The following is a 56,304-nucleotide window of genomic DNA, read 5'->3' as shown; positions in this document are numbered from 1 at the left end:
GAAGCTGCAAACGCTGCTGTAGTGCAACGCCCCCGGGGGCACGGACGATGGCGCGGGTCCTCGTGGAGGACACCGCGCCATGAGCCTGCCTGCCGGGCGGCTACTTCTGGTAGATCGCCTCGATCTCGTCCGCGTAGTCCTTCGCCACGACGTTGCGCTTCAGCTTCAGCGACGGCGTCAGGTGGCCCGAGTCCTCCGTGAACTGGGCGGGCAGAATGCGGAACTTCCGCACCGATTCCGCCTTCGACACCGCGGCGTTGCCGTCGTCGATCGCCGACTGGATCGCGGCCAGCAGGTCGGGGTCCTCGTGCAGCGACGTCGGGGTGGAACCCGCCGGCTTGCCGTGGTCCGCGCACCAGCGGTCCAGGAACTCCTCGTCGATGGTGACCAGCGCGCCCACGAACGGCCGCCCGTCGCCGACCACCATGCACTCCGCGACCAGCGCGTGCGCGCGGATACGGTCCTCGATCACGGCCGGGGCGACGTTCTTGCCGCCCGCGGTGACGATGATCTCCTTCTTGCGGCCGGTGATCCTGAGGTAGCCGTCCTCGTCGAGGGTGCCGATGTCACCGGTGTGGAACCAGCCGTCGGCCAGCGCCTCCTCGGTCGCGCCCGGGTTGTTCCAGTACTCCTTGAACAGGTGCTCGCCGTGCAGCAGCACCTCCCCGTCGTCCGCGATCCGCACGACCGAGCCCGGCAGCGGCTGGCCGACCGTGCCGATCTTCTGGCGGTCCCAGGGGTTGAAGGCGGTGGCTGCGCAGGACTCGGTCAGGCCGTAGCCCTCCAGGACCGTGAAGCCGATGCCGCGGAAGAAGTGCCCGAGCCGCTCGCCCAGCGGGGCGCCGCCGGAGATGGCGTACTCGCCCCGGCCGCCGAGCACCGCGCGCAGCTTGCTGTAGACCAGCTTGTCGAAGACCTTGTGCTTGATCTTCAGGCCGACGGCCGGACCGGACGGGGTGTCCAGCGCCTTGCTGTAGGCGATCGCCGTGTCCGCAGCCTTGTCGAAGATCTTGCCCTTGCCGTCCGCCTGAGCCTTGGCGCGCGCGGAGTTGTAGACCTTCTCGAAGACGCGCGGGACGCCGAGGATCAGCGTCGGCCGGAACGAGGCCAGCTCGTCGGTGAGGTTCTTGATGTCCGGGACGGTGCCCAGCTTGATCGGCGCCATCATCGGCGCGACCTGTACCAGGCGGCCGAAGACGTGTGCGAGCGGGAGGAAGAGCAGGACCGAGCACTCGCCGGTGCGGAACAGGGGCCGCAGGCGCTCGACGATGTTGCCGCACTCGGCGAAGAAGCTGCGGTGGGTGAGGACACAGCCCTTGGGGCGGCCCGTCGTGCCGGACGTGTACACGATCGTCGCCGGGTCGTCGGCCTTCGCGAGCGAACTGCGCTCCTCGACCGTCGCGTCGCTGATGTCCTGCCCGAGCCGGCCCAGCTCCTCGACGCCACCGCCCTCGATCTGCCAGACGTGCTTGAGGGCGGGCAGGTGATCGCGCACCGACTCGACGGCGGCCAAGTGGCCGTCCAGCTCGACGACGCAGGCGGTGGCGCCCGAGTCGGACAGGATCCACTGGACCTGCTCCGGCGAGCTGGTCTCGTACACCGGCACGGTGACCGCGCCCGCCGACCAGATCGCGAAGTCGAGCAGGGTCCACTCGTAGCGGGTACGGGACATCAGGCCCACGCGGTCGCCCGGCTGGACCCCGGCGGCGATGAGGCCCTTCGCGGCCGTGCGCACCTCGGCGAGGAAGGCGGTGGCCGACACGTCCTGCCAGGCACCGCCCACCTTGCGGGCGATGACGGCGACGTCCGGGTGCTGCGCGGCGTTTCTGCGGACGATGTCGGTCAGATTGCCGTCCGCAGGGACCTCGTACAAAGCCGGAAGGCTGAACTCGCGCAAGACTGCTGCTCCTCATAGGGCGCCGGCGCCACGACGTTGTGTGATGCGACGGTGCGGTCCAAGGCTCGGGCAGGTACTCAGGGATTCACAAGTTGAAATCCTGAGCACGACTGGACCGACCGGACGTTACCCGCCGGTATGGCTTCTTCGACAGGGGGTCCCGACGAGATGTTCGCTGCGTCACACGATGGGTGCTGCACGGATGGGTGCTTCTGCGCGCACAGTAGTCGAGCCGTCTGACGACTGGCCAGTAACCGTGGGTCCCGCCGCCACTGTTCACGTTTGCCGCACACGCCTACCCTTGATCGCCATGGCACCGACACCGACCGGAAACCGCCGGACCCGCGTTCACGTGGTCAGCGACGTGCACGGCAACGCCCGTGACCTGGCCAAAGCCGGCGAGGGCGCGGACGCCCTGATCTGCCTCGGCGACCTGGTGTTGTTCCTCGACTACGCCGACCACTCGCGCGGCATCTTCCCCGACCTGTTCGGCGCGCGGAACGCCGACCGCATCGTGGAGCTGCGCACCGCCCGGCGCTTCGAGGAGGCCCGCGAGTTCGGGGCGCGGCTGTGGGCCGGGATCGGCTCGGACCGCGGTGCCGTGATCGAGAAAGCGGTGCGCAAGCAGTACGCCGAGATGTTCGCGGCCTTCCCGACGCCGACGTACGCCACGTACGGCAATGTCGACATGCCGCCCCTGTGGCCGGAGTACGCCGGGCCGGGCACGACCGTGCTGGACGGGGAGCGGGTGGAGATCGGGGGCTGGACCTTCGGGTTCGTGGGCGGGGGCCTGCGGACTCCGATGCGGACGCCCTACGAGATCAGCGACGAGGAGTACGCCGCGAAGGTCGAGGCCGTGGGGGAGGTGGACGTGCTGTGCACACACATTCCGCCGGAGGTCCCCGAGCTGGTGTACGACACAGTCGCGCGGCGCTTCGAGCGGGGGAGCAGGGCGCTGCTGGAGGCGATTCGCCGCACGCGTCCCCGTTACTCCCTCTTCGGGCACGTCCATCAACCGCTGGTGCGGCGGATGCGGATCGGAGCGACCGAGTGCGTGAACGTGGGGCACTTCGCCGGGACGGGGAAGCCGTGGGCGCTGGAATGGTGAGTGGTCCACCGGGTTCCGGTCAGGGTCGCAGGTGGGGGTGAAGTCGGCTGGTCGGGCGCGCGGTAGCCTTCACGCTGCGCATGCGTGCGCACCACGACTTCTTACCGGCCCGCATCTGGAGGAGCCACGGCGATGGCGGAACACACCAGCTCGAGCATCACGATCGAGGCGGCACCGGCCGATGTCATGGGGGTGATCGCCGACTTCGCCCGCTACCCGGACTGGACCGGTGAGGTGAAGGAGGCGGAGGTCCTCAAGACCGACGACCAGGGCCGCGCCGAGCAGGTCCGGCTCGTCATGGACGCCGGGGCGATCAAGGACGACCAGGTGCTGGGGTACACCTGGACCGGCGCGAACGAGGTGTCCTGGACGCTGGTGAAGTCCCAGATGCTGCGGTCGCTGGACGGCTCGTACCTGCTGAAGCCGGCGGGGGCGGGGTCGACCGAGGTCACCTACCAGCTGACCGTGGACGTCAAGATCCCGATGCTGGGGATGATCAAGCGCAAGGCCGAGAAGGTCATCATCGACCGGGCGCTGGCGGGGCTGAAGAAGCGGGTGGAGTCGGGCAAGTAGGCAGCGGCCTCGTCCTCGGGCGCGGCCTCGTCCTCGGCCGCCGGACGGGCTGGATTGCCTGGACCGGCGCCACATGGGTAGTCGGTGTGGTCAGGCCTCAGCTGCGGGCCGGCGGCCTTCATCCCCACGTCCGTTACGGTTCACCCCCATGCGCACCATCCTGATCACGGGCCCCGGCGGCAGCGGTCGTACCACCGTCGCCGCCGCCACCGCGCTCGCCGCCGCCCGCGAGGGCACCCGGACCCTCGTTCTCGGCGGCGACCGCACCGACACCCTCGGTGCCGCTCTCGGCGTGCCGACCGGCGCGAAGCCGACGCAGGTCAGCGAGACCCTCACTGCCTGGCGCCCCGACGCGGCGCTGAGCTTCCGGGACGACCTGGCCGCCTTCCAGGAACGTGCCTCCGCAGCCCTCGACCTGCTCGGCGCCTCCCGCCTGGACCCGGAAGAGGTCACCCCGCTCCCCGGTGCCGAGGAGCTCGCGCTATTGCGGGCGCTGCGGGACGCCGCCCTCGCCGAGCGCCACGAGCTGCTCGTCGTGGACCTGCCCGCCACTCCGCAGGCCCTCGCCCTGCTCTCGCTCCCCGAGGAGCTGCGCCGCTACCTGCGCCGGCTGATCCCGTCCGAACGGCAGGCGGCCCGCGCGCTGCGGCCCGTCCTGGGGCGGCTGGCCGGAGTTCCGATGCCCGCGGAGTGGCTGTACGAGACCGCCGCCCGCTGGGACGTCGAGCTTGCCGCAGTGGAGTCCGTGGTCGACGACCGCGAAACCGTCGTACGGCTGGTGGCCGAACCCGGCCCGGCGGGCGCCGACGCCGTGCGCGCCGCCACTCTCGCCCTCGCCCTGCGCGGCCTGCGCCCCGACCTGCTGATCGCCAACCGCGTCCTGCCGGAGGCGGAGGCCACGGCGGGCAGCTGGCTCACCGGCCCCGTCACCCAGCAGCGCAAGGTCCTGGAGGAGTGGCAGCAGGACCATGACGTCCATGGCATCGGCCACCTCGGACGGGATCCCCGGGGCTCCGACGACCTCGCCGCGCTCGCCGTGCCCGCCGTCAACACGACGTCGTCCACCGTGGAGTGGACAGTCGTCGACCGGCTGGCCGAGGACGGCGTCCTCGTCTGGCACATCCCCCTGCCCGGCGCCGTGCGCGACGAACTCGACCTCGTCCGGCGCGGCGACGAACTCGTCCTCACCGCAGGACAGTTCCGGCGTATCGTGCCCCTGCCGTCCGCCCTGCGCCGCTGCGGTGTGGACGGGGCCGGGCTGCGCGACGGCGAACTGCGGATCCGGTTCGCGCCGGATCCGGATCTGTGGCCGAGGACCCGGTGAAGCAGGTACGGCCGTTCGGGTAACGTCGGAGAGACGAACCGTAGTCAGGAGTCCGTCATGAGCGAAGAGCTCCCCCCGTCCGGCGCCGAGGAGCACGAGGCGATCGACGAGGTACGGGCGACCGACGCCGACGCCTGGGCCACGGCGTGCGCCGAGGACCTCGCGGAGGAGAAGGCCCGCCGCCGTGGCCAGTACGGCCCGCCCCCGGGCTCGGCCGCCGAGGAACTGCGCAAGCTCGTCGACGCCGTCGCGGACAAGCTCTCGACCCTCCAGTCCCCGTTGCTCGGCGCGGTCGCCGGACCCGCCGCCCAGCAGGTGGTCAAGCAGGTCGTGGAGCAGGCCAAGGCCGCCGTCGAGCCCGTCATCGAGCGGAACCCCGATGTCTTCGACCACCTGGCCGCGGCCGGCGGCGAACTCCTCGCCGCCTACCGCTCCGCGGTCCAGGCCCAGGAACAGCGCTGGACCACCCGGGAGACGGGTGGGCACGATCTGGACGAGCGTCCCGACCGAGGCGACGAGGCCGGTCCCGGCGAGCGCATCGACCTGGACTGATTCCCCGGTCGACGGATGCGCCGAGCCCGCGGTCAGGGCCTCGGCCGGTCCCGTCCGCCGGGCGGACGACCGGGACTGCGACGACAGGGGCTCGGGTACGGTTGGCCGTAGCGGGGCTCGACCGAAACTGAGGGATTCATGGGACTCACCATCGGCGTCGACATCGGCGGCACGAAGATCGCGGCCGGCGTGGTCGACGAGGAAGGCAACATCCTCTCGACCCACAAGGTGCCGACCCCGGGCACGCCCGAGGGCATCGTGGACGCCATCGCCTCCGCGGTGGAGGGCGCGCGCGCCGGGCACGAGATCGTCGGCGTGGGTATCGGTGCGGCCGGATACGTCAATCGTCAGCGCTCCGAGGTCTACTTCGCCCCCAACATCGACTGGCGCAACGAGCCGCTCAAGGAGAAGGTCGAGGCCCGCGTCGGCCTCCCGGTCGTAGTCGAGAACGACGCCAACGCGGCCGCGTGGGGCGAGTACAAGTTCGGCGCCGGCAAGGGCCACCGCAACGTCATCTGCATCACCCTGGGCACCGGCCTCGGCGGCGGCATCATCATCGGCAACAAGCTGCGCCGCGGCCACTACGGCGTGGCCGCCGAGTTCGGCCACATCCGCATGGTGCCGGACGGCCTGCTCTGCGGCTGCGGCAGCCAGGGCTGCTGGGAGCAGTACGCCTCCGGCCGCGCCCTCGTCCGGTACGCCAAGCAGCGTGCCAATGCCACCCCCGAGAGCGCCGAGATCCTGCTCGGCATGGGCGACGGCAGCCCCGAGGGCATCGAGGGCAAGCACATCTCCATGGCCGCCCGCCAGGGGGACCCGGTCGCCGTCGACTCCTACCGCGAGCTCGCCCGCTGGGCCGGCGCCGGCCTCGCCGACCTGGCCTCCCTCTTCGACCCGTCCGCCTTCATCGTCGGCGGCGGTCTCTCGGACGAGGGCGAACTGGTCCTCGACCCCATCCGCAAGTCGTACAAGCGCTGGCTCGTCGGCGGCAACTGGCGTCCGGTGGCCGACGTCATCGCCGCTCAGCTCGGCAACAAGGCGGGCCTGGTGGGCGCGGCGGACCTGGCCCGGGAGCCCGACCCGATCATGTAAAGGGCCGGTGGGTCCAACTCTCCTGGGGCGCGGGGCGGTATCAACATGCGGCTCCGCCGCGTGGGCGCGACCAGCCACGTACGACCGGCTGTCGCCCATCAACCTCGCGCCCCGAGCCGTCGGGCGTAAATTGATCCACATGGAGCTGCTGCCCAACTCCCACACAGAGCCCGACGGTTCCGCCCTCATCCGCGTACTCAGCTACAACATCCGCTCGATGCGCGACGACACGGACGCCCTCGCCCGTGTCATCACCGCCTGCGCCCCCGACCTCGTCCTCATCCAGGAAGCCCCCCGCTTCTTCCGCTGGCGCAAGAAACTCTCCCGCCTGGCCCGCGCGGCGAACCTCGTCGTCCTCACGGGCGGCGCCACGGCCGCGGGCCCGGCGATCCTGTGCAGTCTGCGCGCCACGGTGGAGCGGACCGAGGACGTACTGCTCCCGCTCACCCCCGGACTGCACAGACGCGGCTTCGCCACGGCAGTGGTCCGCTTCGGCGGCGCCCGTCTCGGCGTGCTCTGCTGTCACCTCTCCCTGCAGAAGGACGAGCGCTACGAACAGGGCGCCATGCTGCTCGACCGTCTCGCCGGCATGGGCGTCGAGCACGCCGTCGCGGGCGGCGACCTGAACGAACGCCCCGGCGGCCCCACCTTCCGCCGCCTGGCCGACGGCCTCCAGGACTGCTGGGCCACCGGCCCCTGGGGCAGCGAGTACACCTCGACCCCGGCCGACCCCCACCAACGCATCGACGCGATCTTCGCGACCAAGGGCGTCGAAGTGGTCGGATGCGGAGTGCCGATCGGCCATCCCGGGATCACGCAGACGGACCTGAGGGCGGCCACGGACCACCTTCCGGTCCTGGCCGCCCTCAGAGTTCCGGCAGCTCAGTAGGTCAGACGACCGCGCCCCGGCCCGGATCGTCGTCGTCCTCGTCGTCCGTCTTCATCCGCATCACCAGCGTGGCGAACCCGCCCAGGAACCCGCCGACGCCCAGGGTGGCCAGCCACCACGTCATGTCCCAGTTGAGCAGGACGGCGAGCAGCAGCAGGACCGGCCCGCCGATCACCGCGAGCCAGGCGAACTTCGCGGTCGGGTCGGCGGCGGGCAGGGGCGGCGGCTCCGGTGGGACGAAGTGGCCCTCGTCGTCGGCGTCGAAGTCCTCCTCGGCCGGCTCGGGCACGCTGTAGTCGCGCGGGCCGACGCCGGGGGCGAAGGAGATCGAGCTGCCGAGGGGCTTGGCGGGCTCGGCCGGATTCTCGTCCTTGGGCTCGTCGGTCTGCTTGACCTTGGCGCCCTTGTCGCCCTGCCCGGCCTGCGGCTCCTCGTCCCTCCTGCCGCCCGTCCCGTCGTTGGTCTCGGGCTCCAGCAAGGCCAGGTCCTCCACGGACTTGAAGGGCTTCGAGCCGGGCGGGTCCGGCGGCTCGTCGCCGTACCCGGCGACGATCGCGGCCCAGGCGGCGTCCTCGTCGAACGGGACGTGCTGCTCTTCCGGCTCGCGATCGTCGCGGTCCTCGCGCCTTTCGCGGTCGGAGTCGTGCTCAGCCACGTGGGGTCGTCCTTCCCTTGCCGACGCCGGTTGCGAGCCGGCTGATGAAGCCGAGGCTCTCCTCGAAGATCCGGTTCGCGTCATGGTCCAACGTCGCCACGTGATAACTCTGTTCCAGCACGACCTCCGTTACGTCCGTCGACGACACCCTGCTCAGGATGCGGGCCGAGTCCGCCGGCGGCACGGTGTGGTCCTGGGCGCTGCGCAGCAGCAGCAGCGGCTGCGTGACCTGCGGCAGCTCGCCGTCGACCAGGCGGAAGAAGGTGCGCAGCGAGTGGGCCGCGTGCAGCGGCACCCGGTCGTACCCGATCTCGACGCCGCCCTCGTCGGCGATGTCACTGACGATTCCCGGAGCCGTGCGGACGAAGTGGCGGGACACCGGCAGGGTGTACGCGAACAGCCCGTGCACCTTGTTCGCCGGGTTCACGACCAGCACGCCGGCGACGTCCTCCCCGTGCTTCGCGGCCAGCCGCAGGGCCAGGGCGCCGCCCATGGACAGGCCGGCCACGAAGACCCGAGTGCAGTGCTCGCGCAGGCTGCGCAGCTCGCGGTCCACCTCGGCGTACCAGTCCTGCCAGCCGGTGAGCTGCATGTCCTCCCAGCGGGTGCCGTGCCCCGGCAGCAGCGGCAGGGAGACGGTGAGCCCGTGCTCGGCGAGATACTCCGCCCAGGGGCGCAGCGACTGGGGGGAACCGGTGAAGCCGTGGCAGAGCAGAACCCCTACCTCCCCGCCCGCACGGCGGTAGGGCTCGGCTCCAGGAAGGACCGGCACCTTACGGTCTCCTGTTCGTGAGAAGGACGACATGGACGAGAGGAACCACAACGACCCACGCGGCGGAGCCGCAAGTCGATACATCCAGGTGTGCTTCACCGTACGCGACCGCACTGACACCGACCAGGGTCGTCGGAGGCATTGGGAGTGCTCCGGGTTAAGGTCTGAGCGACAGACACAGGAGGCACTCGGTTGTTGTACGGCGCGATGAAGGTGACCATCGGGGGACCGCTGAAGGTCGCCTTCAGGCCCTGGGTGGAAGGCCTGGAGAACATTCCCGCCGAGGGCCCCGCGATCCTCGCGAGCAATCACCTGTCCTTCTCGGACTCGTTCTTCCTGCCCGCGGTCCTCGACCGCAAGGTGACCTTCATCGCGAAGGCCGAGTACTTCACCACGCCGGGCGTCAAGGGCCGGCTGACCGCCGCGTTCTTCAAAGGCGTCGGCCAGCTGCCCGTGGACCGCTCCGGAGGGCGCGGGGCGGGCGAGGCGGCCATCAAGAGCGGCGTGGACGTCCTCGGGCGCGGTGAGCTGTTCGGTATCTATCCCGAGGGCACTCGCTCGCCCGACGGCCGGCTCTACCGGGGCAAGCCGGGTGGCCTCGCGCGCGTGGCGCTCGCCAGCGGAGCCCCGGTCATCCCGGTCGCCATGATCGACACGGAGAAGATCCAGCCGCCCGGCAAGGTCATGCCCAAGCTCATGCGGCCGGGCATCCGGATCGGCAGGCCGTTGGACTTCGGCCGCTACCAGGGCATGGAGCACGACCGCTTCGTCCTGCGCGCGCTGACCGACGAGGTCATGTACGAGATCATGAAGCTCTCCGGCCAGGAGTACGTCGACATGTACGCGACCGCCGCCAAGCGGCAGATCGCGGAGGCGGCGAAGGCCGAGAAGGAACAGGCGCGGAAGAAGAAGGAACTGTCCGAATAGAGTCGGCCGCACACTGAGCCGAGGGGTGGGGGGCATGGCCAAGCGCGAGCGGGTCATGAGGATGTCGGTCGAGCAGCCGCTGTGGCGTGCGCTCACCGGGTACCGGGTGCTGACCCTGGTATACGCGATCGGCCTCTTCGTCAGCGCATACGACGAGGTCACCCGCCCCTGGGTGGCCATCGCCTACTTCGCCGTACTGACGGTCTGGACGCTGGCCACCCTGCCCCGCGTCGCGAACGCCGCGAGCTGCACCAGGCGCTTCCTCGCCGTGGACCTCACCATCGCCCTCGCCGGCATCCTGCTCACCCGGCTCGCGGAGTCGCCCGAGCGGATCGACGCCGGGGCTCCGACCCTGCCGTCGATATGGACGGCGGGCGCCGTGCTGGCGTTCGCCATCAAGGGCGGCTGGCGCTGGGCCGCCTTCGCCTCCACGCTGGTCGCCGCCGCCAACCTGGTCCACCGCTCCGGCGTACCGACCCGCGACACCGTCCACATGGTGCTGCTCGTCTGGATCGCGTCCATCGCCATCGGCTACGTCGTCGAGGTCGCCCGGGCCTCCGAGCGCACCCTCGCCCGGGCCCTGGAGATCGAGGCGGCGACGCGGGAGCGGGAGCGGCTCGCCCGGGACATCCACGACAGCGTGCTTCAGGTGCTGGCGATGGTGCAGCGCCGCGGTGCCGTCATCGGCGGCGAGGCGGCCGAGCTGGGCCGGATGGCGGGCGAGCAGGAGGTCGCGCTGCGCACGCTGGTCTCGGGCGGCCTGGTGCCCGTGTCCCGGGTGTCGGAGGACGCCGCCGACGGGGCGGTCGTACGGGCCGTCGAGGAGCCGGACGACGCCACCGCTCCCACCGGTCCGGTCGATCTGCGGGTGCTGCTCGCCCCGTACGCCGGCGCCAGGGTCAGCTTCGCCGAGCCGGGCGCACCCGTGTCCCTGACCCCGGCCGCGGCACGGGAGCTGACCGCGGCCGTCGGGGCCGCCCTGGACAATGTCCGCCGGCACGCGGGGGAGGACGCGCGTGCGTGGATCCTCGTCGAGGACGAGCCCGACGAGGTGATCGTCACCGTCCGGGACGACGGCCCCGGCATCCCCGAGGGCCGGCTCGCCCAGGCCGAGGGCGAGGGGCGGCTCGGCGTGGCCCTGTCGATCCGGGGCCGGTTGCGGGACCTCGGCGGCACCGCCGAGCTGATCTCGGTGCCGGGGCAGGGCACCGAAGTGGAACTGAAAGTACCGAAGGCCGGCAGCGCCTCACGGGGGAAGGCGGAGCAGCGATGACGGACACCGCGAGCGGACCGGACGCACAGCAGGGCACGATCAGGGTCATGGTGGTCGACGACCACCCCATGTGGCGCGACGCGGTGGCCCGGGACCTGGCCGAGTCCGGCTTCGACGTGGTCGCCACCGCAGGCGACGGCGACCAGGCCGTACGCCGCGCCAAGGCCGCCGGCCCCGACGTCCTGGTGCTCGACCTCAACCTGCCCGCCAAGCCCGGCGTCCAGGTCTGCAAGGAACTCGTCGGCCACAACCCGGCGCTGCGCGTCCTGGTCCTGTCCGCGAGCGGCGAGCACGCCGACGTCCTGGAGGCCGTGAAGTCCGGCGCGACCGGGTATCTGCTGAAGTCCGCCTCCACGGAGGAGTTGCTGGACGCGGTGCGCCGGACCGCGGTCGGGGACCCGGTGTTCACGCCGGGCCTGGCCGGGCTGGTCCTCGGCGAGTACCGCCGCCTCGCCTCCGAGCCGGCGCCGGCCGCGCCCGACGCCGACCAGCCCGGAGCCCCGCAGCTCACCGAGCGCGAGACCGAGGTGCTGCGGCTCGTCGCCAAGGGTCTGAGCTACAAGCAGATCGCCGAACGCCTGGTCATCTCCCACCGCACGGTGCAGAACCACGTCCAGAACACCCTCGGCAAGCTCCAGTTGCACAACCGGGTGGAGCTGGTCCGATACGCGATCGAGCGCGGCCTCGACGACGAGTGATCCGGCGATCCGCTGACCCGATGAACGACCCGGTGCGTAAACCAACCGCCTGACACTTCACCGGAATTGCCCTTCCCGCCCATCCCTGTGTGACCTGTATCACCATTAGCGTGGCCTCATCAGGTAACCGCGGCGAAGGGACATTTCCATGCGGGTCGGAGTACTGACCGGAGGCGGCGACTGCCCCGGTCTCAACGCCGTCATCCGGGCCGTCGTCCGCAAGGGCGTACAGGAGTACGGATACGACTTCGTCGGCTTCCGGGACGGCTGGCGAGGTCCGCTCGAGAACGACACCGTCCGTCTCGACATCCCCGCCGTGCGCGGCATCCTGCCCCGCGGCGGCACCATCCTCGGCTCCTCGCGCACCAATCCGCTGAAGCAGGAGGACGGCATCCGCCGTATCAAGGAGAACCTCGCCAAGCAGGAGGTCGAGGCGCTCATCGTCATCGGCGGCGAGGACACCCTGGGCGTCGCCACACAGCTGTCCGACGAATACGGCGTGCCCTGCGTCGGCGTGCCGAAGACGATCGACAACGACCTGTCCGCCACCGACTACACCTTCGGCTTCGACACCGCGGTCGGCATCGCCACCGAGGCGATCGACCGGCTGCACACCACAGCCGAGTCCCACATGCGTGTCCTCGTCTGCGAGGTGATGGGCCGTCACGCCGGCTGGATCGCCATCCACTCCGGGCTGGCCGGCGGGGCCAACGTGATCCTCATCCCCGAGCAGCGCTTCGACGTCGACAAGGTCTGCGCCTGGATCACCTCGCGCTTCAAGGCGTCGTACGCCCCCATCGTGGTCGTCGCCGAGGGTGCCATGCCGAAGGACGGCGACATGGTGCTGAAGGACCAGTCGCTGGACTCCTTCGGGCATGTCCGGCTGTCCGGCGTCGGCGAGTGGCTGGCCAAGGAGATCGAGCGGCGGACGGGCAAGGAGGCCCGTACGACGGTCCTCGGGCACATCCAGCGCGGCGGCACTCCCAGCGCCTTCGACCGCTGGCTCGCCACCCGGTTCGGGCTGCACGCCATCGAGGCGGTCCGCGACGGCGACTTCGGCAAGATGGTGGCCCTGCGCGGCACCGACATCGTCCGCGTTCCGATCGCGGACGCCACGGCCAAGCTGAAGACGGTGGATCCGAAGCTGTACGACGAGGTCGGCGTCTTCTTCGGCTGACCGGCCTGCGCCGGCGGTGTTCCGGCGGCCGCGTTCCGGCGGCTGTTCTCCGCCCGGCGGCGTGGGGTTGTGGGCCGTATATTCGGCCCATAGCCCCACGAAAGGGAGCCGTCTTGGAGATCATGGCCTTCGGTGTGCAGGCCGACGAGAAGCCCCTGATCGAGCAGGCTTTCCGGGGCCACTACGAGGTCCGCTGCCTGGACGTCTTCCTCAACGCGGACACCGCCCCCATCGCCACCGGCCACGAGGTCGTCTGCACCAGCGTCAACTGCGACCTCGGCGAACGCGTCCTGGGGACCCTCGCGGCCGGCGGGACCCGGATGGTCGCCCAGCGCTCCACCGGCTTCAACAACATCGACCTCAAGGTCGCCAAGCGTCTCGGCATGACGGTCGCGCGGGTCTCGTACTACTCGCCCCACGCCGTGGCCGAGTTCGCCTGGACGCTCGCCATGGCGGTCAACCGCCGTATCGTCCGCGCCTCCACGCGCACACGTGACTTCGACTTCCGCCTCGACGGCCTGATGGGCCGCGACATGCACGGCCGCACCGCCGGCGTCCTCGGCACCGGAAAGATCGGCGAGGCGTTCACGCGGATCGCCCACGGCTTCGGCATGCAGCTCCTCGGCTGGGACGTCGCCGAGAACCCCACCTGTATGCAGCTCGGCATGCGCTACGTCCCCAAGGACCAGCTCCTCGCCGAGTCCGACCTGGTCAGCCTGCACGTCCCGCTGATGCCGGAGACCCGGCACCTGATCGACGCGGACGCCCTCAAGGCGATGAAGGACGACGCGATCCTGGTCAACTCCAGCCGCGGCGGACTCATCGACACCGCGGCCCTCGTCGCCGAGCTGCGCGAGGGCCGCTTCACGGGCGTCGGCCTCGATGTGTACGAGGCGGAGGCCGGGCTGTTCTTCCTCGACAAGTCCCTCCAGGCGATCGAGGACGACACCCTGGCCCGCCTCGTCACCTTCCCGAACGTCCTGGTCACCTCCCACCAGGCGTACTACACCCAGGACGCCGTCGGCCAGATCGTCGACACCACCCTGAAAAACGTCCTCGACTACACGGCGGGCCGCCGCTCCGAGAACGTGCTGGTCCCGCGCAGCTGACCCACCAGCTCCCGGACGACGGCGGCGCCGTTCAGTGTCAGGACCGACTCCGGGTGGAACTGCACGCCGGCGACTGCATTCATTGGCGCGCCTCCGGCACGACCCGGCCCGCGCACCGCGTGCACCTCCCCGTTGCCGGCCCGGCTGACCTCCACGCCGTGCGCGGCGAGCTTCTGGAGGGCCTCGTCGTCGCAACGCGCCACGAAGCTGTTGTAGAAACCGACCGTCTCCGGTCGGCCGAACAGCTCGATCGTCGTCTGCGCACCCTGGTACGGCACGTCCTTGCGTACGATCTCCAGCCCCAGCTCGGCCGCGATCAGCTCGTGCCCGAGGCAGACGCCGAGCACACCGTGCCGATGCTTGCGGATGACCTGGCCGGTCAGCTCCCGCAGGAACCGCATCTTGGGGTCGGCGAGATCCGAGGGGTCCCCCGGGCCGGGGCCGAGCACGACCGGCCCCTCGTGCGCGAGCACCGCCTCGCGCAGACCGGGCTCGTCGTAGCGCCGCACGGTCACCTCCAGGCCGCTCGACCGCAGCACGTGCGCGAGCATCGCCGTGAAGGTGTCCTCCCCGTCGACGACCAGGGCGTGTCCGCTCAGCTCGGCGGACGGCTCCTGCATCCGCAGCCAGAAGGGCGCGAGCGACGCCCGGCGCCCGTCCAGCGCGGCACGCACGCGCGGGTCGTCGGCGAGGCGGGGCCGTACGGACTCCTCGCGCGGCCTTCCCGGCCGTACGCCCAGGGCCGCCAGCACACCCGCCGCCTTCGCGTGGGTCTCCGCGACCTCGCTCGCCGGGTCAGACCCCCGTACGAGCGTGGCACCGACCGGCACCCGCAGCCCACCGTCCGCGTCGATGTCGGCGGTGCGGATCAGGATGGGGGAGTCGAGGGTCTGGGCGCCGCCGGAGTCCTGGCCGAGCAGGGCCAGCGCCCCGGCGTAGTACCCGCGCCCGCCGACCTCGTGGCGCTCGATGACCCGGCAGGCGTTCTGCACGGGCGAGCCGGTGACGGTGGCCGCGAACATGGTCTCCCTGAGGACCTCCCGCACATCCAGCGAGGACTTCCCGCGCAGCTCGTACTCGGTGTGCGCGAGGTGCGCCATCTCCTTCAGCCGGGGCCCGACGACCACGCCGCCCATGTCGCCGACGGTGCACATCATCTTGAGCTCCTCGTCGACGACCATCGACAGCTCCTCGATCTCCTTGCCGTCGGCGAGGAATTCCAGCAGATGCCCGGGTGTCGGCCCCTCGGCGGGATAGCGGTACGTCCCGCTGATCGGATTCATGATCACCGTCCCGCCGGACATCCGCACGTGCACCTCCGGGCTCGCCCCCACCAGCGTGCGCTCCCCGGTGTGGACGACGAAGGTCCAGTACGCGCCGCGCTCGCCCTCCAGCAGCCGGCGGAACAGCGCGAGCGCGTCGGCGCGTGCGAACCCCGGGATCTGCCCCTCGTACGTCCGCCGGATCACGAAGTTCGCGCCCTCGCCCTGCCCGATCTCCTCGCGCAGCACCTGACCGACGATCTCGCCGTACTCCTCGTCACCCACGTCGAAACCGCCGCCCTCGACCCGCACGTCGTGCGCCGGGAGCTGCGCCAGGGCGTCGGCGAGCGGGATCTCGTACGTCTCCTCGGGGATCAGCACCGCCAGCGGCGTGCCGTCGTCACGGACGTCGAAGCCGCGCTCGCGGATCTGCCGGAAGGGGACCAGTGCCAGGCCCTCGGCGGGGAGGTCGGCCAGTCTGTCGTAGGTGCTGACCGGGCCGATCATGACCTCGACGGTCTCGTGATCGTGGCCCGGGGTGCGGCGGCGCAGCAGGGCGAACGGGCGGGGGTCGTCCGGCAAGCCGAGCAGGTTCATGGGTCCGTGCTCCTTCTCCGTGGATCAGCTGATCAGTGGATTCGGTGGAGAGGAACGACCCGGAAAACGCCGAAGGCCGCCCCTCGGGCGGCCTTCGCGAAGTCTGTCGTACGCGCAGTCAGTGGGCCGCCGGATGAGCGGTCCACCACCAGTTCTGGGTCGAGTGCGCGAACATGCGAGGCACCTTATCCCATGTCGGGTGTCCGAGTCGTGTACCCCGTGTCTCAATTGCTGGGCATGGGGCAGGACGCCCGACACGACCCCGTAGTGTTGAGGTCGTGACCGTGAACGCTAAGACCAGCACGAGCGCTGGCAACACCTGGCGAAACCTGCCCGCGGCGCAGCAGCCCGAGTACCCCGACACCGAGGCTCTGCGCGCAGTCGTTGCGGACCTCGAGTCGTATCCGCCGCTCGTCTTCGCGGGCGAGTGCGATCAGCTGCGCGCCCGGATGGCGGCCGTCGCCAAGGGAGAGGCGTTCCTCCTCCAGGGTGGCGACTGCGCCGAGGCCTTCGACGCGGTGTCCGCCGACCAGATCCGCAACAAGCTCAAGACCCTGCTCCAGATGGGCGCCGTGCTGACGTACGCCGCGTCCGTCCCCGTGGTGAAGGTCGGCCGCATCGCCGGCCAGTACTCCAAGCCGCGCTCCAAGGGCACCGAGACCCGTGACGGCGTGACCCTGCCGACGTACCGCGGCGACTCGGTCAACGGCTTCGACTTCAACGAGGCCGCCCGCGTCCCGGACCCCGAGCGCCTGAAGCGGATGTACAACGCGTCCGCCTCCACGCTCAACCTGGTGCGCGCCTTCACCACCGGCGGTTACGCCGACCTGCGCCAGGTGCACGCCTGGAACCAGGACTTCGTGAAGTCGTCCCCGTCCGGCCAGCGCTACGAGCAGCTCGCCCGCGAGATCGACCAGGCGCTGAACTTCATGCACGCCTGCGGGGCCGACCCGGAGGAGTTCAAGACGGTCGAGTTCTACTCCTCGCACGAGGCGCTGCTGCTCGACTACGAGTCCGCGCTCACCCGCGTCGACTCGCGCACCGGGCAGCTGTACGACGTCTCCGCGCACATGGTGTGGGTCGGTGAGCGCACCCGGCAGCTGGACCACGCGCACATCGAGTTCGCCTCCAAGATCCGCAACCCGATCGGCATCAAGCTCGGCCCGACCACGACGGCCGAGGAGGCGCTGCAGTACATCGAGCGCCTGGACCCCGAGCGTGAGCCGGGCCGGCTGACCTTCATCGTCCGGATGGGCGCCGACAAGGTCCGCGACAAGCTCCCCGAGCTGGTCGAGAAGGTCACCGCCTCGGGCGCCACCGTGGCCTGGGTGACCGACCCGATGCACGGCAACACCTTCGAGGCGGCCTCCGGTCACAAGACCCGCCGCTTCGATGACGTGCTCGACGAGGTCAAGGGCTTCTTCGAGGTCCACAAGGCCCTCGGCACCCACCCGGGCGGCATCCACGTGGAGCTCACCGGCGACGACGTCACCGAGTGCGTGGGCGGTGGCGACGAGATCTTCGTCGACGACCTGCACCAGCGCTACGAGACGGCCTGCGACCCGCGGCTCAACCGCAGCCAGTCGCTTGACCTGGCCTTCCTCGTCGCGGAGATGTACAGGGACCAGTAGCCGGTTCGGTTGTTACATGCAAAGGGGTGGGGCGCGGATCACATACGATCCGCGCCCCACCCCACTTTTATGGCTCCTGTGTGACGGGTAAGGTTAGGTTAGCCTCACCGATCAAGGGGATGGCGCATCGATCCCGCCGGGAGGTGAACCGCGTGTACGTCTGCAGCTGTTTCGGCATCACCGAGCAACAGGTCAAGAAGCACGCGGAGGGCGGTGCCTGCACCCCTCGCCAGATAGCTTCGGCCTGCAAGGCCGGCACGGACTGCGGGTCGTGTGTACGTCGTATCCAGGCGCTCCTGGGCAGGGGTGCCTGCCCTCGCCGGGACCTGGCCGACCGGGGTGAGCCGCTGCTCGCCGATCTTGAGGACGCGGCCTAGCTCGGCTGCTCGATCTGCTGCGCGAGGTACAGCGCCTCGCCGAGCTTCTCGATGAGCTCCAGCTGCGTGTCCAGGTAGTCGATGTGGTGCTCCTCGTCCTCGAGGATCGACTCGAAGATGTTCGCGGACGTGATGTCGCCCTTGGTGCGCATCACCTCGATGCCGCGCTTGAGGCGGTCGATCGCCTCGACCTCCACCTGGCGGTCGGCCTGGAACATCTCGGTGACCGTCTGGCCGACCCGCACGTGGAACAGCCGCTGGTAGTTGGGAAGGCCGTCCAGCATGAGGATGCGCTCGGTGAGCTTGTCCGCGTGCTTCATCTCATCGATGGACTCTTCACGCGTGTACTTGGCGAGCTTGGTCCAGCCTTTGTTGTCCTGGATCCGGTAGTGCAGCCAGTACTGGTTGATCGCCGTGAGCTCGCCGGTCAGCTGCTCGTTGAGGAATTCGAGGACCTCGGGGTCGCCCTGCATCGCAGAGGCTCCTTCCACGCGTGGTAACTGGCGGGTTGCGCCGCATGATTCCACCGCTGACGAAGATCGTCCAGTAAGTCTTCACTTAGTAAGTAAGTGCATGCTTAGTCCAGTTTGCGGTGGATTGTGCAGGGGTGTGGTCAGGTGCACTGCCCCCGGTCTGTCAGGATGGAGTCATGGGTCAGCCGGCAGAGCGCGAAGGTGGAGCAGCAGCACACGCCGAGCTTCCGCCGGGACAGCGAGTGCAGCGCGGCTGGCCGGTCACGCACTACGGCCCGGTCCCCAAGTTCCGGCCCGAACGCTGGGAGTTCAGGGTGTTCGGGGCCACAGCCGACGGCGAGAAGCACTGCTGGAACCATGAGGAGTTCACGGCTCTGCCGTACAAGACCGTCGTCGCCGATCTGCACTGCGTCACGAAGTTCAGCATGCTCGGCGCGGAGTGGGGCGGCATTCCGGCCCGTACGATCCTGGAGATCGCCCCGCCGGCGCCGGCCGTCACGCATGTGATGGTGTGGGCCGAGTACGGCTTCAGCTCCAACCTCCGCCTCGCCGACTTCGCCTCGGACCTCGCGATCTTCGCGACCCACAAGGACGGCGAACTGCTCACCGCGGAGCACGGATTCCCCCTCCGTCTGGTCGTCCCCCATCTGTACGCCTGGAAAGGGCCCAAGTGGGTCCGGGGTGTGGAGTACATGACCGCCGACCGGCGCGGTTTCTGGGAGGAGCGCGGGTACCACAACCTCGGGGACCCGTGGAAGGAGCAGCGGTACTCGTACCAGGAGGAGCCGGGGGACGGGCCTGAGCTGTGACCTTCGGTGGTCGTACCGGGGTCGTCAGTGGTGGTACTGGTGCACCACGGCATGCCCCTTGCCGCGGCCGATCATCCACTTGTTGACCGGGGTCGTCAGGACGAAGGCGACGGTCAGCGCGATCGCCAGCACCCACCAGAACAGCGGGTCGGTGAGCTCGGCATCCATGGCGCCCGGCCACAGCACGATCACGCCGTTGTCGACCAGCTCCATCACGGCGATGGACAGGGTGTCCGCGGCCAGCGCCACCTTGAGTGCGGCGCGCAGGTCGACGCCCGCCTTCAGCACCCCGCGCAGGGTGAGGGCGTAGCCGAAGAAGAAGGCCAGGACGATCGCCAGGACCAGGGTCGGCACGTTGCCCCAGCCGAGCGCGGTCCCGATCACCATGCCCAGCACCTCGCCGATGGCGCAGCCGGTGAGGCAGTGCAGGGTGGCCCGGACGGCCATCGCCCAACTGCTGGTCGCGGCCACCTCGGGGTGGTGCGTGTGTGCCGCGTGCGCTTCGTGCTGCATGAGTGCCCCCAATGCCAGGTTACGGTTCCTGCACCGAGCAAGAACCGTATACCCCCCAGGGGTATTCCCAACCGTATTCCCAACCCCTGGGTCACCTGTCGGGGTCACGCGTCTCGCAGCTTTTTCAGCCGCTCGACGTCCGCCGCGTGCCCTTCCTTTCCGCCAGGTGTCTCGATGATCAGCGGCACGCCCTCGGTGGCCGGGTGCGTCATCAGCGCCCGGAACGGGTCCTCGCCGATGTGACCTGCGCCGATGTTCTCGTGCCGGTCCTTGTGGGCGCCCACGACGTCCTTGGAGTCATTGGCGTGGATCAGCTTCAGGCGGCCCTCGCCGACGGTTGCCACCAGCAGGTCGAGCGTCTGGTGCATGCCGGACGGACCCGTCAGGTCGTGGCCGGCGGCGAAGATGTGGCAGGTGTCCAGGCACACGCCCAGCTTCGGATGGGCGTCCAGCGCCTCGAAGTACGGCCCGAAGTCCCAGGTTCGCGAGCAGAGTGAGGAGCCCTGTCCGGCGGTGGACTCCAGCAGCAGGAACGGGTCGTCGTCGTGCGTCAACTCGTCGAGGAGCGGCAGCATGTGCTCGCGTACCTGCTTCAGGGCAACGGTCCGCTCCCGGCCGCCGGTCGCACTGCCCGTGTGCACGACCACACCCAGCGCGCCGATCTCCCGCCCGCGCCGTAGCGAGTGCCGCAGCGACTCCACCGACTTCTCGACCGTCGCCTCGGTGTGCGAGCCGAAGTTGATCAGGTACGGCGCGTGCACATACGCCGGGATCGACTCGGCCTCGCACACCGCGCGGAACTCCTCGTCCTGGCGCGGGTTCCCGGCGGGCGTGGCCCAGCCACGCGGGTTGGCGACGAAGACCTGGACCGTCTCGGCCTTGAGGTCGTGTGCGTAGGTGAGCCCGACGGAACTGAGACCACCGGCCACGGGGACATGGCCCCCGATGGGGTTGCGGGACGGGGCGGCGCGGGCGGGTTCCGGGGTGGTGGACTGCTGGATCTTCACCCGTTCAGGGTGTCATGCCCGCGGGCTGGCCAACTGCGATGCCTGCTGCTGACCGCCCGCCGGAGCGCCCGTCACCGGATGGTGATCGTGATCGTCGATCCCTTCGGCGCCGTCTCCCCGCCCTCCACGGATTGCTTCTTGACGGTGTCGCCGAACAGGCCGAGCAGGCCGCGGTCCTCGTCCACCTGGAAGCCGGCGGACTCCAGTGCGGCCGTGGCGTCGTCGACGCTGTCGCCGACCACGTCCGGGACCTCGATCATCTCGGGGCCCTTGGACAGGGTCAGCGTCACCGTGTCGCCCTCGGCGGCCTGCCTGCCCTCCGCCGGCGACTGCTGGGCGACCTGGCCCGCGTCGAACTCGGAGTTGACCCGCGCGGCGGCGACCTTCACCTTCAGGCCGGCTTCCGCCAGGTCGGCCTTCGCGTCGGCGAGGCTGCTGCCGGTGACGTCCGGGATGTCGACCGGGGCGCCCTTGCTGACGGTGAGCGCGACCGCGGAGCCGGAGCGGACCTTGGTGCCGTTGCCCGGCTCCGAGGAGATCACGAAGCCCCTGGGGACGTCGTCGTTGAACTCCCGGATCACCCTGCCCGGTTCGAGGCCGCCGTCCTTGAGCACGGTCCGGGCCTTGTCCAGCTTGTAGCCCTGGAGGTCGGGCACCTTCACCGTCTCCGGTCCCATCGACATGACCAGGTTCACGGAGTCGTTGTGCCGGATGCGGGCGCCTGTGTCCGGGTCCGTGCTGATGACGGTGCCGCGCTTGACGGTGTCGCTGAACGCGCGCTCCACCTTGCCGACCTCGAGCCCGGAATCCCCCAGCCGGTCCCGGGCCTGCGCCTCGGTCTTGGACAGCAGCGGCGGGACCTTGGTGAACTGGCCGGAGTTGATGTACCAGATGCCGGCACCGAGGCCGAGCGCCAGCAGTACGGCGGCGACGATGACGAGCGGCCCGCGCGGAGCGCGCGACGTCCGTGACCGGCGCCGGGGCGGCAGGGGTGGCGGCGACTCCAGCCGGCTGGTGCGGTTGAAGACGGCCTCGCGCTCCGGCTCGTCCTCGTTCACGGGCAGCGGACGCTGGATGTTCAGCGCACGCGGGATCACGCTCGTACGGTCGTCGGCGTTGCTGTGCTCCGCCGTGAGTGCCTGCGGCGGCACCGCGTCCAGCTGGTCCGCGCTCAGGGCGGCACGAGTGTCCCGGGCCTGCGCGAGCAGGGCCACGGCGTCGTACGGGCGGATGTCCGGGGTGCGCGCGGTGGCCGACGCGACCAGCGCGTCGAGCTCGTACGCCAGCCCCGGCACGATCACGGAGGGCGGCGGGACGTCCTCGTGCAGGTGCTTGTAGAGCACCACGGCGGGAGAGTCCCCGTCGTGCGGCTTGTCGCCCGTGAGCATCTCGTAGAGCACGACACCGCACGCGTACACGTCGACACGGGCGTCGGCGGCGCCGGGCTGCTCTATCTGCTCGGGCGCGAGATAGGAGACGGTGCCGAGCACGGCACCGGTGGTGCTGGTCACGGTGTCCACGGACCGTACGAGCCCGAAGTCGGCGACCTTGACCCGGCCGTCGTCCCCTATGAGCACGTTCTCCGGCTTCATGTCCCGGTGCACGAACCCGGCGCGGTGCGCGGCCCCGAGCGCGGCGAGCACCGGCTCCAGGATGTCGAGGGCGGCCCGGGGCTGGAGAGCCCCGCGCTCGCGCAGTACGTCACGCAGCGTGCAGCCCGCGACGTACTCCATGGCGAGATAGACGTACGACCCGTCGGTGCCCTGGTCGAAGACCTGCACCACGTTCGGGTGCGCCAACCGGGCGACGGACTTCGCCTCCCGGATGAACCGGTCGACGAACACCCCGTCGACCGCCAGGGCGGGATGCATCACCTTGAGCGCGAGCACACGGTCGAGGCGGGTGTCCACGGCCCGGTAGACCGTGGCCATCCCGCCGACCGCGATCCTCGCGTCCACGCGATACCGGCCGTCGAGCACCTGCCCGACCAGAGGGTCTTGAAGGGTCGTATCCACGCAGGTGAGTGTACGAGCCGACACTGACACGGCTCCCGCCTCGGCCAGGATCGGGGCGGGACTGAAGCTGACCTGTGACGGACGCCTCATTGGCCGAAGACTTTCCATCGAACGTGCGTTCAGGACTGCTTTCAGAACGCGGGCCGCTCCGGGTCCAGCCTCGCCAGGCCCTCGACGGGCGACGATGCCTCCGCGAAGTGCCGCATCGGAATCCTCCCCGCCCGGTGGGCCAGCCTCCCGGCCTCCACCGCATGACGCATCGCGTCGGCCATCAGCACCGGCTCCTGCGCCCGCGTCACCGCTGAGGCGAGCATCACACCCGCGCACCCCAGTTCCATCGCGAGCGCCGCGTCCGACGCCGTACCTGCTCCCGCGTCCAGGATCACCGGCACGCGCGCGTGCTCAGTGATCAGCTGGAAGTTGTGCGGATTGCGGATGCCGAGCCCGGAACCGATCGGCGACCCCAGCGGCATGATCGCCGCACAGCCGGCATCCTCCAGCTTCCGCGCCAGCACGGGGTCGTCGTTGGTGTACGGCAGCACCGTGAACCCGTCGTCCACCAGCGTCTCCGCCGCGTCCAGCAACTCGATCGGGTCCGGCAGCAGCGTCCGCTCGTCGGCGATGACCTCCAGCTTGATCAGATCCGTACCGAGGGCCTCGCGCGCGAGGCGGGCCGTCAGCACGGCCTCTCCCGCTGTGAAGCACCCCGCCGTGTTCGGCAGCACCCGGATTCCGAGCTTCTCCAGCACCGACAGCACCGAGCCGTGCACCGACGCGTTCACCCGCCGCATCGCGACCGTCGTCAGCTCCGTCCCGGACGCCACCAGCGCCCGCTCCAGCACGTCGAGGCTGGGCGCCCCGCCGGTGCCCATGATCAGGCGGGACGTGAAGGACGTACCCCCGATGACAAAGGGATCGTCGGCCATGGTTCAGCCTCCTTGGACGGCGGTCAGGACTTCGACGCGGTCCCCCTCGGAGAGGGACGTCGACGGCCACTGCGTGCGCGGGACGACGGTTTCGTTGAGGGCGGCGGCCACTCCGGAGGGCGCCGCGGTGAGGGACTTCACGAGCGCGTCGAGAGCCGTGCCCGGCTCGATCTGCCGACGCTCGCCGTTGACCGAGATGGTGACCGGGAGGCTCATACGGGCTGCTCCGTGAGTGCGGCGGCGCCGAAGCGCCTGGGGGTGAAGGCGCGGGCCTCGTCCGGGAGCTCACCGGTGGTCAGGACGTGTGCCATGGCGTCGCCGGTGACCGGCGTGAGCAGCACGCCGTTGCGGTAGTGCCCGGTGGCCATCGACAGCCCCTCCAGCTCGGTAGGGCCGAGCAGCGGAGCGTTGTCGGGGGAGGCGGGGCGCAGGCCGGCCCGCGTCTCGGTGAGCGGCAGCTCGGTGATGCCCGGCACCAGCTCGTGCGCGTCACGCAGCAGCTCGTAGACCCCGCCCGCGGTCACCGTGGTGTCCCAGCCCAGCTCCTCGCTCGTCGCCCCGACGACCAGCTCCCCGCTCTGGCGCGGCACCAGATACACCTGGCTGCCCCGCACCACGGCCCGCACGGTCCGGCTCAGGAACGGCGCGTACCGCTTCGGCACGGTCAGCCGCAGCACCTGCCCCTTCACGGGGCGTACGGGCGGCAGTACGGCGTCCGGAACCCCGGGCAGACGCCCGCTGAGGCTGCCGGCCGCGAGGACGACCTGGTCCGCGCGCAGCTCGGTGCCGTCCGCCGTGGTGACCCCTGCGGCCCGGTCCCGTACGACGTCGAAGCGCTCGGCCCAGGCCCGGTGGAAGACCACTCCGGCCCGCTCGCACGCGACCACCAGCGCCCCGGACAGCCGCCGCGGGTCGATCTGGTGGTCGCCGTCCACCCGCAGCCCGCCGCGCACACCCGGCGCGAGCATCGGCTCCAGGCGCCGGCACTCCCGCCCGGACAGCCACTCGGAGTCCAGCCCGGACCGGCGTTGCAGGGCGTGCAGGTCGCGCAGATGGGCACGGTCGTCCGCGTCCATCGCGACGGCGAGCGTGCCGCACCGGCGGTAGCCGAGGTCATGTCCGGTCAGGTCGGACAGCTCGGCCACGAAGTCCGGGTAACGGCCGGCCGAGGCGAGGTTCAGACCGAGCAGGGTCTGCTCGCCGTAATGCAGTTCTGTGACGGCGGCCAGCATCCCGGCCGCCACCTGGGCGGCGCCGCCACCAGGATCGGGGTCCACGACTGCCGTCGTGAGCCCGCGCCCAGCGGCCCGCCACGCCGTGACCAGGCCGATGATGCCGCCCCCGATGACGAGGACGTCTGTGGTTCGCGTACGCGACATGGGCGTCCAGCCCCTCCCTTCGCCGGCATGACCCGGATCAGGTTCGTACGGTCGGAGGCCGCCAGCCTCCCTCTCAGCCCGGTGCGTCCGGGCTCCCGCGAGTGCTCTACGTTGGCCACCCTAGCCCGCCGCCGTAAGTCTCAGTAAGGGAGCCCGTGCCCATGGCCCGCTCGCTCGACGGTCTCGTTTTCGCCCCTGTCGCGGACCAGGCCCCCGGTCAGGTGGGTACGCGCACCCGGTTCACGTACCACGAGAAGGACGGCGGGATCTGGGCCGAATACGCAGGTGGCGACATCGCGCGCGGCCATCTCGTGGGCACCAGGGAAGGCGACCGGCTGGACTTCCGGTACGTGCAGCTCAAGAGGGACGGAACGACGTCGTCGGGGCACTGTGTGTCGACGGTGATCGAGCTTCCCGACGGGCGGGTGCGGCTGGAGGAGACCTGGGAATGGGAGTCGCAGTCGGGCAGCGGGACCAGCGTGGTGGAGCAGCTTCCGGCCGAGGTTGTGCAGCAGGTCACTGAGCACGCCCCCTGACTGACAAATAGTCAGTTGTCTATGGTGATCAGGTGAGCGAGCAGACGCAGCAACGGGGCACGTCAGCGGCACGCCGTGTGGTCGTCGCCGGCGCCGGCATGGCCGGCGTGCAGACGGCGGTCGCCCTGCGGGAACAGGGTTTCACCGGCACCGTCACACTGATCGGCGCCGAGCCCCACCAGCCCTACGACAGGCCGCCTCTGTCCAAGGCCGTGCTGCTCGGCAAGGCCGAGGGCTCCGCCTTCGACGTCGACTTCGAGGCGCTCGGTGTCGAACTCCAGCTGGGGCGCGAGGTGCTGGGCGTGCGCCCCGCCGAGCACGTACTGGACACCGAGGCCGGGCCCGTCCCGTACGACGTCCTCGTCCTCGCCACCGGAGCCGAACCGATCCGGCTGCCGGGAGCGGAGGGTGTGCCCGGAGTGCATCTGCTGCGCACCCTGGACGATGCCGAGCGGCTGCGGCCCGTGCTGGCCCGGCAGCACGACATCGTGGTCGTCGGGGCGGGCTGGATCGGCGCGGAGTTCACCACGGCGGCCCGCGAGGCGGGCTGCGCGGTGACGGTCGTGGAGGCCGCCGACCGGCCGCTCGCGGGTGCGCTGCCCGCGGAAGTGGCCGCGCCCATGACCTCCTGGTACGAGGACAGCGGGACGGCGCTGCGTACGCACGCGCGCGTGGAGCGCGTCGAGCCCGGCGAGGTGATCCTCGACGACGGCTCGCGGGTGGCCGCCGGCGCGGTCGTGGTGGGCATCGGGGCGCGGCCCGCCACGGCCTGGCTGGCCGACTCCGGCATCGAGCTCGGGGTGCAGGGCGATGTCGTGGCCGACGAGCGCCTGCGCACGTCCGTACCGGACGTCTACGCGGTCGGCGACTGCGCCTCCTTCCCGTCGGGACGGTACGGCGAGCGCCTCCTGGTCCACCACTGGGACAACGCTCTCCAGGGCCCGCGCACGGTCGCCGCGAACATCCTCGGCGAGAGCTCCGCGATCTACGACCCCGTGCCGTACTTCTGGTCCGAGCAGTTCGGCCGCTTCGTCCAGTACGCCGGCCATCACGCCGCCGCCGACACGCTGCTGTGGCGCGGCGACCCGTCGGGCCCGGCCTGGACGGTCTGCTGGCTGCGGGGTGACCGGCTCGTCGCCCTGCTGGCGGTGGGCCGACCCAGGGACCTGGCGCAGGGCCGACGGCTGATCGAGGCGGGCACGCCGGTGAACGCGGAGCTGCTGCGGGATCCGGGGCGGCCGATGAAGGCGGCGGTGGCGTAGCACGTCACCCCAACAGGTCCTCCCAGGTGGACCGGCCTGGCTTCCGACTGTCAGTGGCAGATGGCAGGCTTGTTCCGTGACCGAGATTGACGCAAAAACCGATGCTCTCGTCCCCGCCTGGCTCACCCTCCCCGACATCGCCGAAATGCTCGGCGTCGAGGTGACCCGCGTCCGGCAGCTGGTCAAGGACGGCCAGCTCATCGCCGTACGCCGTGGTGAGAACCGCGCGCTACACGTCCCCGCCGCCTTCATCGACGAGGACAAGGTCGTCAAGGGTCTGTCCGGGACCCTGACGCTCCTGCGGGACGACGGCTTCACGGACGAAGAGATGCTGGAGTGGCTCTTCACCCCCGACGACAGCCTGCCCGGCACCCCCGCGCAAGCCCTCAGCGAGAATCGCGGCACGGAGGTGAAGCGCCGCGCCCAGGCGCTCGCCGTCTGAGTCCGAACCCACCGATCCGAACATCGTCGGGCGCACCGGCCGGGGCCGCCCCATAGGCCACGGCCGCGGCCGGTCGCGGCCCGGGGCCGGGAGCGGGATGCGCGTGGCGCACGGTGACAAGTGGCGTGCAATGGCGTGGGGCGGCGGGGAGAACCCGCCGCTTCCCGTTCCGGACCGTGGGCCGGCTCGTAGGCCACCGGGGCGACGGCGTCTCCGCGAGCGCGGGGGACTCGGCCGTCCGGGCCGACACGGGGCGGCCGACATGGGCCGGCGGCCCCTGCCGCCGGCCGGCGGGTGCCGCACTGAGGCCGAAGCCTTCGCCGAAGGGCGCCGTCCCAAGGCTCGGGACCGGGCCTCGCCCGCAGTCGCGGCTGGGTACCGTGCCACCGCGCCCCGGCCCACCACACCCCACCGCTCCGCGACGTCGCGCTCCGCTCCGGCTACCGTGCCACCGTCCGCCACCGCCCGACTTCACCCGTCCGGCAACCCGACCACAGGGGGCACCGTATGTCCGACACCGACACCGCAGGCACCGCCCGCGCCCAGCTCGCCGACGCCCGGCTCTACCTCTGCACCGGCGCCCGCAAACAGCAGGGCGACCTCGCGGAGTTCCTGGACGCCGTGCTGGCGGGGGGCGTCGACATCGTGCAGTTGCGGGACAAGGGCATGGAGGCGGCCGAGGAGCTGGAGCATCTGAAGGTCTTCGCCGACGCCTGCGCCCGGCACGGCAAGCTGCTCGCGGTCAACGACCGTGCCGACGTGGCCCACGCCGCCGGCGCCGACGTCCTGCACCTCGGCCAGGGCGACCTCCCCGTAGCCGCGGGCCGCGCGATCCTCGGCAGTGAGGTCCTCATCGGCCGCTCCACGCACTCCGAGTCCGAGGCCTCCGCGGCCGCCGTCCAGGAGGGCGTCGACTACTTCTGCACGGGTCCGTGCTGGCCCACCCCCACCAAGCCCGGCCGCCACGCGCCGGGTCTCGACCTGGTCCGCCACACGGCCGCTCTCGGCACCGACCGCCCCTGGTTCGCCATCGGCGGCATCGACCTCGCCAACCTCGACCAGGTGCTGGAGGCGGGCGCCGGCCGCGTCGTCGTCGTACGGGCGATCACGGAGGCGGACGACCCGGGCGCGGCGGCGGCGGAATTCGCCAAGCGGCTGCGGCAGGGATAGTCCCCGGGCAGTCCCCCGCCTCCGCACCGCTGGACGCCCCGGATTTCCTGACGTTTGTCCAAGGCGTGGACAACAACCCGGCAAATCGGGCAAATGTCCGGCGTCCGGTTGGGGGACCGGGGCCCCCTGACTAACCTGCGAGTATGGCCCTCGGCACCGCATCCATCAGGTCGGACCACGCTCGTACCGTGCGCGAGATGCTCGCGACCGGAAAGACGACGTATTCCTTCGAGTTCTACGCACCCAAGACCCCGAAGGGCGAGCGGAACCTGTGGAACGCGCTGCGCCGGGTCGAGGCCGTAGGACCCGACTTCGTCTCCGTGACCTACGGCGCGGGCGGTTCCACCCGTGCGGGCACGGTCAAGGCGACCGAGGCGATCGCCTCGGACACCACCCTCACCCCGATCGCCCACCTCACCGCCGTCGACCACTCGGTGGCCGACCTGCGTAACATCATCGGGCAGTACGCCGACGCCGGGATCCGCAACATGCTCGCGCTGCGCGGCGACCCGCCCGGCGACCCGCTGGGCGAGTGGGTGCCGCACCCCCGGGGTCTGGCCTACGCCGCCGAACTCGTCGAACTGATCAAGGCGTCCGGCGACTTCTGCGTCGGCGTCGCGGCCTTCCCCGCGATGCACCCGCGCTCCGCCGACTGGGACGCGGACGTCCGTCACTTCGTCGACAAGTGCCGGGCCGGCGCGGACTACGCGATCACGCAGATGTTCTTCGAACCGGAGGATTACCTGCGCTTGCGCGACCGAGTGGCTGCCGCGGGCTGCGACACCCCGATCATCCCGGAGATCATGCCGATCGCCAGCGTAAAGACGCTGGAGCGCATCCCCTCCCTCACCAACGCGGCCTTCCCGGCCGCCTTGAAAGAGCGGATCCTCACAGCCAAGGACGATCCCGCGGCTGTACGCTCCATTGGCATCGAGTTCGCGACGGAGTTCTGCGCGCGGCTGCTCGCCGAAGGAGTGCCCGGTCTGCACTTCATCACGCTCAACAACTCCACAGCTACCTTGGAAATCTACGAAAGCCTGGGCCTGCACCACCCACCGCAGGCCTAGACCGGTCGTCCTGATATACGTCACACTGCGTAGGCGGCCACTGGGAGAGGGGCGTACATGGGCTGGACGGTCCTCTACATCGCGTTCGGCGTCGTCGCGCTGTGGCTGCTTGGCGAGGTGCTGCTGCAGTACAAGGCGCGGCTGCGCTGGCGGCTGCTCGCCTTCGTCGGGTTCCTCGGCGTCGTGGTCGGCGTGCTGATTCCTTCCGTCATCGTCATCGGTCTGGGAGCGGCGGCGTTCGCTGTCGGCCAGACCTACGTCACGCTGTCGTTCCGCCGAGGCTTCTCGGCCGGCTGGGCGGTCTCCGCGCCGGCCCTGGGCCCGCTGGCAGCCGCCAAGCGCCGCCGCGACGAGCCCGACCGCCAGGAACCCACCCTTGAGGTCTCCGACCTTGAGGCGGCCGAGGGCGGCTACGCGGGCAACGACGCCAAGTACGGCCAGGACAGTGTCGGTTACGGCCACGACGACTACGACCGCGACGACGTGTTCACCCCGTCACGCGCCGCTCAGCCCACCGCCGCCGAGACGACCTCCGTGTACGAGCCGCAGCCCCTGCCGGACGACACGGGCTCCTACGGCATATACGGCGGCGACCCCGCCTACGCCGCCGCGGACCAGAACTACGCAGCCACGGGACAGCCCCACGACCAGTACGCGACGGCCGACCAGAGCTACGCGTACGACGGCTACAGCGGCTACGACCAGCAGCAGTACGGCTACGACACGACCGGCCAGCAGCAGTACGCCGCCTACTCCGACCCGTACATCGGCACCCAGACCTACGGCGACGCCTCCTACGACGCCTATGGCCAGCAGCAGTACGGCCAGCAGGGCTACACCCAGGACCAGTACGCCACCGGCACCTACGGCGAGACCCCTTCCGGCGGCGTCTGGGTCCCGCAGCAGCGCACCGACGAGGCGTACGGCGGCGAACTCCCGCCCGAGCAGCAGTACCCGTACCAGGGCGACGGCCAGCAGCACGGGCAGGGCCAGGGGCACGGGCAGGGTTACGACGAGCAGTACCGTTTCTGACGGTCACGCCCGGCGCGGCTCACGCCCGGGTCACTGAGAGCCCCGGAACTCGGGCCCCTCCACGATCAGTCCCGCCACCAGCGCGCCCGACATGCCGGCGTGGGGGAGCCCGCCGCCCGGGTGGGACCAGCCGCCGACCGTGAACAGTCCGGATACGGCCGTGCTGTTGGACGGATGCAGCAGACGCCCCTGTGTCGCGGCCAGCGCGGGTGCCGGAACCGCTCCGCCCTCCGCGCCGGTCTCCTGCGCGATGTCGGCCGGCGTACGCACCTCGTGCCAGAGGAGCCGGTCACGCAGGTCCGGGACGGCACGCTCCGCGACCGTGATCAGGTCCTCGGCGTGCCGGGCGAAGACCTCCGATTCCGCCCAACTCCGGTCAGGTTGTGCCGGCACCGTCGAAGTGACCGTGATCGCCTCATGCCCGGCGTCCGGAACCAGCGCCGGGTCGTCGGGCCGCAGGACGGTGACCGTGGCCCGGGCGGCCATGCCCCCGGCCGTTCCGAACAAGGCGTCCAGCTCGGCCTCACGGTCCTCCGCGTGCACCACAGTTCGGTGCGCCGTACCTTCCGGCCGGGCCCCGCGCAGCGCCAGCAGCACCGTCAGACGGCTCGCCGACTCGCGTTGGGGCGCGATCTCGCCCTCGCCCTCGCCGCGAGGCGCCGTGCCCCGGACGAGGCGGTCCAGCACTCCGGGGGCGACCCCGGAAACCACGAAGTCGGCCTCCACCACCGAACCGTCGGCCAGTTCGAGGCCCGCCGCCCGGCCGTCCTTCTCCAGGACTGCCAAGACCTCGGCGCCGAAGCCGAACTCGACCTTGCGGGCCACGCACCGCTCGTAGACTGCCCGCGCCAACTCCCGTATGCCGCCCCGCACATACCAGATCCCGAACGCGTGCTCCAGGTACGGCAGCACCGCCGCGCTCGCCGGCGTCTCGCGCGGATCCAGGCCGTACGCGAGCGCGTGGCTCTCCAGCAGGGCCACGAGCCGGGGATCGCGCAGCTCCCAGGCCCCGACCTCGGCGAGGGTGCCGGCCCGGCGGGTGCGCAGGAGCCGCTTGTGGGGGACCGCGGGGTAGGGCTCGCGCTCGGCCAGCACCTGCCAGTTCGGCCACAGGGGCTCCTCCAGCAAGGGTCTGCGCGTGCGGTCCCAGGCCTCGCGGGCGCGGACCAGGAAGTCGCCCCAACGGCCGCCCGTGCCGGCGCCCAGCGCTTCGTCGAGGGCGGTCACGACGCCCGCGCGCGAGGCGTTCGGAAGCCGCACCTCGGTGCCGTCCGCGAAGACGTGCCGCGCGGACGGGTCGACCTGGACCAGCTCGACGCACGCCTCCAGGGGCTCCTTGCCGGTCTTGATGAACAGATCGCGGTACACGGCGGGGAGGGGGAGCAGTCCCGGGCCCGTGTCGAACCCGAAGCCGTCGCGCTCGAAGCGGCGCACCGCTCCGCCGTACGTCTCCGTACGCTCGTACACCGCCACCCGGTGGCCCGCGACGGCGAGCCGGGCAGCGGCCGCCATCGCGCCCATCCCGGCGCCGATCACCGCAATCCTTGCCATGCGTGGGACTTTACTTGGGCCTGCCTTGCGATGTTCGCGCCGGTCATTGCGGCTGACCTGCTTGTCTGCCGGGGGTCCGGGGGGTTATCCCCCGGGGAATGCAGCATCGGCCGCCACTGACAACGGCTCCCTGACCTCGGGCGCACGGGCAGCGGGCGGCCTCAGCCGGGCCGTTGCCCCACCGCCTGGGCGAGCCGCTTCTCCTCCCGGCGCTCCGCCCTGCGGCGCAGGAAGCGACGGATCCGGGAGACCAGGAAGAGCAGCAGCAACAGCCCGCCGAGCAGCAGGACGCCCGCGATGACGGCCGCGGCTACGGGGTGGAAGATCGCCAGGGTGATGAGGGCGCCGACCCCGAGGTCCTCGGCGATGCTCACCACGATGTTGCTGAACGGCTCCGGCGAGGTGTTGACCGCCATCCGCGTGCCCGCCTTGACCAGGTGGCTCACCAGCGCCGTGGAACCGCCGACCGCGCCTGCCGCCAGTTCGGGCAGCGACCCGCTCTGCCCGGCGAGCAGCGCGGCCACGACCGCGCCCGCAACCGGCCGGATCACGGTGTGCACCGAGTCCCACGCCGAGTCCACGTACGGGATCTTGTCGGCGACGGCCTCGCAGAGGAACAGCACACCGGCCGCGATCAGTACGTCGGGCCGTTGCAGCGCCTCGGGCACCTCGTCGCTCAGCCCTGTCGCGCCGAACACGCCGAGCAGCAGGACCACGGCGTAGGAGTTGATGCCGCTGGCCCAGCCGCTGGTGAAGATCAAGGGAAGTATGGACACGGACGCGATCGTAACCAGTCGGCAACGGCAGGGCTTGGGGATGAGTGCGCAGTTCTGAGTACGCGTACCTAGTCGGTGAGTTGAGTACGCGCGCGGATGGGGCGCGACCTGCCTGAACGAGAGAGTGGGGGCACGGAGAAGGGGATCGGCTCCGGCACCGGCGACACGGGGCGCCGGAATCGGAGCGGGCCCCGGATCCGCTCCTTCCGCCGGCCCGGCGTCGGCGGGAGCGAGACGGGGGACCCGGGGGAACGTCCGGACGGGGGTCCAGGGGGGACACGGGGGAGTACGGGGGAAACGGGGGAGCAAGAGAAGGCGCCGGTTCGACAGTGGCCCGCGGGGGACGCGGCCACCGTCGGACCGGCGCTTTTTCGTGTGCCTGCGACGCCTGCCGCGTCAGGGGCGCCCGCTCACCCGGCCCTGCAGCAGCCGGGACAGCGCCGAGTGCACGTCGTCCAGGGAGCGCTCCGGCTGGAACGACTTCCAGTCCAGCGCGGCCACCAGGACCATGCCGACCAGGGCGGCGGCGGTCAGCTGGACGTCGATCTCCTCGCTGAACTCGGCGTTGTCCACGCCCTCGCGCAGCACGCCCTCGACGACCGCCACGGCCTGCTGCCGGACCACCATCAGCGTGGACTGCCATGCTCGGTTCGTCCGCCACAGCTCGGCGACGTAGAGCTGGGTGAAGGACGGGTAGCGGTCGATGAAGACCAGCCCCGCGCGGATCATCGCGTCCAGGGCGTCCACCTTGGTGCCGCCGTCCCGCGCGGTCTTCTCGGCCGCCTCCCGCAGGGACGCGGTGAGGAGTTCGACCCCGTGGCGCAGCAGTTCCTCGAAGAGGACCGACTTGCTGGCGAAGTTGTAGTAGACCGTGCCCTTCGCCACCCCGGCCCGTTCGGCGATCTCGTCAACGGTGGTGGCGGAGAAGCCCTGTTCGGCGATGAGCGTGACGGCCGCCTCGTAGAGCTTCTGCCGGGTGGCCTCACGGCGCGTGCTGCCGCCCGACGCGGCGTTGCTGCTTTCCATGGGCCTGATTGTGCCGCGCGCGTTCACAGGGTCAGCTCCGGGTGCAGCCGGTCGAGTGTCCACACCTGCCGGCGACGGGCCGACAGGGCGGTCAGCGCGAGGGCGGCCGCGGTGAAGGCGGTGAGCACCACGCACGCGTGCCACACCGGTTCCAGCCCGCCGCCCGTGATGAGCCTCCTGAGTGCCTCCACGACGTAGCTCATCGGCAGGAAGGGGTGCAGCGCGTTGAAGAAGCCCGGGCTGGTCTGCACCGGGTAGGTACCGCCCGCGGACGTCAACTGCAGCATCAGGAACGCCAGGACAAGAATCCGGCCCGCGGCGCCGAAGCGCGCGTTCAGCCACTGCACGATCGCCGCGAAGCACGCCGTCACCAGGAACAGGAAGCCCACCGTCCCGGCCGCCCGCACCATCTGCAGCCCGACCGCCCAGTGCAGCACCGACATCAGGGCCACCGTCTGCAGCACCCCGATCGCCACCACGGGCAGCCAGCCGGCCAGCGCGATCCGCCACGCCGAGGCGCCCGCTGCGAGCGCGCGCCGGTTCATCGGCGTGATCACCATGTACGCCACCATCGCGCCCACCCACAGGGACAGCGGGATGAAGTACGGAGCGAATCCGGTGCCGTAGTTGGGCGCCTTGTGCATGTCCCGGGAGACGAGCTGGACCGGGTCGGACATGACCTCGGTGCGCTGTTCGCGGGCCTTCTTGTCGTAGTCGGGGATCTGCTCGGCGCCGTCGTGCAGCCCGTCCGAGAGCTTCCCGGAGCCGTCGACGAGCTTGTAGATGCCGCCGTTGAGGTCGACCGCGCCGGACTTGAGCTCACCCACGCCGGTGTCCAGGTCCACCGCGCCGGACTTGGCCGAGCCGAGGCCCGAGTGGAGTTTCTTGGCTCCTGCGGCGACCTTGCCGGCCCCCTGGTTCAACTTGTTGATCCTCGCGACGGCGTCGTCGAGGTCCTCGGAGAGGCGCGGTGCGCGGTCGGCGAGCGCCTGGGACTGCTTCTGGAGGGTGGCGAGGTGCTTGTCGAGCTTCTTCAGGTCGCCGTCCTGGTCGGCGATCAGCGTGTTGAGGTCGTCGGCGATCACCGCCACGTCCGCGGCCGACTGCTTCGCCTTCTTCAGGTCGGAGCAGGCCGGGTCGGGCAGTACCGGGTCCTCACAGCGCGCCTTGTAGATGAGGTTCAGCGCGTCGGACGCCGTATGGGCGCCCTTGGCGGCGCCTGGAGCGCGCTCGACCAGGTCGTCGAGGTTGTTGCGGATCGCGCCCGAGGTGTCGGCGACCAGCTGGGCGGTGTCCCCGATGGTCTTCTCGTTGTCCTTCAGGAACGGCCCGATCTTCTTGTCGACCCCGTTGACCCTGTCGGCCAGCGTCTGCGTCCCCTCGGCGACCCGCCTGGAGCCGTCCTCCAGGTCGCCCGCGCCGGTGTTGAGCTTCTTCAGGCCCGTGGACAGCTTGCCGCTGCCCTTCTTGGCGTCCTTCAGCCCGTCGGCGAGGTCCTTGGAGCCCTTCTCCGCCTTCCCGATGCCGCCTTCGAGCTTGTCGGCGCCGTTCGCGGCCTTGACCGTCTTGCCGTGGATGTCGGAGAACGACACGAAGATCTTGTCCAGGAAGGAACGCGACGCCTTCGTGGACGCCGCCTCGCGCACCTCACCGAAGACCGTCCGCGAGATCTGTCCGACGATGTAGTTGTTGGCGTCGTTCGTACGCACCTGAAGAGCGCCCGTCTCCGGGGAGTCACCCGAACTGGAGGCGATCCGCTCACTGAAGTCCGCAGGCATGGTCAGCGACAGGTAGTAGGTGCCGTCCTCGACGCCCTTGCGGGCCTCGGCGGCACTCACCTCCCGCCAGTCGAAGACGTCGCTCTCGCGCAGCCCCTTGGTGATGTCGTCGCCGGCGGCGAGCTTCCTGCCCTCGACGCTCGCCCCCTTGTCGTCGTTCACGAGTGCCACGGGGATGCGGTCCAGACGGCCGTACGGGTCCCAGAACGACCACAGGTACAGGGCGCCGTACAGCAGGGGCAGCACCAGCAGCGCCACCAGGGCGGCACGCGGCAGCTTCCCCCGCCCGAAGCGCCTCAGCTCAAGCGCGGCCAGCCTCGGCGAGCGCATCGGCGGCCTCCTCTCCGTCGGTTTCCTCGGGCGTGGGTGCGGCGTCGGCCGCCTGGGTCGACACCTTGACGGTCCCGTCGGGGCCCTCGCTGCACACCGCCACGACCGTGGTCCCGGCCTCGGCGATCGACTTCAACAGCGCCCAGACCTCCACCCGTTCGGTGTCCGAGAGCTTGAGGTCGGTGTCGTCGACACCGAGCACGCGCGGGCGCGCGATGAGGGCCAGCGCGACGGACAGCCGCAGCGCCTCAAGCCGCTCCAGATCCCGTACGGCCGTACGCGAGCCCTTGGGCAGTGAGTCCAGGTCGAGCCCCGCCGCCGTCAGCGCGGCGTCGATGCGCTGCCGCTCCCCGGCCCTCCGCTCGCCGCGCGGCCGCAGCAGCCCGCGCAACGAGTCGCCGAACCGCCGCTGCAGCAGCGCCCGTTCGCGCAGATGCTCGGCGACGGTCAGGGCCGGGTCCAGGTCGGTCACACCCGGGACATGGGCCAGGGCGCTGACGCGCCGTACCGCCGCCATGCGCTTGGGCACTTCGGCCCCGTCCACGGTGGCGGACCCCTCGGTGGGCTTCATCCGCCCGGTGAGCGCGAGCAGCAGACACGTACGGCCGCTGCCGGACGGCCCCTCGATCGTGATCAGCGAGCCGGCCTCCGCCTCGAAGGAGACCCCGCGGAATGCCCATCCGCGGGGCCCTTCGAGGCCGAGACCCCGGGCCGTGACGCCGGTCGCGGCCACGGTTCCCCCCATCCCTGCCCCCTCTTTTGAACTGACTGGTCAGTGCAAAAGTTAGCCCGAACTCTCGATCGAAGCAAAATCCCAGGTCAGAACGGATTGTCAGTGCCATACCTCACGATGGGCACATACGGCATCCCGTATCGGGGCGTGCCGTCACACAGACGACAGGAGGTTCGTCATGGCCAGCTATCACGCAGCAGCCGCCCGCCGGCGCCGCGCCACCGGCCCTGCCCCCTCACTGACCGGCCCGGCGAGCGACGTGCACCCCGTGCTCCGCCGGACCACGGCCCCGCCCGCCGCCCTCGACCTGCTCGCCCAGGCCCGTGCCGGACTGGACGAAACCGCCGTGCTGGAAACGTCGAACGAGCGCTACGCCACAGCCCACCTCGCCGCCCTGCGCATCGCCGCCGCCGTGCTGGCCGCACGGGGGCGCCCGGAGCCCAGTCCCAGGCGCCGGGCCCGCATCAGGAGCGCCTGGGAAGTGCTCCCCGAGATCGCGCCCGAACTCGCCGAGTGGAGCGCGCTGTTCGCCTCCGGCGCCCGGCGCCGCGCCCGGGCCGAGGCGGGCATCCAGGGCGCGGCCAGCCGCCGGGACGCCGACGACCTGATACGCGACGTGGCGATGTTCCTGCGCCTCGTCGAGCGGATGCTGGTGCTCCAGCCGGTCCTGCCGCAGCCGCGACCGGACATGGACGTGACGGACATGGACGTGACGGACGGTGAGGGGGCCGACGGCTCGCGTCACGCGCGGGACGACATGCCGGACGCGGGCTGAGGGCGGATCGGAGGGTCGGGGCCTGTGCGGGGGTGTTACCGGGGCTCCGGCGCCGGACGAGGGTCCCCGCCATCCGCCCGCGAAGTCCCCCGGTCCGGGCACGCCCTGGGCTGCACCGTCCGGCCGGCGAGACGGCCGGCGTCCCACGGCACCGCGATGGCCGGGCGGGCCGCCGTAGGCAATAGGGTGGAGGGCGCCTGAAGCCTTCCCCTCCCGTGACCGGGCGGCCGGGAGGCAGCCCGTTCCGCTCCGCCGTGCAGACGGTGGTGCCGCGCCGAGGAGTCAAACGCCGTGTCGGACCCGATGCGCCCGCCCGTCTCCCACCACCACCCACAGGGGACGTCGCTGCGCTCCGGCGCCTCTCAAACCCGCGCCTCTCTCCGTACCGCCGTGGTCTGGGAGGTCCTCCAGGACGCCCTGGACCGCCGGGTCAAGGCCACGGGGCGGCAGGCGCTGGACGTCCTGGACACCGGGGGCGGCAGCGGCAACTTCGCCGTGCCCCTCGCCCGCCTCGGTCACCGCGTCACCGTCGTCGACCCCAGCCCGAACGCGCTCTTCGCCCTGGAGCGACGCGCCGCCGAGGCCGAGGTCGCCGAACGGGTGCAGGGCGTCCAGGGCGACGCCCACGGCCTCTTCGACGTGGTCGAGCGCGGCGGGTACGACGTCGTGCTGTGCCACGGCGTCCTGGAGTACGTCGACGACCCCGCCGAGGGCGTCCGCAACGCCGTGGCCGCCCTGCGCGCCGAGGGCGTCCTCAGCCTGCTCGCCGCCGGTCTGGGGGGCGCCGTGCTGGCGCGGGCCCTCGCCGGACACTTCAAGGAGGCCAAGCAGGCCCTGGAGGACCCGGACGGCCGCTGGGGCCAGGGTGACCCGGTGCCGCGCCGTTTCACCGCCGAGCAGCTCACCGGGCTGGTCGAGGGCGCCGGCCTGCGGGTGGGGGCCGTGCACGGGGTACGGGTCTTCGCCGACCTGGTCCCGGGCGTGCTGGTGGACACCGAGCCCGGCGCGCTGGAGGCGCTGCTGAAGCTGGAGGAGGCCGCGGCAGAGCTGTCCGCCTTCCACTCCGTGGCCACCCAGCTCCACGTGCTGGGCGAGACGCGGGAGACCGCCGAGGCCTGAGCCGCTCTCCGTGAGCGGACCCACGGGTGCGCCGTTGATCAGGGGCTTGGCTGCACATGGAGTACGCCACAGGCCCCCCGATCGGGCGCGCGGCGCCGTATGATCGAGGGAGACCGTTCCGGCATGACGGGTCGGCCGCTGGGGAATGCAGATCTCAGCGAGTCGGGACGTCCATGACGGAGCCCGGTTGGCCAATTGGCGTAGAGGGGCGGGTTTCACGGGGGCGATTCCCTGCCTATCCTGAAGGGACCCCCCGGGTCGCCCCGGCGACTGCACGATGAGGAGGACTCCGTGCCGCTCTCGGAGCACGAGCAGCGAATGCTCGAGCAGATGGAGCGAGCGCTGTACGCCGAAGATCCCAAGTTCGCGACAGCGCTTGAGGGAAGCGGGCTGCGTACGTACACCCGGCGACGGGTCTACCAGGCGGTCGCGGGCTTCCTCGTAGGTATCGCGCTCCTCATGGCTGGAATGGTCGCCAAGCAGGTGTGGCTGAGCGTGGTGGGCTTCCTCGTCATGCTGGGCTGTGCGGTACTCGCCGTGACCGGCTGGCGCAAGGCCCCCAAGCCGGGCGAGCAGCCCGCCGGCGGTCAGCAGGCACACCGCCAGCCACGTCAGAAGCGCTCCATGATGGACCGTATCGAACAGCGCTGGCAGCGCCGCCGCGACGAACAGGGCGGCCATTAGCTCGACGAGCAGCTCCTGAACAGACGCAGGGGGTGACCACCGGTTCGGTGGTCACCCCCTGACGTGTGCCTACGTCCCCTGACGTGTGCCTACGCTGGCTGACGTGTGCCTACGTCCGGCTGGGTGAGCCGGGGCCCCGAGGCCGGGGCCCCGGCCGGTCACCCCCGCTGCCCCGGCGTGGAGGGCCTGCGCAACGTCGGGCGGGCCGCTGCGGCGCGCCGCTTGACATCGGTCCACCACTCCGACAAGGCCCAGGCGACCCGCGCGCTGGAGCGTGGGGCCAGACGGGCGCGCAGGTTGGTCGTCCAGGGGGACTTGGACTCGAGATCGGACAGGACGCCGCGGACGTCCTCAGCGAGGCCGGCCGGCGGGCGGGGGGTGGGGGCGTAGAGGACCTGTTCCACCGCGTCGGCCACCCGGTGCACCGAGGCCGCGGCCGGTGGGTCGAGATGGCCCAGACGGACGATGCGGGCAGCGGTCTTGCGGGGGGTCTGGGAGTCGTCAGGGGAGATGCCGAAGTCCCAGGCGGTGTCCGTGAGTTCCTGCCAGACCGCCAGCGTGTGGAGCGATACGTCCGCCTCGGTGCGACCGTGACCTCCGAGCCGTACCGCTCTGGTCCGCAACCGCCACAGCATCGGTGCCAGGGGGATCAGCAGCGCCGCGGCCCCTCCGAGGGCCCAGGCCAGGATGACGTACCACTTCGGGCCGTCGTCGTCCGTGACGACCGCGGCCTCCGGGGACTCGCTCGCGCACAGTTGCGGGTTCTGCCCCGCGCAGCTCTCGCTCGTCGAGGGCGAGGCCGAAGGCCCCGTGCTGGCCGACTGCGAGGGCCGCGCAACGTCCGGCAATGTGGAGCCGGTCGTGTCCGACTGGGTGTAGGACGGCACCGAACCACGGGTCGGCGTCGGCTCGAAGCGGGTCCAGCCCACACCCTCGAAGTACAGCTCCGGCCAGGCGTGCGCGTCCTTCAGCCCCACCGAAACGGAGTTGTCGCCCTGCGGGGTGCCGGGCGCGAAGCCCACCGCCACCCGTGCCGGTATGTCCAGCGAGCGGGCCATCGCCGCCATCGCGAACGAGAAGTGGACGCAGAAGCCCTGCTTGTCCTTCAGGAAGCGGGCGATCGCCTGCCGGCCGCTGCCGACCTTGACGTTGGTGTCGTACTGGAAGCCGCCCGAGACGGCGAAGTACTCCTGGAGCTTGACGGCCTGCTCGTAGGGGTTGGCCGCCCCCTCGGTGACCTCGCGCGCGGTCCGGGCGACCACCGTGGGCAGAGTGTCGGGCAGCTCGGTGAACTCGCGCTTCAGGGCCGCGGGCGGCTCCGGTGCGTTGGCGAGCTGCTTCGCCGACGGCTGCACGTCGAGGCTGCGAACGGTGTACGTCGCCCCGCGTGTGGTCTGGCGGCGGTCGCCGACGACCGTCATGCCCAGCGGTTCGTACCGCCAGTTGCCCGCGATGTCGACGCCGCTGGGCGGGTACGGCATCGGCAGCCAGTTCTGCGCGTACCAGTCCGCGGCCGAGATGGTCGTCTCGACCTGTGAGCGCTGGACGTCCGGGCCGAGGCCGAAGGGTGTGGGGAACTCGTTCGGCACGGCCTGGATGCTGCGCTTGGCCGGCTGCCAGGTGGTGCCGTCGAAGTCGTCCAGGGAGACGATCCGCAGGTACATGTTCGACAGGTCGGCCGTGTCGGTCTTCAGGGACAGGACCTCGCGGTCCTCGTCCACGTTCAGGCTGTCGCGCAGCGACACCAGCGGGTTCACCGCCGAGATCGTGCCCCCTCTCCCGCTGCCGGAGCCGACCCCCGTGCCCGCGGGGTCCAGCAGGCCGCCGTTCATCGCGGGCAGGGTGAGCGGCACCGCCAGGGCGATGCCCAGCGCGACCACGCCGATGCGCCGGCCGGTGCGGACCGGCGCCACCGCGCCCGTCGGCTCCCCGCCCGGCGTTCGTGGCGCCCCGCCGAAGACCCGGCCCCACTGCGAAAGCCGGTCGCGTCCCTCGGCCAGGAGCAGCATCAGATAGCCCGCGGCGGCGACCAGGAACCACAGCCAGTCCGCCCCGCCCTCGGAGAGCCCGGCGGCGACGGAGTACAGCGCCAGCAGCGGCAGCCCGGCCGGTGCGGCGCTGCGGAACGTCACCGCCAGGGTGTCCACCGCCAGGCCGATGATCAGGACCCCGCCGATGAGCATCAGCCGGATGCCGTCCGACAGCGGCGCCGGAATCGAGTACCGGCTGACGTCGTCCGCGCCCGTCTGCAGCAGTTCGCCGAAGTGGGCGAACGCTTCGGGTCCGGGGATCACCCCGATGATCGCGTGCTCGTTGGCGAAGGTCAGGGTCAGCAGCATCAGGGCGACCAGGGCCTGCGCCGCCACCGTCAGGGGCCGGGCCAGCGGCACCCGCCGGGTCGCCATGCCCACGCCCGTCTGGATCGCCAGCAGGAAGATCGCCTGCAGCAGCCAGGTGACCGGGGAGACCAGGGGCAGCAGGGCGCAGGACGCCATCAGTGTGGCCGCCGCGGCGCTCAGCGCCATCCGTGTCCGCCCGCTCATGCCCGTCCCCCCTCGCCATACGCGCCACTGATCGCGGCCGCGTCCGTGCGCGCACGGTCCGCCTGGCGCCACAGCTCGTCCAGCGAAGCGCCCCGCGGCACGCTCAGGGCCGTCCAGCCCGCCTCCCGCAGCATCCGCAGCCGGTCCTCGCCCCTGTCCAACGCGCCGGGCACATCGGTGGGTTCCCGCACCCAGGACCCGCTGTCCAGCACGAAGGCCACCGCGCCGCCGCTGCGCTGCCGCATCTTGGCGGCCACGGTCGCCTGCTCCTCGTCGAGGTCGCCGAAGAAGGCGACCAGCAGCCCTTCGTTGCCGCCGCGCATGACGTCGTACGCCCGCGACAGACCCGTACCGTCCGAGTGGTCGATCACCGCGAGGGTGTCCATCATCAGCCCGGCCGCGTCTGCGGACTCCTGGCTCGCGCCCGCGAAACCGTCGGCGCCCTCGGCGGGCACCGAGCTGCCCGTGTCCGTCAGAAGCCGGACGGAGAAGCCCCGTTCGAGCATGTGGACCAGCACGGACGCGGTGCCCGACACGGCCCACTCGAACGCGGAGTCCGGGCCCGCGCCCTGGAAGGCAGGCCCACGGGTGTCCAGCAGGACGGTGCACCGGGCGCGCTGCGGCTGCTCCTCCCGGCGCACCATCAACTCGCCGTAGCGGGCGGTGGAGCGCCAGTGCACGCGGCGCAGATCGTCGCCGTAGCGGTAGCCGCGCGGGATCACGTCGTCCTCGCCGGCCAGGGCGAGCGAGCGGTGCCGCCCGTCGCCGTAGCCCTTCGCCTCGCCGCTGAAGCGCACCGATGGCAGCGGCTCCACGCGCGGGATGACCGTCAGGGTGTCGTGCGCCGAGAAGGAGCGGGTCAGCTCGCACATGCCGAACGGGTCGCTCAGGCGCAGCTGCAGCGGGCCCAGCGGATAGCGGCCGCGCAGGTCGGAGCGCACGCGGTAGGACACCTCGCGGCGGCCGCCCGCCTCCACCCGGTCCAGGACGAAGCGGGGGCGCGGTCCGAGGACGTACGGCACCCGGTCCTGGAGCATCAGCAGGCCCGTGGGCAGCCGGGAGACGTTGTCCATCCGCAGATGGACGCGGGCCTCGCTGCCGGCGGGCACCCGCGCAGGGGCGAGCCTGCGGCTGCCCGCGACCCGGTAGCGCGTGCGGTACAGCACCGTCGCGCAGACCAGCGGGAGCACGGCGAGGAGCAGCCCGACGCGCAGCAGGTCGCTCTGCCCGAGGACGTAGGAGCAGATGGCGGCCGCGATGCCGGCGGCCAGGAAGGAGCGGCCACGCGTGGTCAGACCGGCCAGTGCGGTGCGGACCCCGCTCTTCTCACCGCGGTCCGCCTCTGCCTGGCCGGTCCCACCTGAGGTCATCCGAGCCTCCGCGGCGGCTGCTGGCCGTACGTCGGAGTGCCCCGGCCGAGGCCCCCGAAGCCGGTCTGCTGCTGGGGCGCGGCGGGCACCGGGGTGCGCTGCATGATCTCCTGGACGACCTGCTCGGCAGTCCGCCGGTTCAGCTGGGCCTGTGCGGTGGGCAGCAGGCGGTGGGCCAGCACGGCCACGGCGAGGGCCTGCACGTCGTCCGGCAGCGCGTACTCCCGGCCGCTCAGGGCTGCTGACGCCTTCGCCGCGCGCAGCAGATGCAGCGTCGCGCGCGGCGAGGCGCCGAGTCTGAGGTCGGGGTGCGTGCGCGTGGCGGCGACCAGCTCCACCGCGTACCGCCGGACCGGCTCGGCGACGTGGACGCCGCGGACGGCGTCGATCAGCTTCACGATGTCGTGCGCGTGCGCCACCGGCTGGAGGTCCTCCAGCGGCGAGACACCGCCGTGCACGTCGAGCATCTGCAGCTCGGCCTCCACGCTGGGGTAGCCGACGGAGACGCGGGCCATGAAGCGGTCGCGCTGTGCCTCGGGCAGCGGATAGGTGCCCTCCATCTCGACCGGGTTCTGCGTCGCCACCACCATGAAGGGGCTCGGCAGCTCATAGGTCTGCCCGTCGATCGTGACCTGGCGCTCCTCCATGGACTCCAGCAGCGCGGACTGGGTCTTCGGCGAGGCGCGGTTGATCTCGTCGCCGATCACGATCTGAGCGAAGATCGCGCCTGGCTTGAACTCGAAGTCCTTGCGCTGCTGGTCCCAGATGGACACACCGGTGATGTCGGACGGCAGCAGGTCGGGCGTGAACTGGATACGCCGGACCGAACAGTCGATGGATCGTGCCAGCGCTTTGGCCAGCATCGTCTTGCCCACGCCGGGGACATCCTCGATCAGAAGATGTCCCTCGGCGAGCAGTACGGTCAGCGAAAGCCGTACGACCTCGGGCTTGCCCTCGATCACACCCTCCACCGAACTGCGGACACGCTCCGCAGTGGCGGTCAGATCAGTGAGGCTCGCTCGATCGTCATAGGTCGTCACCCGGCCCTCCTCGGCCCGTTCTTTCCGGGCCGACACGATGCGGACCGGCCCACCCCTGGAACACGGACACCACGCGTGAAACGTTCCGCGTGCTGCCACACTCGCATTCTTGCTGCCGTTACCGATTCGTGTCACTCGACTGTGGACAACTGTCCGCGATATGTCAGGGCTTAGGGCCTTTTGTGCGCTCCAGAGGCCGAATTGACAGCCAAACGACAGGTGCGGCGGAGGGTTACGCGGGGTCGATCTCGCGCAGCAGACCGGTCTTCACGTCGAAGACGAAGCCGCGTACGTCGTCCGTGTGCACCAGGAACGGCGAGGTGCGCACGCGCTGCATCGACTGCCGCACGTCCTGGTCGACGTCGCGGAAGGACTCCACCGCCCAGGCGGGGCGCTGGCCGACCTCCAGCTCCAGCTCGGTGCGGAAGTCCTCGGTGAGGGACTCCAGGCCGCAGCCGGTGTGGTGGATCAGCACGACGCTGCGGGTGCCGAGCTTGCGCTGACTGATGGTGAGCGAGCGGATCACGTCGTCGGTGACGACGCCCCCCGCGTTGCGGATGGTGTGGCAGTCGCCGAGCTCCAGGCCGAGCGCGCGGTGCAGGTCGAGGCGGGCGTCCATGCAGGCGACGACGGCGACGTGGAGCACGGGGCGGGCGTCCATGCCCGGGTCGGTGAAGGCGGCGGCATAGTGCTCGTTTGCCTCGACGAGACGGTCGGTGACCGTGCCGCGGTCGGCTATCGCACCCTGGGGGCCAGTGGGAACCGATGCAGAAGTCGTCATACCCATGACGGTACTGGTCACGCGCCGAACGGTCCCGTTGTGAGAGGGGACAAAGAACGCCATCGAGCCTTGTTGTGAGCTAACCCACAGGGGTGCCGTGAGTGCGCCCATGCGAGCGAATTTCCGCGCGGCGCGGCGGCGGCGGAACCCGAAGCGGCGACGCGCAGGCCGGTTGATTGACCGCGACAGACGGTGGACTAAAGTGGCGCGAAGCGGGAGGCGAGACTCCCTGCTGGACTGAATTCCCCGGAGACCCCGGCGACTTTCCGGAGATCTCCCCGCGTGCGCGGCGCGTACGTACGGCTCGGCCTCCTCCCGCTCCCGGTCGGCTGACGCTTCCGGCGCCGGCAGGCCTCCCCATCACTGGGGGGTTACCCCAGATCGTCGGGGGAGGGCGGGGGCCCGGCGGTGCGTGCGGGCACGCCGGATCTGAGAGGGCCCCTTGAGCCAGAGTCGACATGTCCCGGTGATGCTCCAGCGGTGCCTGGACCTGTTGGCCCCCGCGCTGCAGCGACCTGGAGCCGTGGTCGTCGACTGCACGCTCGGGCTCGGCGGCCACAGCGAGGCTCTCCTCGAGCGGTTCCCCGAGGCCCGGCTCGTCGCCCTCGACCGGGACAAGGAGGCCCTGCGCCTGTCCGGCGAGCGGCTCGCGTCGTACGGCGAGCGCGCCAACCTCGTGCACGCCGTCTACGACGAACTGCCGGACGTCCTGGCTAGGCTCGGCATCGCGCGCGTGCAGGGCGTCCTGTTCGACCTCGGCGTCTCCTCCATGCAGCTCGACGAGGCCGACCGTGGCTTCGCCTACGCCCAGGACGCCCCCCTCGACATGCGCATGGACCAGACGAGCGGCATCAGCGCCGCCGAGGTCCTCAACACCTACCCGCCCGGCGAACTCGTCCGGATCCTGCGCGCGTACGGCGAGGAGAAGCAGGCCAAGCGGATCGTGGCCGCCGTGGTGCGTGAGCGGGACAAGGAGCCGTTCACGAACAGCGCCCGGCTGGTGGAACTCATCCGGGACGCGCTGCCGCAGGCCGCCAAGCGCACCGGCGGCAACCCGGCCAAGCGCACCTTCCAGGCACTGCGCATCGAGGTCAACGGCGAGCTCTCCGTCCTGGAGCGGGCGATCCCGGCCGCCGTGGCGGCCCTCGACGTCGGCGGGCGGATCGCCGTGCTGTCCTACCACTCGCTGGAGGACCGGCTGGTCAAGCAGGTGTTCGCGGCCGGCGCCGCCAACACCGCCCCGCCCGGACTGCCGGTTGTCCCCGAGCAGTACCAGCCCCGGCTCAAGCTGCTGACGCGCGGTGCCGAACTTCCCACCGAGGAAGAGGTCGCCGAGAACCGGCGCGCGGCACCGGCGCGCCTGCGGGGCGCCGAGCGCATCAGGGAGTCCATCGAATGAGAGGCCCAAGGCGGGGATCGGGGCGGGGATGGCAGTCCGGGTCCAGAATTCAAACCCATGAGTTGGAGAACCGAACCCGGCGGAGGGTGAGTGAGTAGGAAACCCGAACTGAGGGGGCGGGCCGCCCGGCTCGCACGGCTCTTCCCCACGGGTGTGGCGCAGGCCGCCCGCGCCCCCTTCGTCCTCCTCGTCGTCCTGCTTCTCGGCGGCGGCCTCATCGGGCTCCTCGTGCTGAACTCCGCCCTGAGCGAAGGCGCGTTCAGACTCGACGACCTGCAGAAGGAGACGAAGTCCCTCACCGACGAGGAACAGTCGCTCCAGCGGGACATCGACGCCTACTCCGCCCCCGAGGCCCTCCAGCGCCGCGCCCGCGAACTCGGCATGGTCCCCGGCGGGGACCCCGCCTTCCTCAACCCCGACGGCACCGTCAAGGGCGTCCCCAGCCCCGCGCCCGCCGGGCAGACCGCCGCGTACCACACCCTCGTCCTTCCCCCCGAGGCCCTGGTCAGTGAGCCCGTGTTGCCCTCGGCGGCCGGCGCGACGCCCACGACGTCCGCACCCGAGACCACCCCCGCCGTGCCGCAGCCCGCGCCCTCGTACGCCGAACCCCAGGACGCACCCTCCGCCCAGCAGCCCGCCCCGTCCGCCCAGTCCACCACCCCGCACTCGACCCCCGGCAGGTGACGGAAGTGTCCGACAGGGAACCGCCGCGCCGCCGCGTACCCGGACCCGCGAAGCCCGCCCGCTCCGCAGGCGCCCAGCGGCGCCCCGGCCCCGGCGCCCGCCCGGCCCGCCGCCCGGCACGCCCCCGTCCGCCGGTCACCGGCGTCATCAGGCTCGGCAGCCCCCGCCCCCGGCTGCGCATGGTCGGCCTGGCCCTGGCCCTTGTCCTGATCGCCTTCGTCGTACGGCTGCTCCAGGTGCAGGGCGTCGACGCGAGCACCTACGCCGCCAAGGCCGAGAAGAACCGGTACGTCGGCTACACCCTGGCCGCCGAGCGCGGCGGCATCACCGACCGTAACGGCGTGGCCCTGGCGGCCAGCGTGGACGCGTACGACATCACGGCCGACCCCACGCTGTTCGCGCCCGAGCAGCTGAAGATCGACGACGGTCCCGAGCAGGCAGCCGCCCTTCTCGCGCCGATCCTCGGCCAGGAGCCCGAGAAGATCGTCCACAAGCTGCGGCCCGCCAACAAGAACCTGCGCTACACCCTGCTGGCGAGCCGTCAGACCCCGCAGGTCTGGAAGCAGATCAAGGACCTGAAGACCGCGCTGGCCACCAAGTCCGAGACGGACAAGAGCACCGTCAACGTCCTCGCCGGCGTCCTGTCGGTCGCCAGCAGCAAGCGCGTGTACCCGAACGGCGACCTCGCCGCCGGGATACTGGGCTGGGTCAACTCCGACGGCAAGGGTGGCGGCGGTGTCGAGCAGCAGCTGAACAAGCAGCTGTCCGGCAAGGACGGCGAGATCCGCTACGCCCAGTCCGGCGGCCGTCAGGTCCCCACCGTGGGCTCCACCGAGACGCCCGCCGTGCCCGGCAGCGACGTCGAGCTCACCATCGACCGCGACATCCAGTGGGCCGCGCAGAACGCGATCACCAAGCAGGTGCAGGAGTCCAAGGCGGACCGCGGCTATGTGATCGTCCAGGACACCCGCACCGGCGAGATCCTCGCCATGGCCAACTCGCCCGGCTTCGACCCGAACGACCTCTCCGAGGCCAGCAGCGCCAACATGGGCAACGCGGCCCTCCAGGACGCCTTCGAGCCCGGCTCCACCGCGAAGGTCATGTCGATGGCCGCCGTGCTGGAGGAGGGCGTGGCCACGCCCGGTACGCATGTCATCGTGCCCAACCGGCTGCACCGAGGCGACCGGCTCTTCAAGGACGACATCGACCACGACACCTGGTACCTCACGCTCAACGGCGTGCTCGCCAAGTCCAGCAACATCGGCACCATCCTCGCCACCGGCCAGCTCGGCAAGACCCAGCCGCAGTCCAACAAGGTCCTGTACGACTACCTGCGCAAGTTCGGCCTCGGCAGCTACACCGGGCTCGGCTTCCCCGGTGAGACTCCGGGCATCCTCGCCGCCCCGGACAAGTGGTCGACCTCGCAGCAGTACACGATTCCTTTCGGCCAGGGCGTGTCCATCAACGCGATGCAGGCGGCCTCCGTCTACTCGACCATCGCCAACGGCGGCGTACGCGTCGAACCCAGCATCGTGCGCGGCACCAAGGGGCCCGACGGGCAGTTCACCCCCGCCAAGGAGCCCAAGAAGTCCCGGGTCATCAGCGCGAAGACGGCGAAGACCCTGGCCCAGATGCTGGAGTCGGTCGTGGACGACGAGGAGGGCACCGGCACCAAGGCGCGCATCCCCGGCTACCGGGTCGCGGGCAAGACGGGTACGGCGAACCGAGTGGATCCGGCCACCGGCAAGTACCGCGGCTACACGTCGTCGTTCGCCGGTTTCGCACCCGCCGACAAGCCCAGGATCACGGTCTACTGCGCCATCCAGAACGCCACCCAGGGCAACTACTTCGGCGGCCAGATCTGCGGCCCCATCTACAAGCAGGTGATGGAGTTCGCCCTGAAGACCCTCCAGGTCCCGCCGACCGGGGCCAAGGCCGCGAAGCTGCCGGTCGCGTACCGGCCCTGACCACCACCCTGACCACCCTGATCAGCACCGAGCAGCCAGGAACCACCTCGTGACAACGATCACTCCCGACTCCGGGAACCAGGGCGCCCCCCGCCCCTCACTTCGCTCCCGGGCGGGTACGCCCGGTACGCTCACCGCCGTGCCACACGCTGATCAGTCCCAAACCACCCAGAAGGGGCAACCCGTGACCTATCCGGGACCGCCCAGGCCGGCGCAGGTCTCCGCCACACCCCTCGCGGAACTTGCCGATCAGCTGGGTGCCACCGCGCCGGACCGCGCGGACGCCGTCGAGGTCACGGGCATCACCCATGACTCGCGCGCCGTCCGCCCCGGCGATCTGTACGCCGCCCTCCCGGGCGCCCGCCTGCACGGCGCCGACTTCGTCACCCAGGCCGCGAGCCTCGGCGCGGTCGCCGTGCTGACCGACCCGACCGGGGCCGAGCGCGTCGCCGCGACCGGCCTGCCGGCCCTGGTCGTCGAGAACCCGCGCGGGCAGATGGGTGAACTGGCGGCCACGATCTACGGCCACCCCGGCCGCGACCTCCTCCAGATCGGCATCACCGGCACCTCGGGCAAGACCACCACGGCGTATCTCGTCGAGGGCGCCCTCAAGACCGCCCGTGCCACCGGACTCATCGGCACCGTCGAGATGCGCATCGGCGACGAGCGCATCAAGTCCGAGCGCACCACCCCCGAAGCCACCGACCTCCAGGCCCTGTTCGCCGTCATGCGCGAACGCGGCGTCGAGGCGGTCGCCATGGAGGTCTCCAGCCACGCCCTGGTCCTCGGCCGGGTCGACGCCTGTGTCTTCGACATCGCCGTCTTCACCAACCTCAGCCCGGAGCACATGGAGTTCCACTCCGACATGGAGGACTACTTCCAGGCCAAGGCGCAGCTGTTCACCCCGAAACGCAGCAGACTCGGCGTCGTCAATCTCGATGACGAGTACGGCCGCAGGCTGGTCAAGGAAGCCACCGTTCCGGTCGTCACCTTCTCCGCCGAGGGCCACCCGGACGCGGACTGGCGTGCCGACGACGTGGCGATCGGCCCCATGGACTCGACGTTCACGGTGATCGGCCCCAAGGGCGAGCGGATCGCCGCCAGATCACCGATCGCGGGCCCCTTCAACGTGGCGAACACCCTCGCCGCCATCACCGCCCTGGCCGCCGCCGGCCTCGACGTGCAGGCCGCCGCCGACGGCATCGCCGCCGTGCCGGGCGTGCCGGGCCGGCTGGAGCGGGTGGACGCCGGGCAGCCGTACCTCGCGGTCGTGGACTACGCCCACAAGACCGACGCCGTCGAATCGGTGCTCAAGGCGCTGCGCAAGGTCACCGAGGGCAGCCTGCACGTCGTGCTCGGCTGCGGCGGGGACCGCGACACGACCAAGCGCGAGCCGATGGGCGCCGCCGCCGCCCGGCTCGCCGACACCGCCGTACTGACCTCCGACAACCCCCGTTCCGAGGACCCCCTGGCGATCCTTGCAACCATGCTCCAGGGCGCGGCGTCCGTGCCTGTACACGAGCGTGGCGAGGTCCAGGTCTTCGAGGACCGGGCCGCCGCGATCGCCGCAGCCGTCGCGCGGGCGCAGCCCGGCGACACCGTGCTGGTCGCGGGCAAGGGCCATGAGCAGGGCCAGGACATCGCCGGAGTGGTCCGTCCCTTCGACGACCGCCAGGTGCTTCGCGAAGCTATCCAGAAGACCCAGGGATGAACTTGTGATCGCCCTCTCTCTCGCCGAGATCGCAGAAGTCGTCGGCGGGCAGACGTACGACATACCGGATCCGTCCGTCCAGGTCACCGGATCCGTCGTCCGGGACTCCCGTGAAGTGGAGCCCGGCAGCCTCTTCGCCGCCTTCGTGGGCGAGCGTGTGGACGGCCACGACTACGCGTCGGCGGTCGTGGCGGCGGGTGCCGTCGCCGTCCTGGCCTCGCGCCCCGTGGGGGTGCCCGCGATCGTCGTGGCCGACGTCCAGAAGGCCCTCGGCGCCCTCGCCCGTCATGTCGTACGACGGCTCGGCGCGACCCTCGTGGCCCTGACCGGCTCGGCGGGCAAGACCAGCACCAAGGACCTGATCGCCCAGGTCCTCCAGCGCAAGGCGCCCACCGTGTGGACGCCGGGCTCGTTCAACAACGAGATCGGGCTGCCGCTGACCGCGCTGAGCGCCACCGAGGAGACGAGGTTCCTCGTCCTGGAGATGGGCGCCCGCGGTATCGGCCACATCCGCTACCTCACCGATCTGACGCCCCCGAAGATCGGCCTCGTGCTCAACGTCGGCACCGCCCACATCGGCGAGTTCGGCGGCCGCGAGCAGATCGCGCAGGCCAAGGGCGAGATCGTCGAGGGCCTCCCCGCCGCGAGTGAGGGCGGTGCCGCGATCCTCAACGCGGACGACCCCCTCGTACGGGCCATGGCATCCCGTACGAAGGCGAAGGTGATCCTTTTCGGAGAGTCCGGCGAAGCGGACGTACGCGCCGAGAACGTGCGACTCACGGACAGCGGACAGCCTTCCTTCATGCTTCACACACCCTCCGGGTGCAGCGATGTGACCATGCGCCTGTACGGTGAGCACCACGTGTCGAACGCGCTCGCCGCGGCCGCCGTCGCCCATGAGCTGGGCATGTCCGCGGAAGAGATCGCCACCGCGCTCTCCGAGGCGGGCTCCCTCTCCCGCTGGCGGATGGAGGTCACCGAGCGCCCGGACGGCGTGACGGTCGTCAACGACGCCTACAACGCGAACCCCGAGTCCATGCGAGCCGCCCTGCGCGCGCTCGCGGCGATGGGCAAGGGGCGGCGGACCTGGGCGGTGCTCGGCAAGATGGCCGAGCTCGGGGACGAGGCGCTCGCCGAGCACGACGCGGTCGGACGGCTCGCCGTCCGGCTCAACGTCAGCAAGCTCGTCGCGGTCGGGGGCAGGGAAGCGTCCTGGCTGCAACTGGGCGCATATAACGAGGGTTCGTGGGGTGAGGAGTCGGTGCACGTGTCCGACGCACAGGCGGCGGTCGACCTGTTGCGCAGCGAGTTGCGCCCAGGGGACGTCGTGCTCGTGAAGGCGTCCCGTTCGGTCGGTCTGGAGGGCGTCGCCGAGGCGCTGCTCGCGGGCGGTACCGAGGGTGAGGTTGCCGCCCGATGATGAATCAGATCCTGTTCTCAGGAGTCATTGGCCTCTTCCTGACCCTGATCGGCACTCCGCTGCTGATCAAGCTGCTGGCCCGCAAGGGCTACGGCCAGTACATCCGGGACGACGGCCCGCGTGAGCACCACGCCAAGCGCGGTACGCCGACCATGGGTGGTATCGCCTTCATCCTGGCGACGATCGCGGCGTACTTCCTGTCGAAGCTGATCACCGGCAAGCCGCCGACGTTCTCCGGCATCCTGGTCATCGGTCTGATGGCCGGCATGGGTCTGGTCGGCTTCCTGGACGACTACATCAAGATCGTCAAGCGCCGCTCGCTGGGCCTGCGGGCCAAGGCCAAGATGGCCGGCCAGCTGCTCGGCGGTATCGCCTTCGCGGTGCTCTCGCTCCAGTTCGCGGACAACCGAGGCAACACCCCGGCCTCCACGAAGCTCTCCTTCGTGCAGGACTTCGGCTGGTCCATCGGCCCGGTGCTGTTCGTCGTCTGGGCGCTGTTCATGATCCTCGCCATGTCGAACGGTGTGAACCTGACGGACGGTCTGGACGGCCTCGCCACCGGCGCCTCCGTGCTGGTCTTCGGCGCCTACACGTTCATCGGTGTCTGGCAGTTCCAGGAGTCCTGCGCCAACGCGCAGACTCTCAGCAACCCGGGCGCCTGTTACGAGGTACGAGATCCACTCGACCTCGCCGTCGTCTCCTCGGCGCTGATGGGTGCCTGCCTCGGCTTCCTGTGGTGGAACACGTCGCCCGCCAAGATCTTCATGGGTGACACCGGTTCGCTGGCCCTCGGCGGCGCGCTCGCCGGTCTCGCCATCTGCTCCCGCACCGAACTGCTGCTCGCCATCCTCGGCGGCCTGTTCGTGCTCATCACCATGTCCGTGGTCATCCAGGTCGGCTCCTTCCGCCTCACCGGCAAGCGCGTCTTCCGGATGGCGCCACTCCAGCACCACTTCGAACTCAAGGGCTGGTCCGAAGTCCTTGTGGTGGTCCGCTTCTGGATCATCCAGGGCATCTGTGTGATTGTCGGACTGGGTCTCTTCTACGCGGGATGGGCAGCTGACAAGTGACCGACTGGCAGGGAAAGAACGTCACCGTCGCCGGGCTCGGCGTCTCCGGGATCCCGGCGGCCAAGGTGCTGCACGGCCTCGGCGCGAAGGTCATCGTCGTCAATGACGGCGACGACGCACGCGCGCGTGCCCAGGCCGCCGACCTGGAGGCGCTCGGCATCGCCGTACGCCTCGGTGACGGATCGACCCTGCCCGAAGGCACCGAGCTGATCGTCACCGCGCCCGGCTGGAAGCCGGACAAGCCGCTGTTCGCGGCGGCTCGTGAAGCGGGCGTCCCGGTCTGGGGCGACGTGGAGCTCGCCTGGCGGCTGCGGGGCCCGGACGCCGCGCCCTGGCTCGCCGTCACCGGCACCAACGGCAAGACCACGACCGTCCAGATGCTCGCCTCGATCCTCGAAGCGGCGGGCCTGCGCACGGCCGCGGTGGGCAACATCGGCGTCTCGCTGCTGGACGCGGTGCTCGGCGAGGAGCAGTACGACGTCCTGGCGGTGGAGTTGTCCAGCTACCAGCTGCACTGGGCGCCCTCCCTGCGCGCCCACTCCGCCGCCGTCCTGAACCTCGCCCCCGACCACCTCGACTGGCACGGCTCCATGGAGGCGTACGCCGCCGACAAGGGCCGTATCTACGAGGGCAATCGTGTCGCCTGCGTCTACAACGTCGCCGACAAGGCCACCGAGGACCTGGTCCGCGAGGCCGATGTCGAGGAGGGCTGCCGGGCCATCGGCTTCACGCTGGGCACTCCGGCCCCGTCCCAACTCGGCATCGTGGAGGGCATCCTGGTCGACCGTGCCTTCGTCGAGGACCGGCACAAGAACGCCCAGGAGCTCGCCGAGGTCTCCGACGTCAACCCGCCGGCCCCGCACAACATCGCCAACGCCCTTGCGGCGGCGGCCCTCGCCCGGGCCTACGGGGTGCCCCCCAAGGCCGTACGGGACGGCCTTCGGGCCTTCACCCCGGACGCCCACCGCATCGCGCACGTGGCGGACGTGGAGGGGGTCGCGTACGTCGATGACTCCAAGGCCACCAACACCCACGCGGCGGAAGCCTCGTTGGCGGCCTACGAGTCCATCGTCTGGATCGCGGGCGGGCTCGCCAAGGGCGCCGTCTTCGAGGAACTGGTCACCAAGTCGGCAAAGCGACTGCGCGCGGCCGTGCTCATCGGCGCGGATCGCGGCCTGATCCGGGAAGCCCTCGCGCGACACGCCCCGGAGGTACCCGTCGTCGACCTCGACCGGACCGACACTGGGGCGATGCTCGCGGCAGTCCAGGAAGCCCGGCGACTCGCTGTTGCCGGAGACACGGTGCTCTTGGCACCTGCTTGTGCCTCGATGGACATGTTCGCCAACTACAACCAGCGCGGTGACGCGTTCGCGGAGGCGGTTCGCGAACTCGGCGCGGGCGCCTGACGCGGGTCTCGGCCACTGCGGGTGCTTCGGGACCCTTGGAGGGACGCGTGACTCGGATGTGGCCGGACGGTAGGTACCCCCACGGCGGGGCGGTGAGCGCCGATGCCCGGTAGCCGTACGGGAGGGCCTCCCGTCCAGCGGGCCGTCCGGCGCCCCGTCGTTCCCCGGCCGTCGCACGACAACGGCGTACGACGGCTCTACGTCCGCCTGAACAGGGCGTGGGACCGGCCGCTGACCGCCTACTACCTGATCCTCGGCGGCAGCCTGCTGATCACCGTGCTCGGTCTGGTGATGGTCTACTCGGCCTCCCAGATCACCGCGCTGCAGATGTCATTGCCCGGGTCGTACTTCTTCCGCAAGCAGCTGCTGGCCGCCGTGATCGGCACCGGGCTGCTGTTCGCCGCCTCGCGCATGCCCGTGAAGCTGCACCGGGCGCTGGCCTACCCGATCCTCGCCGGCGCCGTCTTCATGATGGCGCTGGTGCAGGTCCCCGGGATAGGAGTCGCGGTCAACGGCAACCAGAACTGGATCGCCCTCGGCGGCTCCTTCCAGATCCAGCCCAGCGAGTTCGGCAAACTCGCGCTGGTGCTGTGGGGCGCCGACCTGATCGCCCGCAAGGAGGACCGCAAGCTGCTGGCGCAGTGGAAACACATGCTCGTGCCGCTCGTGCCGGTCGCCTTCATGCTGCTCGGGCTGATCATGCTGGGCGGCGACATGGGTACGGCGATCATCCTGTCGGCGATCCTGTTCGGGCTGCTGTGGCTGGCGGGAGCGCCGACCCGGCTGTTCGTCGGAGTCCTGTCGGTCGCCGGCCTGATCGGCCTGGTGCTCATCAAGACCAGCGCGAACCGCATGGCCCGGCTGCAGTGCCTGGGCGCCACCGAACCGCGCAGCGGAGCCGTCGACTGCTGGCAGGCCGTGCACGGAATCTATGCTCTGGCCTCCGGCGGAATCTTCGGCTCCGGGCTCGGTGCGAGTGTGGAGAAATGGGGCCAACTCCCCGAAGCCCACACCGACTTCATCTTCGCCGTCACCGGTGAGGAACTGGGCCTGGCGGGGACGCTGTCGGTGCTCGCCCTCTTCGCGGCTCTAGGCTATGCGGGTATCCGCGTGGCCGGACGCACGGAGGACCGCTTCGTGAGGTATGCCGCGGGAGGCGTGACGACCTGGATCACCGCGCAAGCCGTGATCAACATCGGTGCGGTGCTCGGCCTGCTGCCGATCGCCGGCGTCCCTCTTCCGCTGTTCTCCTACGGAGGGTCCGCCCTGTTGCCGACCATGTTCGCCATCGGGCTGTTGATCGCGTTCGCGCGCGACGAGCCCGCTGCGCGGGCAGCGCTTTCCGTGCGGCAACCCCGCTTTGGTAGAAAGCGTGCGGGAGGCGCCGGCTCCGGCCGGGCGCCTCGGAGATGGAACACGATGCGACGGCGTGCCTCGGCGGCGCGCTCGTCCGGAGAGCGGTGAATTTCGGTGCATGTCGTACTCGCCGGTGGGGGGACCGCCGGCCACATCGAGCCCGCGCTCGCCCTCGCGGACGCCCTGCGCAGGCAGGACCCGACTGTGGGGATCACGGCCCTGGGCACGGAGCGGGGGCTTG

The 56,304-nt window shown here is 70.9% G+C and carries 54 protein-coding genes and 1 riboswitch (2 of these 55 running past the window's edge); of the genes, 33 read left to right on the top strand and 21 right to left on the bottom strand.

Features of this window, described 5'->3' with window-relative positions; genetic code table 11:
- Positions 1-22: the final stretch of a glycosyltransferase family 4 protein gene (locus ACFY5C_RS16275; protein ID WP_389444784.1), read on the top strand. 1,121 nt of this gene lie to the left of the window's left edge; only the last 22 of its 1,143 coding nucleotides appear in the window; its start codon lies off the left edge, out of view; its stop codon occupies positions 20-22.
- A gap of 78 nt (positions 23-100) precedes the next feature.
- Here ACFY5C_RS16275 and ACFY5C_RS16270 read toward each other — a convergent pair whose 3' ends face one another.
- Positions 101-1,897 (bottom strand): AMP-dependent synthetase/ligase, encoded by a 1,797-nt coding sequence (locus ACFY5C_RS16270; protein WP_389444782.1) that lies wholly within the window; start codon positions 1,895-1,897, stop codon positions 101-103.
- A 310-nt stretch (positions 1,898-2,207) separates the two neighbouring features.
- Between ACFY5C_RS16270 and ACFY5C_RS16265 the strand changes: the two genes are divergently transcribed.
- From ACFY5C_RS16265 to ACFY5C_RS16240, 6 genes are all read left to right on the top strand, one after another.
- Positions 2,208-3,005: a metallophosphoesterase gene (locus ACFY5C_RS16265; protein WP_389444781.1), complete on the top strand. Its 798-nt coding sequence runs from the start codon at positions 2,208-2,210 to the stop codon at positions 3,003-3,005.
- Between the two features lie 132 nt (positions 3,006-3,137).
- The gene (locus ACFY5C_RS16260) at positions 3,138-3,578 is read left to right on the top strand and encodes an SRPBCC family protein (protein WP_389444779.1); all 441 of its coding nucleotides are present in this window, start codon (positions 3,138-3,140) and stop codon (positions 3,576-3,578) included.
- A gap of 148 nt (positions 3,579-3,726) precedes the next feature.
- Positions 3,727-4,902, top strand: coding sequence for an ArsA family ATPase (locus tag ACFY5C_RS16255; protein WP_389444777.1), 1,176 nt, complete (start codon positions 3,727-3,729; stop codon positions 4,900-4,902).
- 57 nt (positions 4,903-4,959) lie between these two features.
- Positions 4,960-5,454 (top strand): DUF5304 domain-containing protein, encoded by a 495-nt coding sequence (locus tag ACFY5C_RS16250; RefSeq protein WP_389444776.1) that lies wholly within the window; start codon positions 4,960-4,962, stop codon positions 5,452-5,454.
- Between the two features lie 138 nt (positions 5,455-5,592).
- Entirely contained in the window at positions 5,593-6,546 is a 954-nt protein-coding gene (locus ACFY5C_RS16245) for an ROK family glucokinase (protein WP_369270505.1), read from the top strand.
- Between the two features lie 139 nt (positions 6,547-6,685).
- Complete coding sequence (locus ACFY5C_RS16240) at positions 6,686-7,435, top strand: endonuclease/exonuclease/phosphatase family protein (protein WP_389444774.1); 750 nt, start codon at positions 6,686-6,688, stop codon at positions 7,433-7,435.
- 1 nt (position 7,436) lies between these two features.
- Here the strand turns inward: ACFY5C_RS16240 and ACFY5C_RS16235 are convergent, their stop codons facing one another.
- Together ACFY5C_RS16235 and ACFY5C_RS16230 are read right to left on the bottom strand one after the other, a co-directional pair.
- Positions 7,437-8,090: a hypothetical protein gene (locus ACFY5C_RS16235; protein ID WP_389444772.1), complete on the bottom strand. Its 654-nt coding sequence runs from the start codon at positions 8,088-8,090 to the stop codon at positions 7,437-7,439.
- Positions 8,083-8,862 (bottom strand): alpha/beta hydrolase, encoded by a 780-nt coding sequence (locus tag ACFY5C_RS16230; protein WP_389444770.1) that lies wholly within the window; start codon positions 8,860-8,862, stop codon positions 8,083-8,085. Before ACFY5C_RS16230 ends, ACFY5C_RS16235 begins: the two co-directional genes overlap by 8 nt.
- Before the next feature lie 207 nt (positions 8,863-9,069).
- Between ACFY5C_RS16230 and ACFY5C_RS16225 the strand changes: the two genes are divergently transcribed.
- The 5 genes from ACFY5C_RS16225 (at position 9,070) to ACFY5C_RS16205 (ending at position 14,046) form a co-directional block, all read left to right on the top strand.
- The gene (locus tag ACFY5C_RS16225) at positions 9,070-9,789 is read left to right on the top strand and encodes a lysophospholipid acyltransferase family protein (protein ID WP_389444768.1); all 720 of its coding nucleotides are present in this window, start codon (positions 9,070-9,072) and stop codon (positions 9,787-9,789) included.
- Positions 9,790-9,823: 34 nt separating this feature from the next.
- Positions 9,824-11,062 carry a MacS family sensor histidine kinase gene (gene macS, locus ACFY5C_RS16220; protein ID WP_389444767.1) on the top strand — a complete coding sequence of 413 codons (1,239 nt, stop codon included), beginning with the start codon at positions 9,824-9,826 and terminating at the stop codon, positions 11,060-11,062.
- The gene (locus tag ACFY5C_RS16215) at positions 11,059-11,760 is read left to right on the top strand and encodes a response regulator (RefSeq protein ID WP_389444766.1); all 702 of its coding nucleotides are present in this window, start codon (positions 11,059-11,061) and stop codon (positions 11,758-11,760) included. Before macS ends, ACFY5C_RS16215 begins: the two co-directional genes overlap by 4 nt.
- Before the next feature lie 148 nt (positions 11,761-11,908).
- The gene (locus ACFY5C_RS16210; protein WP_389444765.1) at positions 11,909-12,937 is read left to right on the top strand and encodes a 6-phosphofructokinase; all 1,029 of its coding nucleotides are present in this window, start codon (positions 11,909-11,911) and stop codon (positions 12,935-12,937) included.
- Positions 12,938-13,050: 113 nt separating this feature from the next.
- Positions 13,051-14,046 (top strand): 2-hydroxyacid dehydrogenase, encoded by a 996-nt coding sequence (locus ACFY5C_RS16205; protein ID WP_389444764.1) that lies wholly within the window; start codon positions 13,051-13,053, stop codon positions 14,044-14,046.
- Here the strand turns inward: ACFY5C_RS16205 and ACFY5C_RS16200 are convergent.
- Both ACFY5C_RS16200 and ACFY5C_RS16195 read right to left on the bottom strand, forming a co-directional pair.
- The gene (locus ACFY5C_RS16200; protein WP_389444762.1) at positions 13,998-15,905 is read right to left on the bottom strand and encodes an anthranilate synthase family protein; all 1,908 of its coding nucleotides are present in this window, start codon (positions 15,903-15,905) and stop codon (positions 13,998-14,000) included. The genes ACFY5C_RS16205 and ACFY5C_RS16200 overlap by 49 nt on opposite strands.
- Before the next feature lie 118 nt (positions 15,906-16,023).
- Positions 16,024-16,080, bottom strand: coding sequence for a trp operon leader peptide (locus ACFY5C_RS16195; RefSeq protein ID WP_071528813.1), 57 nt, complete (start codon positions 16,078-16,080; stop codon positions 16,024-16,026).
- Positions 16,081-16,183: 103 nt separating this feature from the next.
- On the opposite strand from ACFY5C_RS16195, the gene ACFY5C_RS16190 reads away from it, so the two are divergent.
- Positions 16,184-17,536, top strand: coding sequence for a class II 3-deoxy-7-phosphoheptulonate synthase (locus tag ACFY5C_RS16190; protein WP_389444760.1), 1,353 nt, complete (start codon positions 16,184-16,186; stop codon positions 17,534-17,536).
- 119 nt (positions 17,537-17,655) lie between these two features.
- Positions 17,656-17,913, top strand: coding sequence for a bacterioferritin-associated ferredoxin (locus ACFY5C_RS16185; protein ID WP_389444758.1), 258 nt, complete (start codon positions 17,656-17,658; stop codon positions 17,911-17,913).
- Here ACFY5C_RS16185 and bfr read toward each other — a convergent pair.
- A complete protein-coding gene (gene bfr / locus ACFY5C_RS16180) occupies positions 17,910-18,386 on the bottom strand; it encodes a bacterioferritin (protein WP_328882207.1) in 477 nt (158 codons plus the stop codon). The genes ACFY5C_RS16185 and bfr overlap by 4 nt on opposite strands.
- A 176-nt stretch (positions 18,387-18,562) precedes the next feature.
- Here bfr and ACFY5C_RS16175 point away from each other — a divergent pair, with 176 nt between their 5' ends.
- On the top strand, positions 18,563-19,195 hold the full coding sequence (locus tag ACFY5C_RS16175; RefSeq protein WP_389444756.1) for a sulfite oxidase-like oxidoreductase: 633 nt from the start codon (positions 18,563-18,565) through the stop codon (positions 19,193-19,195).
- 24 nt (positions 19,196-19,219) lie between these two features.
- Here the strand turns inward: ACFY5C_RS16175 and ACFY5C_RS16170 are convergent, their stop codons facing one another.
- The 6 genes from ACFY5C_RS16170 to thiO form a co-directional block, all read right to left on the bottom strand.
- Positions 19,220-19,708 (bottom strand): DUF4396 domain-containing protein, encoded by a 489-nt coding sequence (locus ACFY5C_RS16170; RefSeq protein WP_389444755.1) that lies wholly within the window; start codon positions 19,706-19,708, stop codon positions 19,220-19,222.
- 104 nt (positions 19,709-19,812) lie between these two features.
- Positions 19,813-20,715 (bottom strand): deoxyribonuclease IV, encoded by a 903-nt coding sequence (locus ACFY5C_RS16165; protein ID WP_389444753.1) that lies wholly within the window; start codon positions 20,713-20,715, stop codon positions 19,813-19,815.
- 71 nt (positions 20,716-20,786) lie between these two features.
- Positions 20,787-22,730: a Stk1 family PASTA domain-containing Ser/Thr kinase gene (gene pknB / locus ACFY5C_RS16160; protein WP_389444751.1), complete on the bottom strand. Its 1,944-nt coding sequence runs from the start codon at positions 22,728-22,730 to the stop codon at positions 20,787-20,789.
- 131 nt (positions 22,731-22,861) lie between these two features.
- Positions 22,862-23,656, bottom strand: a complete 795-nt coding sequence (locus ACFY5C_RS16155; protein ID WP_389444749.1) for a thiazole synthase — start codon at positions 23,654-23,656, stop codon at positions 22,862-22,864.
- A 3-nt stretch (positions 23,657-23,659) separates the two neighbouring features.
- Positions 23,660-23,872 (bottom strand): sulfur carrier protein ThiS, encoded by a 213-nt coding sequence (gene thiS, locus ACFY5C_RS16150; protein ID WP_389444748.1) that lies wholly within the window; start codon positions 23,870-23,872, stop codon positions 23,660-23,662.
- Positions 23,869-25,035 carry a glycine oxidase ThiO gene (gene thiO, locus ACFY5C_RS16145; RefSeq protein ID WP_389444747.1) on the bottom strand — a complete coding sequence of 389 codons (1,167 nt, stop codon included), beginning with the start codon at positions 25,033-25,035 and terminating at the stop codon, positions 23,869-23,871. Before thiO ends, thiS begins: the two co-directional genes overlap by 4 nt.
- Positions 25,033-25,144, bottom strand: a riboswitch (TPP riboswitch). Its footprint overlaps the gene before it by 3 nt.
- A gap of 52 nt (positions 25,145-25,196) precedes the next feature.
- Here thiO and ACFY5C_RS16140 point away from each other — a divergent pair.
- The 6 genes from ACFY5C_RS16140 (at position 25,197) to ACFY5C_RS16115 (ending at position 30,544) form a co-directional block, all read left to right on the top strand.
- The gene (locus ACFY5C_RS16140; RefSeq protein ID WP_389444745.1) at positions 25,197-25,571 is read left to right on the top strand and encodes a hypothetical protein; all 375 of its coding nucleotides are present in this window, start codon (positions 25,197-25,199) and stop codon (positions 25,569-25,571) included.
- 32 nt (positions 25,572-25,603) lie between these two features.
- Entirely contained in the window at positions 25,604-26,833 is a 1,230-nt protein-coding gene (locus ACFY5C_RS16135) for an NAD(P)/FAD-dependent oxidoreductase (protein WP_389444744.1), read from the top strand.
- 76 nt (positions 26,834-26,909) lie between these two features.
- The gene (locus ACFY5C_RS16130; protein ID WP_389444743.1) at positions 26,910-27,275 is read left to right on the top strand and encodes an Rv2175c family DNA-binding protein; all 366 of its coding nucleotides are present in this window, start codon (positions 26,910-26,912) and stop codon (positions 27,273-27,275) included.
- Between the two features lie 507 nt (positions 27,276-27,782).
- Entirely contained in the window at positions 27,783-28,445 is a 663-nt protein-coding gene (gene thiE, locus ACFY5C_RS16125) for a thiamine phosphate synthase (protein WP_389444741.1), read from the top strand.
- Positions 28,446-28,588: 143 nt separating this feature from the next.
- Entirely contained in the window at positions 28,589-29,512 is a 924-nt protein-coding gene (gene metF / locus ACFY5C_RS16120) for a methylenetetrahydrofolate reductase [NAD(P)H] (RefSeq protein ID WP_389444739.1), read from the top strand.
- Positions 29,513-29,569: 57 nt separating this feature from the next.
- Complete coding sequence (locus tag ACFY5C_RS16115; protein ID WP_389444738.1) at positions 29,570-30,544, top strand: hypothetical protein; 975 nt, start codon at positions 29,570-29,572, stop codon at positions 30,542-30,544.
- A gap of 30 nt (positions 30,545-30,574) precedes the next feature.
- On the opposite strand, the gene ACFY5C_RS16110 is transcribed toward ACFY5C_RS16115, so the two are convergent.
- From ACFY5C_RS16110 to ACFY5C_RS16090, 5 genes are all read right to left on the bottom strand, one after another.
- Positions 30,575-32,095, bottom strand: coding sequence for a phytoene desaturase family protein (locus ACFY5C_RS16110; RefSeq protein ID WP_389444736.1), 1,521 nt, complete (start codon positions 32,093-32,095; stop codon positions 30,575-30,577).
- Positions 32,096-32,256: 161 nt separating this feature from the next.
- Positions 32,257-32,871, bottom strand: a complete 615-nt coding sequence (locus ACFY5C_RS16105) for a DUF4126 domain-containing protein (protein WP_389444734.1) — start codon at positions 32,869-32,871, stop codon at positions 32,257-32,259.
- Between the two features lie 396 nt (positions 32,872-33,267).
- Complete coding sequence (locus tag ACFY5C_RS16100) at positions 33,268-33,897, bottom strand: TetR/AcrR family transcriptional regulator (protein ID WP_389444733.1); 630 nt, start codon at positions 33,895-33,897, stop codon at positions 33,268-33,270.
- Between the two features lie 23 nt (positions 33,898-33,920).
- Positions 33,921-36,005 (bottom strand): YhgE/Pip family protein, encoded by a 2,085-nt coding sequence (locus tag ACFY5C_RS16095; protein WP_389444731.1) that lies wholly within the window; start codon positions 36,003-36,005, stop codon positions 33,921-33,923.
- A complete protein-coding gene (locus tag ACFY5C_RS16090; protein WP_389444729.1) occupies positions 35,977-36,750 on the bottom strand; it encodes an ATP-binding cassette domain-containing protein in 774 nt (257 codons plus the stop codon). The genes ACFY5C_RS16095 and ACFY5C_RS16090 overlap by 29 nt, the downstream gene beginning before the upstream one ends.
- A gap of 166 nt (positions 36,751-36,916) precedes the next feature.
- Here ACFY5C_RS16090 and ACFY5C_RS16085 point away from each other — a divergent pair, with 166 nt between their 5' ends.
- The 3 genes from ACFY5C_RS16085 (at position 36,917) to ACFY5C_RS16075 (ending at position 39,316) form a co-directional block, all read left to right on the top strand.
- Positions 36,917-37,513 carry an SAV_6107 family HEPN domain-containing protein gene (locus tag ACFY5C_RS16085; RefSeq protein WP_389444727.1) on the top strand — a complete coding sequence of 199 codons (597 nt, stop codon included), beginning with the start codon at positions 36,917-36,919 and terminating at the stop codon, positions 37,511-37,513.
- 291 nt (positions 37,514-37,804) lie between these two features.
- The gene (locus ACFY5C_RS16080; protein WP_389444725.1) at positions 37,805-38,632 is read left to right on the top strand and encodes a methyltransferase; all 828 of its coding nucleotides are present in this window, start codon (positions 37,805-37,807) and stop codon (positions 38,630-38,632) included.
- Positions 38,633-38,923: 291 nt separating this feature from the next.
- On the top strand, positions 38,924-39,316 hold the full coding sequence (locus ACFY5C_RS16075) for a DUF3040 domain-containing protein (RefSeq protein ID WP_389444722.1): 393 nt from the start codon (positions 38,924-38,926) through the stop codon (positions 39,314-39,316).
- 158 nt (positions 39,317-39,474) lie between these two features.
- Here the strand turns inward: ACFY5C_RS16075 and ACFY5C_RS16070 are convergent, their stop codons facing one another.
- From ACFY5C_RS16070 to ACFY5C_RS16055, 4 genes are all read right to left on the bottom strand, one after another.
- Positions 39,475-41,859, bottom strand: coding sequence for a DUF3488 and DUF4129 domain-containing transglutaminase family protein (locus ACFY5C_RS16070; RefSeq protein ID WP_389444720.1), 2,385 nt, complete (start codon positions 41,857-41,859; stop codon positions 39,475-39,477).
- A complete protein-coding gene (locus ACFY5C_RS16065; protein WP_389444719.1) occupies positions 41,856-43,229 on the bottom strand; it encodes a DUF58 domain-containing protein in 1,374 nt (457 codons plus the stop codon). Before ACFY5C_RS16065 ends, ACFY5C_RS16070 begins: the two co-directional genes overlap by 4 nt.
- Complete coding sequence (locus ACFY5C_RS16060; protein WP_389444717.1) at positions 43,226-44,269, bottom strand: AAA family ATPase; 1,044 nt, start codon at positions 44,267-44,269, stop codon at positions 43,226-43,228. Before ACFY5C_RS16060 ends, ACFY5C_RS16065 begins: the two co-directional genes overlap by 4 nt.
- 232 nt (positions 44,270-44,501) lie before the next feature.
- Positions 44,502-45,113, bottom strand: coding sequence for a beta-class carbonic anhydrase (locus ACFY5C_RS16055; RefSeq protein WP_389444715.1), 612 nt, complete (start codon positions 45,111-45,113; stop codon positions 44,502-44,504).
- Between the two features lie 379 nt (positions 45,114-45,492).
- Between ACFY5C_RS16055 and rsmH the strand changes: the two genes are divergently transcribed.
- The 9 genes from rsmH to murG all read left to right on the top strand — a co-directional run.
- A complete protein-coding gene (gene rsmH / locus ACFY5C_RS16050; protein WP_389444713.1) occupies positions 45,493-46,449 on the top strand; it encodes a 16S rRNA (cytosine(1402)-N(4))-methyltransferase RsmH in 957 nt (318 codons plus the stop codon).
- A gap of 90 nt (positions 46,450-46,539) precedes the next feature.
- Positions 46,540-47,133, top strand: a complete 594-nt coding sequence (locus ACFY5C_RS16045; RefSeq protein WP_389444711.1) for a septum formation initiator family protein — start codon at positions 46,540-46,542, stop codon at positions 47,131-47,133.
- A gap of 5 nt (positions 47,134-47,138) precedes the next feature.
- On the top strand, positions 47,139-49,100 hold the full coding sequence (locus ACFY5C_RS16040; protein ID WP_389444709.1) for a peptidoglycan D,D-transpeptidase FtsI family protein: 1,962 nt from the start codon (positions 47,139-47,141) through the stop codon (positions 49,098-49,100).
- 184 nt (positions 49,101-49,284) lie between these two features.
- Positions 49,285-50,811, top strand: coding sequence for a UDP-N-acetylmuramoyl-L-alanyl-D-glutamate--2,6-diaminopimelate ligase (locus ACFY5C_RS16035; RefSeq protein WP_389444707.1), 1,527 nt, complete (start codon positions 49,285-49,287; stop codon positions 50,809-50,811).
- Positions 50,812-50,815: 4 nt separating this feature from the next.
- Positions 50,816-52,231, top strand: a complete 1,416-nt coding sequence (gene murF, locus ACFY5C_RS16030; protein ID WP_389444705.1) for a UDP-N-acetylmuramoyl-tripeptide--D-alanyl-D-alanine ligase — start codon at positions 50,816-50,818, stop codon at positions 52,229-52,231.
- Positions 52,228-53,301 (top strand): phospho-N-acetylmuramoyl-pentapeptide-transferase, encoded by a 1,074-nt coding sequence (gene mraY, locus ACFY5C_RS16025; protein ID WP_389444704.1) that lies wholly within the window; start codon positions 52,228-52,230, stop codon positions 53,299-53,301. The genes murF and mraY overlap by 4 nt, the downstream gene beginning before the upstream one ends.
- Positions 53,298-54,707, top strand: coding sequence for a UDP-N-acetylmuramoyl-L-alanine--D-glutamate ligase (gene murD, locus ACFY5C_RS16020; protein WP_389444702.1), 1,410 nt, complete (start codon positions 53,298-53,300; stop codon positions 54,705-54,707). Before mraY ends, murD begins: the two co-directional genes overlap by 4 nt.
- Positions 54,708-54,809: 102 nt before the next feature.
- Positions 54,810-56,171: a putative lipid II flippase FtsW gene (gene ftsW / locus ACFY5C_RS16015; protein WP_389444700.1), complete on the top strand. Its 1,362-nt coding sequence runs from the start codon at positions 54,810-54,812 to the stop codon at positions 56,169-56,171.
- Between the two features lie 6 nt (positions 56,172-56,177).
- On the top strand, positions 56,178-56,304 hold the 5' portion of the coding sequence (gene murG / locus ACFY5C_RS16010) for an undecaprenyldiphospho-muramoylpentapeptide beta-N-acetylglucosaminyltransferase (protein WP_328428360.1). It continues 968 nt past the right edge of the window; only the first 127 of its 1,095 coding nucleotides appear in the window; the start codon lies at positions 56,178-56,180; the stop codon falls past the right edge of the window.

The organism is Streptomyces sp. NPDC012935 (assembly GCF_042900345.1).
GTDB lineage: Bacteria > Actinomycetota > Actinomycetes > Streptomycetales > Streptomycetaceae > Streptomyces.
This window is presented reverse-complemented; position numbering and strand designations above follow the sequence as displayed.

What these genes read in the sequence shown, in the direction of transcription:
- ACFY5C_RS16265 (WP_389444781.1), top strand. Translation starts at nt 2,208, where the DNA reads ATGGCACCGACACCGACCGGAAACCGCCGGACCCGCGTTCACGTGGTC.
- ACFY5C_RS16260 (WP_389444779.1), top strand. Translation starts at nt 3,138, where the DNA reads ATGGCGGAACACACCAGCTCGAGCATCACGATCGAGGCGGCACCGGCC.
- ACFY5C_RS16255 (WP_389444777.1), top strand. Translation starts at nt 3,727, where the DNA reads ATGCGCACCATCCTGATCACGGGCCCCGGCGGCAGCGGTCGTACCACC.
- ACFY5C_RS16250 (WP_389444776.1), top strand. Translation starts at nt 4,960, where the DNA reads ATGAGCGAAGAGCTCCCCCCGTCCGGCGCCGAGGAGCACGAGGCGATC.
- ACFY5C_RS16245 (WP_369270505.1), top strand. Translation starts at nt 5,593, where the DNA reads ATGGGACTCACCATCGGCGTCGACATCGGCGGCACGAAGATCGCGGCC.
- ACFY5C_RS16240 (WP_389444774.1), top strand. Translation starts at nt 6,686, where the DNA reads ATGGAGCTGCTGCCCAACTCCCACACAGAGCCCGACGGTTCCGCCCTC.
- ACFY5C_RS16225 (WP_389444768.1), top strand. Translation starts at nt 9,070, where the DNA reads ATGAAGGTGACCATCGGGGGACCGCTGAAGGTCGCCTTCAGGCCCTGG.
- macS (WP_389444767.1), top strand. Translation starts at nt 9,824, where the DNA reads ATGGCCAAGCGCGAGCGGGTCATGAGGATGTCGGTCGAGCAGCCGCTG.
- ACFY5C_RS16215 (WP_389444766.1), top strand. Translation starts at nt 11,059, where the DNA reads ATGACGGACACCGCGAGCGGACCGGACGCACAGCAGGGCACGATCAGG.
- ACFY5C_RS16210 (WP_389444765.1), top strand. Translation starts at nt 11,909, where the DNA reads ATGCGGGTCGGAGTACTGACCGGAGGCGGCGACTGCCCCGGTCTCAAC.
- ACFY5C_RS16200 (WP_389444762.1), bottom strand. Translation starts at nt 15,905, where the DNA reads ATGAACCTGCTCGGCTTGCCGGACGACCCCCGCCCGTTCGCCCTGCTG.
- ACFY5C_RS16185 (WP_389444758.1), top strand. Translation starts at nt 17,656, where the DNA reads ATGGCGCATCGATCCCGCCGGGAGGTGAACCGCGTGTACGTCTGCAGC.
- bfr (WP_328882207.1), bottom strand. Translation starts at nt 18,386, where the DNA reads ATGCAGGGCGACCCCGAGGTCCTCGAATTCCTCAACGAGCAGCTGACC.
- ACFY5C_RS16175 (WP_389444756.1), top strand. Translation starts at nt 18,563, where the DNA reads ATGGGTCAGCCGGCAGAGCGCGAAGGTGGAGCAGCAGCACACGCCGAG.
- ACFY5C_RS16170 (WP_389444755.1), bottom strand. Translation starts at nt 19,708, where the DNA reads ATGCAGCACGAAGCGCACGCGGCACACACGCACCACCCCGAGGTGGCC.
- ACFY5C_RS16155 (WP_389444749.1), bottom strand. Translation starts at nt 23,656, where the DNA reads ATGGCCGACGATCCCTTTGTCATCGGGGGTACGTCCTTCACGTCCCGC.
- thiS (WP_389444748.1), bottom strand. Translation starts at nt 23,872, where the DNA reads ATGAGCCTCCCGGTCACCATCTCGGTCAACGGCGAGCGTCGGCAGATC.
- thiO (WP_389444747.1), bottom strand. Translation starts at nt 25,035, where the DNA reads ATGTCGCGTACGCGAACCACAGACGTCCTCGTCATCGGGGGCGGCATC.
- ACFY5C_RS16140 (WP_389444745.1), top strand. Translation starts at nt 25,197, where the DNA reads ATGGCCCGCTCGCTCGACGGTCTCGTTTTCGCCCCTGTCGCGGACCAG.
- thiE (WP_389444741.1), top strand. Translation starts at nt 27,783, where the DNA reads ATGTCCGACACCGACACCGCAGGCACCGCCCGCGCCCAGCTCGCCGAC.
- metF (WP_389444739.1), top strand. Translation starts at nt 28,589, where the DNA reads ATGGCCCTCGGCACCGCATCCATCAGGTCGGACCACGCTCGTACCGTG.
- ACFY5C_RS16115 (WP_389444738.1), top strand. Translation starts at nt 29,570, where the DNA reads ATGGGCTGGACGGTCCTCTACATCGCGTTCGGCGTCGTCGCGCTGTGG.
- ACFY5C_RS16110 (WP_389444736.1), bottom strand. Translation starts at nt 32,095, where the DNA reads ATGGCAAGGATTGCGGTGATCGGCGCCGGGATGGGCGCGATGGCGGCC.
- ACFY5C_RS16100 (WP_389444733.1), bottom strand. Translation starts at nt 33,897, where the DNA reads ATGGAAAGCAGCAACGCCGCGTCGGGCGGCAGCACGCGCCGTGAGGCC.
- ACFY5C_RS16095 (WP_389444731.1), bottom strand. Translation starts at nt 36,005, where the DNA reads ATGCGCTCGCCGAGGCTGGCCGCGCTTGAGCTGAGGCGCTTCGGGCGG.
- ACFY5C_RS16090 (WP_389444729.1), bottom strand. Translation starts at nt 36,750, where the DNA reads ATGGGGGGAACCGTGGCCGCGACCGGCGTCACGGCCCGGGGTCTCGGC.
- ACFY5C_RS16085 (WP_389444727.1), top strand. Translation starts at nt 36,917, where the DNA reads ATGGCCAGCTATCACGCAGCAGCCGCCCGCCGGCGCCGCGCCACCGGC.
- ACFY5C_RS16070 (WP_389444720.1), bottom strand. Translation starts at nt 41,859, where the DNA reads ATGAGCGGGCGGACACGGATGGCGCTGAGCGCCGCGGCGGCCACACTG.
- ACFY5C_RS16065 (WP_389444719.1), bottom strand. Translation starts at nt 43,229, where the DNA reads ATGACCTCAGGTGGGACCGGCCAGGCAGAGGCGGACCGCGGTGAGAAG.
- ACFY5C_RS16055 (WP_389444715.1), bottom strand. Translation starts at nt 45,113, where the DNA reads ATGGCGTTCTTTGTCCCCTCTCACAACGGGACCGTTCGGCGCGTGACC.
- mraY (WP_389444704.1), top strand. Translation starts at nt 52,228, where the DNA reads ATGATGAATCAGATCCTGTTCTCAGGAGTCATTGGCCTCTTCCTGACC.
- ftsW (WP_389444700.1), top strand. Translation starts at nt 54,810, where the DNA reads ATGCCCGGTAGCCGTACGGGAGGGCCTCCCGTCCAGCGGGCCGTCCGG.